Consider the following 56,965-nt stretch of genomic DNA (forward strand, 5'->3'; position numbering starts at 1 on the left):
GGGACCGCGCCCAGCCGCTCGGTGAGAGGTCGGTTCCAGAGGGTGTACAGCGCCCAGGTGCCCGCCGCCGCCAGGACCCAGGCGAAGCCCCCGGGCGTGACGGCCGTTCCGGGGTGCAGCGTCACCGCCAGCAGAACCAGCAGGCCCGCGAAGGCCAGCGCCACCCCGCCGATCTGCCGCCCCGAGGCCCGCTGCCCCAGCAGCAGCCCCAGCGGCACGACCAGCACGGGCACGATGCCGTTGATCAGGCCCGCTACGCCCGCCGGGTTGGCCCCAATGGCCCGCAGAAAGAACGTCTGGAACAGCGTGTTGCCCAGCAGGCCCACCAGCGCCACCTGTCCCCAGGTCCGCGCGTCCCAGCGGGGCCAGCCGTTCGCCCGGACGCTCAGCCCGACCAGCACGGCCCCGGCCACCAGGAAGCGGCCCAGGTTGATCGTCTCCGCGTTGAGGTGGCCCCACAGCAGCAGCGCCTTGAGCAGCACCACGTTCCCGCCCCACAGGCACACGGTCAGCACGACCCCGGCCAGGGCCTGCCTCGCCTGGGTGGGGGTGGGAGGGGGCGCGGCCGTCATAGGCCCGAGGATACGCCCGGCTTCCGGCCCCCGGTCCGCCTGGGCTGGACGTTCCAGAGGAAGCCGGAGCGTGAAAGGCTCGTTTCACGCTCCGGCGGACCGGGGAGGTTCAGAGGTTGATCGTGTCGTTGTTGCCCATGTCGGTCGCGGGCTTGCCGGTCACCGCCGCGCGCGCCATCTGGAACAGGGCCTTCATCTTTCCGCTGCCCTCCCAGTATTCGGCTCCCTGGGCGCTGATCTTGATGAGCTGGATGCTGGGGTCGTCGATGCCCTGGGGGAAGTAGGCCTTGTAGAAGTCGCTCCAGAGTTCTTCCAGCTTGGCGCGGTCCTCGACGAGCTGCGCGGTCCCGCTCACGCTCACGTAGTTGTTCTTGCCGGGGTCGGCGTAACTGACGTTGACCTGGGGGCGGGCACGCATGCACTGCACCTGCTCGGTGTCCTTGCCGCCGATGAACCACACGTCCCCGTCGAACTCGGTCTGCTGGGTGGTCATCGGGTGCGCCTTGAGGTGCCCCTGGTCCGTCGTGACCGTCAGCATGGCGAACTTCACGTCCTTGATCAGATGTGAGAGTGTCTTGATCGCTTCCTCGCGGGTGGGTTGCTCATTGTTCTGATTCATACCGCGAGCATCACATGGCCCGCGCCGCACCTTCTGGCAGCGCGGGCACCGTCTAAAGGTTCCCGTCAGGTTGCGTGAGGGGACGCCTTCCGACCACCTCCGGCACGTTCCGGACCAGGATCACGCCGAGCAGGAAGAACAGCGCCGCGATCCCGAAGACCAGCGTGTAGCCCAGGTTGCCCCCCTGTGCGTTCCCCCAGTCCAGCAGCGCGCCCTGCGGGGCACTGGAGAGCTGCGGCGCCACAAAGGCCACGTGCCAGATGCCCATGTCGCGGGCATAGCTGCTCGCGCTCGGCATCGCGTCGCTGCCCAGCGCCCAGTCCACGCTGGTAAAGGCGCCGAAGCCCAGCCCGAAGAACACCGCCAGCGCGAGCGCGACCGGATAACTCGGCGCGACCAGCAGCAGCAGCGCCGCCAGCGCCATCGCCGTGCCCGCCACGTAAATGACGGGTTTGCGGCCCACCCGGTCGCTGATCCGTCCGCCGATCAGTGCCGAGACGATGCTGCCCACGATGATGCAGAGCAGCATGATGCTGGTGCTGGTCGTCGCGTCCCGTTGCTTGAGCACGTCGGCGTTGTAGTACTGGAGGAAAGGCTGCACGCTGTACTGCCCCAGCGCAAACAGCACGCGCGTCACGAACACCCACAGGAAGGGCTGATACGCGAACAGTTGCTGCCACGTGAGGGTGGGGCCGCGGGGCGCCTGCACCGCCGCTCCCCCTTCTTCCCGCACCCCGCGCAGGGTGATCAGCGCCGGAACCAGCAGCACCAGGGCGATCAGCGCGAACGACACCAGCACCGGCAGCTTCAGCAGCCCGACCGCGAAGGCCGTCAGTGCCCCCAGCAGTTGCCCGACCGCCTGGAGCAGCCCCATCACGCCGCTGTAGCGTCCGCGCTGTTCCGGCGGCACGAGTTGAGGAATCAAGGCGCTGTAGGGCGCCGTCGCGTAGTTGTTCCCGAACTGCACCAGCAGGAACCCCAGCACGTATACCCAGAAGCCGCCCATCCCCGCCAGCGCCGAGGCGGCGAGGGCCATCACGGCCAGGCCGACCAGATTCACCCCCACGCCCAGGCGGATGTAGGGCAGCCGCCGCCCGCTGCGGTCGCTGCGTGCGCCGATCAGGGGCGGGAGCACCAGCGCCATCACCGCGCCCACCGCCGTCAGCACCCCCAGATACGTTCCCTTTTGCCCCTCACCCACGAAGCGCACGACGTCGTGGGGCATCAGGATCAGCAGCAGCAGCAGCCAGTGAAAGGCCGTGCCGAACCAGAAGGCAGACAGGACCCACGGGCTGACACGCGGGGCCGCAGAGGAGAGGGTCGTCATGTGCGGCGAGTATAAGCTCCTCTTTTACCCGCCCTTCACGCCCTGCCCGGCCTGTGGGGAGAACAGCAGTTCGGGTGGGGCCACACACTCAGACTGCCCCCATGACGGCACGCCTGAACCTGCAAGACGCCCTGACCGCCTTCCGCGCCGCCTTCACCTACGACCACCCCGAGGGGGTGACGGTCACGCCCCGGATGGAGGGTGGAATCCTGCGCGTCGAGGTCCGCACGCAGGACGTGAACACCCTGCGCGGCTTCGACGTGGTGGCCGAGCCGCTGGAGAGCGAGGAGCGCGACGCTCTGCAACTCGGGGAGGATATCGCCCGCGTGGTGGAGCAGGAACTGATGTACGGCCAGTTGCCCGCCGCGGGCGAGGACGGGGCGTTCCGGCGGATCGTGGTGTGAGAAAGGGACCCCTCACCCAGTCGCATCCCTGCTGTCTTGTGATTCTGCCCCCGCTGTCTCTGTTCAGCGCCCCCGCTTCAGGTACGCCTCGCCCCGGGCTGTCAGCCTCAGCAGATGCAGCGGCGCGGCCTCGCCGTTCACGTTGCGGCACATGCTTTTCAGGGCGCAGGGACCGCAGGCGCAGCCGTCCGTCTGCGGCGCGGCCTCCTGCACGTAGCCGCTGGCCTGCAAGGTGCGCAGCATCCCCGAGAGCGCCGCCTCGCTGCTCCCCAGCGTGCGGGCCAGTTCGGCGGGGGTGCGTGGCTCGCCCGCCACCGCGTTCAGAATGGCGGCCAGCGGAGCGGTCACAGCAGCCTCACCGCGATCTGGTACACGAGGAAGGCGGCTATCCAGGCGGTCGCCAACTGATACGCCACCGTCACCCAGGCCACCCGCCGCCCGTGTTCCTGCGCGAGCGCGCCCACCGTGGCGATGCACGGCGTATACAGCAGCACGAACACCAGATAGGCCAGGGCGCTGGCGGGCGTGAAGGCTCTGGCGAGCGCGGCGGCCAGCGGCGTTTTGGCGTCGGCGCTGGTGTCGGCGCCCAGGCTGGGCAGCGCCAGCACGGTCGGGATGGCGGACACGCTGGCCTTGATCGCGTCCCAGGTCGCAGTGACGGCCTGTCCCGCACCCGCCAGCAATCCCAGCGGTGCCGGATGGGCCGCCTGTTCTCCCAGGTAAATCTGTCCCAGCGTCCCGACCACGACCTCCTTGGCGATAAAGCCCGGCACCAGCGCCCCGGTCGCCTGCCAGTTGCCGAAGCCCAGCGGCGCGAAGACCGGTGAGACGGCCTGACTGACCCGCCCGAAGAGGCTGTCCTGCGGCGGCACGGTGGCGAACTTGCCGCCCGCGACTGCCGGAAGCGCCAGCAGCAGCCACACCACCGCGACGGTCGCCAGCACAGTCGTCCGCGCCCGTTTGGCAAAGCTCGCGGTCCGCCGCCAGGCGTGCTTCCACAGCACCTTCCAGGCGGGGAAACGGTAGGGCGGGAGTTCCAGCAGCACCCCGCCTCCCTCGGCGGGCAGGGACGTGCGGCGCAGCAGCAGCGCGAAGGCGAAGGCCACGGCCATGCCCAGCACGTACAGCGCCCATACGATCCAGCTTCCGTACCGTGGGAACAGCGCGGCGGCAAAGACCACGTACACCGGCAACCGCGCCGAGCAGCTCATGAAGGGCAGGATCATGCTGACCAGGACGCGGTCGCTGCGGCGTTCCAGCGTGCGGGTCGCGTACACGGCGGGGACGTTACACCCGAACCCCAGGATCAGTGGGATAAAGGCCCGCCCGTCCAGCCCGATGCCGCGCATGGCCCGGTCCATCAGGAAGGCGGCGCGCGCCATGTAGCCGCTGTCTTCCAGAAAGCTCATGGCGAGGTACAGCACCAGCAGGGTCGGCAGGAAGCTCAGCACCGTGCCGACGCCGGGAATGATGGCGCCGACCACCAGATCGCGGGCCAGCGGGAACCACGCCAGCGCGGCGGCGGCCCACCCGCTCACCGTGTCTTGCAGCGGCCCGCCAATCAGGTCCACGAAGGGCGAGGCCACGCTGAAGGTCAGGCGGAACACCAGCAGCACCAGCGCCAGGAACAGCGGAATCCCCAGCAGCGGGTGCAGCGCCAGCCGGTCCAGCCGCTCGCTGAGGGTCCGCCGCGCTTCCGCCTGCGGGACCGCCACCCGTGCCAGGTCACCTGCACGGGCATAGCGGGCCTCGGCGATCTCGATCAGCGCGTCCACGCCCTCGGTATCCAGCGCCGCCAGGTGGGCGTCCGCCGCGTCCAGCAGGGGCGTGTGGCCAGTCGCGGCCAGCCGTCCGCGCACGCTGGGATCGCCTTCCAGCAGCGCCAGCGCGAGGTAACGGTGCGCGTGGGGTGGCAGGGTGGGCAGCTCCGCCATCCGCGCCGTCAGGTCGGTCACGGCGGCCTCGATGGCTTCCGGGTAGCGCACGCTCACGCCCAGCGTCGCCTTGGAGAGTGCCTTATCCAGCAGCTTCCCGGTGCCCTCCCCCCGGCTCGCCACCGTTTCCACCACCGGCACGCCCAGCGCCCTTGAGAGCGCCGCCGCGTCCACCGTCAGGCCCTTGTCGCGCGCCTCGTCCACCAGATTCAGCGCGACCGCCAGCGGCACCCGGAAATCCAGCAGTTGCAACGTGAGGTAGAGGTTGCGTTCCAGGTTCCCCGCGTCCAGCACATTGATGACCGCATCCGGCGCCTCGTCCAGCATCGCCGTGCGGGTAATCAGTTCCTCGGGGGTGTGGGGGCTGAGCGAGTACGCGCCGGGGAGGTCGAGCAGATAGACCGGGCGGCCCGCGTGCGTGAGGCGGGCTTCGCGCTTCTCGATGGTCACGCCCGACCAGTTGCCGACCTTCAGCCGGGTGCCCGCCACCGCGTTGATCAGCGTCGTCTTGCCCACGTTGGGATTGCCGACGACCACCACGCGCGGCTCGCGGGCCGCCCGCAGTTTTTCCACGGTCGCGGCGCAGGCGGCCTCGTCCGGCACCAGCACGCCGGGCGGGGGCGGCAGTACGGTCATGCCCGCACCCAGATACCGCGCAGGTCGGCGGCGCGCAGGGCCAGATCAGTCCCGTTCACGCGCACCTCCACCGGGTCCCCCAGCGGCGCGCGGCGCACCACGCTGACCCGCGCCCCCCGCACGAAGCCCAGTTCCAGCAGCCGCCGCCGCAGCGGATGCCGGGGGTCCAGCGTCACCACGTGGGCCGCCTCGCCCGGCTTCAGTTCATTCAAGGTTCGCTCGTCCATCTCGTCCCCCAATGCCGATCAGTCTACTCGGGATTGGGGGGAAGACAAGAGGGCAGATGTCTGGGCAGAGGGGTGAACAGCCCCCAGCTACCCAGCTTCCTGCACGCCCTCCCAGAACGCCCGCAAATCCGCTGCGAGCGGCGCCTCTGCCGCAAACTGCGCCCCTGCCCAGGGAAAGGCGATCCGCGCGGCGTGGAGGGCCTGCCGGGGCAGCAGCAGCCGCGCGGTGAGTTCCGGCGTCTGGCCGGTCTGCATGAAGTCCAGAAAGGCCTGCGAATCGCGCCCATAAATTTTGTCGCCCACCATCGGCAGGCCCAGGTGCGAGAGGTGCGCGCGAATCTGGTGCAGGCGCCCGGAACGCGGGTAAGCCTCGATCAGCGTGAAGCCTGCCCGCCGTTCCACCACCCGGAAGTCGGTGATGGCGGGCCGCCCGTCCGGCACCACCGCCTGCCGGATCACGACCTTGTTGGCCCCGCCCAGCCCCAGGTTCCCCAGCGGCGCGTCCAGCGTGGAGCGCTCCCAGTCGGGCGATCCATGCACGACGGCGAGGTACGTCTTGCCGACCAGATGCGTCTTGAACAGCGTGAAAAAACGCCGGGCGGCGTCAGGATCGCGCGAGAGCAGTTGCGTGCCGCTCGTCTCACGGTCCAGCCGGTGCGGTGGCGCGAGGTCCTTTTCGCCCGTCTCCGCCTGCATGAAGGTCAGCACATCCGGCACGTCCACCCGTGCCCGCACCGGATGCGTGAGCCACAGCGCGGGCTTGTGGACCACGTAGAAGTCGGGGTGTTCCACCAGCACGCGCGGCTTCTCGGTGGGGGGGAGGAGGGGCGCGCGGACGGTCACGGGAGGCAGGGTAGCAGGGGAGAGGCATGGCGAAGGGGAAGCGCGGCGCTATGAACGTAAACGTCGCGTGAGGCCAGGCAAACCTAGGGGTGACCCAGGCCTGCCTATCATGATTTTTGGTCCCGGTGACCCTGCTCACCGCACGTCCTGTGCTGTCCGCCCAGCCCGTCCGCGCCCACTCAGGAGGCGTCATGACCCTGGCCAGTTCCGTTTTCAGCGCCGCGCCCACGTCTCGCGAACGTCTGCGCCACCTGCCCACCACCGTCCGGCCCACCGTGGACGCCGCTGACATCCGGGTGCCCGAGGGGTATACGGTCGAGGCGCTGGTGGTGGGCCTCTCACTGCCCACGACCCTGGAATTCGCGCCCGACGGCACCCTCTTTATCGCGGAGGGCGGCAGCACCTGGCCCACCCGCCCCGGGATGCCGCCACGCATCCTGACGCTCGATCCTTCCGGGCGGCTGGAGGTCTTCGCCACCGAGGACCTGGCGGGACCGCGCGGCTTCGCCTTCCGGGACGGTGCCCTCTACGCCAGCGCCAAGGGGGGCTACTTCTCGCGCATCGTGCGCTACGACCTGGCGACCCGCGAACGCACGGTGATCCTCGACTGCCTGCCCAACGGCGGGTGGCACGAACCCGGCGGTCCCGTCTTCGGTCCGGACGGCCTGATGTACTTCGGGCAGGGTTCGGTCACTATCCAGGGCATCACCGGCCCGGCTGACTTCACGGTGGATGTCGCCAAGCACCCCCTGGCCCACGACATCCCGGGGCAGGACATCACCCTGACGGGCGCGAACGACTGGAGCCGCGACCCCACCGCCCCGTACCCCTTCCTGACCGAGACGGGGCCGTACAAGCCCTACGGCACGCGCGCCGAGAAGGGCGAGGTGATCCAGGGCGAACTGTGGTGCAACGCGGCGGTCTGGCGTTCCCGGCCCGACGGCAGCGAACCGGAACTGCTCGCCTGGGGCATCCGCAACCCCTGGGGCATGACCTTCGACGAGGACGGCGAACTGTACGTGGTGGACCTCTGCATGGAGGAAAAGGACCCGCGCCCCGTTGGACAGGACCCCGGCAAGGTGTGGCGCGTCAAGAACGCGAGGGTGCCGCACGGCTCAGTGGAGACGCCCGAGTGGTTCGGCTTCCCCGACATCGCCGGGGACGGCCTGCCGGTGTGGGACGAGAAGCACCGGCCCCTGCGCGGCCCGCTCCCGCAACCTTTGATCGAGAATCCGCCGCCCTGGGCGGGTCCGGCGGTCTATCTCAACGAACCCCACACCGGCAACGGCAAGATCGCCTACTGCCCCCACGACGCCTTCGGCCGCCGGGGAAGGCTGTTCCTGTGCCAGTTCGGCACCTACTGGCCGCTGAACTCGATGCGTCCCGACCAGCAGAACAACGGCTTCAATGTCGTCGCCATTGACCCGCAGACCGGCGAGGCCGAGAACTTCATGCGCAACCGCGTGCCCGGCCCCGCCTCCGCCCACCCCGGCCAGGGGGGGCTGGAGCGTCCGGTGGACTGCGCCTTCAGCCCGGACGGCCGGAGCCTGTACGTCCTCGACTTCGGCGTGAATGCCGCCAACAAGCGCAACGTCGTCGCCTACGCGCACACCGGCGTGCTGTGGCGCGTCACCCGCCAGTAGGAGGCGGCCCATGACTCAGGAGAACGGCCTGACCGCCCCCGACCTCCCACAGCCGCTCGCCGTCGAACTTGATGAGGCGACCTGGGAAGAGTTCCTCGACCGCAGCGCGCGCTGGTTCGGGCAGGTGCGCGCCGCCCAGAGTGCCTACCGGCAGCTCGCGGAGGACGTGCTGGCGCAGATGCACGAGCCGCACCTGCGCCACCGGCTGGAGGAGGTCGTGGAGACGGCCCGCAGGCACGAGGCGCAGGTGGACGCCCTCTATCGCGCCATCGGCCGCGAGCCGCCCGGCACCGGCCTGCTGGACGTGGGTGGGCAACTTCTGACCAAAGGGCGGGAGGCGCTGGGGACCCTGCAAGGGCTGGCCAGCGGCGCGGAAGGTTGGTGGGACGATCTGCTCCAACTGTTCCTGGCGAGCCTGAACGCGGTCAGCGCCTTTTCCGCCGCCGAGCAACTGGGCTTCGCGCTCGGCCTCCGCGAGATCGTGGACATCACCTACCCCATCACGCTGGAGAAGTTCAAGCAGCACCGCATGTTGCAGGAGATCACGCTCGAACTCGTCCCGCTGGCGATCCTGTACCGCAGCGGGGTGTAGGCGGGCCGGGCGGCGTGCTGCGGCCGGGAATCCGCCCCCATCCCCCAACCTTTCCTAAGCCAACCGGCGCACGTTTCTCCGGCGGGCGCGTTGTTATCCTCCTTGCTGACATGCCGTTTGCTGCCCGTGCCCTGACCGCCCTGGATTTCCCCCGCATTCGTGACGCGCTCGCGGAGCGCAGCGCCACGTCGCTGGGGGTGGAGCGGGCACGCGCGCTGCTGCCCTCCGAAGACGCGGGCCGGATCGTGCGCGAGCTGGACGAGGTCGAAGACGCCCTCTTCGGCGTGAGCCTCTCGCTGGGCGGCATTCAGGACATCCGCGACCTGTACGCGCGGGCGGGGGAGGGCCGGGTGCTGTCGGGGCAAGAACTGCTGAACGCCGCCTACTCGCTCGACGGCGCGATGACGGTGAAGCGGGCCATCAACGCCAATTCACGCGGGCCGCTGCGCGAGGTGGCCCTGAGCCTGGGCGACCACAGCGAACTGGTGCGGCGGGTGCTGAGTTCACTCGACCGTGACGGCGGCGTGCGCGACGACGCCAGCCACAAGCTGCGCGACCTGCGCAGGCGCATCGAGCCGCTGCGGGGCCGCATCCGCGAGAAGCTGGCCGCCACCCTGGACCGCTGGGCCGACGTGCTTCAGGAACATATCGTCACCATCCGCCGTGACCGCTACGTGCTGCCGGTGCAGGCCAGCCGGGTGGGGCAGGTGCAGGGCATCATCGTGGATGCCTCGGCCACCGGGCAGACGTACTTTGTGGAACCCGCGGCCGTCACCCAGCTCAACAACGAACTCACCCGCCTGATCCTGGACGAGGAGGCCGAAGTCCGGCGCATCCTCACCGAGCTGTCGGGCCTGCTGGCCGCCGACGCGGACCTGCCGATGACGCTCGCCACCATCGGTGAACTGGACCTGATCGCCGCGAAGGCCCGCCTAGCGCGCGACTGGCGGCTCAACCGGCCCCAACAGGTCACGGACGGCACCTACGACCTGCGCGAAGCCCGCCACCCCCTGATCGAGAATCCCGTCCCCAACGACATCGAGCTGGGCGGGACCAAGCTGCTGCTGATCACCGGGCCGAACATGGGCGGCAAGACGGCCACCCTCAAGACGCTGGGCCTCGCCGTGCTGATGCACCAGTGCGGGATGTACGTGGCCGCCGCCAGCGCCCGGCTGCCCGTGGTCCGCGACGTGCTGGTGGACATCGGGGACGAGCAGAGCATCGAGGCGAGCCTGTCGACCTTTGCCAGCCACCTCAAGCACCTGCGCTTCGTGCTGCGCCACGCCGCGCCCGACACCCTGGTCCTGATCGACGAGCTGGGCAGCGGCACCGACCCCGAGGAGGGGGCCGCGCTGGCGCAGGCGCTGATCGAATCGCTGCTGGCGCAGGACGCGCGCGGCATCGTCACCAGCCACCTCTCGCCCCTCAAGCTGTTCGCGCTGGAGACGCCGGGCCTGAAAAACGCCAGCATGAGTTTCGACCTCGCGACCCTCTCGCCCACCTACCACCTGCAAGTCGGGCAGCCGGGCCGCTCCTACGCGCTGGCGATTGCCCGGCGGATGGGCCTGCCGGAGAATGTGCTGGCGCGTGCCGAGCAGCTCCTCGGCCCCGACGCGGGCTTGATGGAACGGATGCTGGAGGGCCTGGAACGCGAACGCGCCGATCTGGCGACCCAACTGGACACGGCCACCACCGCCCGGCGCGACGCGGAAGCCGAACTGGCCCGCGCCCGCCAGGAACGCGAGACGCTGGAGGCCCGCCGCAATGAAATGCTGGCGGAAGCCGCCCAGAAGGCCGAGAGCCTCTACGCCGACGCCATCGAGCGGGTGCGTTCGCTGCGTGCCCGCGCCCAGGAGGACAGCGCCCGCCCGCGCGTGATGCAGGAACTGCGCGAGCTGCGGACCGCCGCGCAGAAGGCCCGCCCCGCCCCACCCCCCTCGCGTGAGGAGCGCGGCGACCCCATCCGCGTCGGCAGCCGGGTGGACGTGCCCGCCTACAGCGCGACCGGGCAGGTGCTGGAGATGCGCGGCGACGATCTGGTGGTGCAGCTCGGCGTGATGAAGGTCGGCGTGAAGCGCCGCGACGTGCGCCTGAAGCCCGAGCCCCAGGTCAAGGCCGCGCGCCCCGCTTTCACGGGCACGAGTCCCACCACCTTCCAGAACGAACTGCAACTGCGCGGTCTGGGGGCCGAGGAGGCCGTCGAGGAACTGCGGACCGCGATCACCGAGGCCCACGCCCTGAAGGAAACGCCGCTGCGGGTGGTCCACGGCAAGGGCCAGGGCGTGCTGCGGCGGCTGCTGCGCGACTACCTCAAGACCGACAAGCGCGTCGAATCCTTCCACGACGCCGAGGCCAATCAGGGCGGCCACGGCGTCACCATCGTGAACGTCAGGACCTAAACCTTATAATTTTTCACAACCTGACGGCCGCGTCATCAACTTGTCCAGAGCACATTCATCAAAAAGGCCCGGCGGGCGTTCAGGATACCTGGGTGTCGAAACGACTTGCCAGATTCATCACCACGGGCGCTGCCGCCCTGACGCTCACCGCGCCCGCCGTCGCCGCTGCCCAGACCCCAGCCGCTCCCGCGCTGCACCTGCCCGCCAACTACATCTCGCGGTTCGGGGGCACCGAGGTGGTCGCTGGCCTGGACGGGGGCGTGAGTTTCGGGGTGCGTTACTTTCCGCTGCCCTTCGAGCAGGACATCCGCTTCGTGCTGGTCAAGCACCCCCAGTACTGGGAGTATGGCCTGACCAGCCGGATCAACGACACGACCTTCGCGGCGGGCGTCTTCGACAACGGCATGAATGCCTCTGTAGGGATTCCCCGGCTGGAGATCACGCACGACCCCTGGAAAGGCACCCAGTACAGCGGCAGGCTTCAGGGCAGTGGCTACTACTCGCGCTTCACGGGCGGCTACGCCTTCACCACGCTTCAGGACCGCGTGCGGGTGCTGAACAACGTGGGCGTGGCCTTCCAGGGCGACGTGGTCGCGCCCTACACGCAGACGGAAGTGGGGGGCGGCTACGGCAAGACCTTCGGCAAGGTGAACGCGGGCTTCGGCAGCACCGTCCGCCTCTATACCTTCCCCATGCAGAAGGAGGCGCAGGGCAGCCTGGACGTGTCGGTCAGTGCCAGCACCGCGCTGGCCCCCGGCCTGACGGTGGACGCCTCGCACCTCGAGCGGTTCGTGGTGGGCAAGGTCGCCATTCCCGACCTGAATTTCACCCGCTACGAGGAATCCAACGCCAGCGTGACCTACCGCCTGCCGGTCAGCAGCACGCCGCCCGCCTTCACGGTGGGGGCGCTGCGCAGCCGCCTGACCCGCGACTGGACGAACCAGTACACCTACCTCCGCAACGACGTGCTGTTCCGCGCGAACGCCCTGCCCAGCCTGGTCGGGGCCAGCGTCGGCTACCAGTGGTCCCGCGACGGCAAGGACAACAAGTGGCTCCTCAGCCTGGTGTTCCTGCCCAAGTGAAGGTGTAATACCGACTGGCTCTGATTCCAGAACATCCGGGAAAGCGCCGGATGTTCTTCCATCGCCGCCAGCCGGTACTTTTTGCTGCTCGCTCTGCTGCGCAGCTTTGCAAGTCCGCTCGGTTGATTCTCGCGAATCAACACAATTTGGTATAAGCCTGCGCCCGTCCGTTCTTGCAGCGGAACCCGCTCCTCGCGCCGCCGTCCGGCCGGGTGGCGGGTTCACCTTTACCGGAGGCTCAACTTCCGTTGCCCCCTAAACGCGACTGTGGCAGAATGCGCACCGATTCTCAGAAATCCGTCCCTTTCATCCCCATGCATCCCGTCCCCACGCCCCAGCAGCGGAGGTCAGAAGTGGTACAGGCGACCCGGCAAGTGAAACTCACGCGCGAAGGCTTCGAGCGCCTGCAACGCACCCTCAACCAGGAGCAGGCGCGGTTGGCCGAAGCGACCCGCATCCTTCAGGAACAGATGGAAACCAGCGCCGACAACGAGGACATCGGCCTGGAAGACGCCAAGCGCGAGAAGCTGACCATCGAGGCGCGCATCGAGGAACTGGAGGACACCCTCGCCCGCGCCAGCATCATCGAGGACCACGAGAACGCGGGCCGGGTGGAACTCGGCGCGGTGGTGACCCTGACCAACGAAACCACCAAAAAGGACATGCGCGTGCAGGTCGTCAGCGCCCCCGAGGCGACTGTCCTCAGCGGCACGCTGCCGCGCATCAGCGAGGAAAGCCCGGTCGGCAAGGAACTGATGGGCCGCAAGCAGGGCGAAACCTTCGTCGTGAACCTGGAAAACGGCAAGCAGGTCAAGTACCGGGTCGTGAGCATCGAGTACTGAAGGCCTGGACCCCGACAGAGGGCAGCGGGCAAAGGAAATCGGCCCTCTGCTCTCCGACTTTTGAGGGCAGGCAGCTCAGGACTGACGCGAAGAGGAAAGCGTGTAGGACGCTGTTTTTTCTCCTCCCCCTTGAGGGGGGAGGCTGGGACTTGTAAAGCTCCGCAGGAGAGGGGGTGAACCGGCAGAGCTTCCCAGCACCACGTTTTCTCAACGCCCTCGATATTCCAAACTAGAGTTTCGTGTCAGTCCTGAGCTTTCAGGAGTACAGTTCCGCCATGTGGCGCAGGAGAAGCTCTCTGGCGCTTGGCCTCGTACTGAGCGCCCTGCTCGTGTCCTGCTGGAACATTCCCCCCGGATACATTAATCCCCCACCCCCACCAGGCACCGTTCCGAACGGATAGGGGGGCTCAGGCACATGGAAAGCGGCCGCCTCCCCCTATACTTCCCCTCATGTCCGAGGTTCCCACCCCCGACCCCCGCCGCGCGGGTCTGCACGAGCAGACCGTCAGCCGCCTGAACAACCAGGACGCGCTGCGCGAGGCGGGGTTTGAAACGCATCCCTACCGTTATCCCCAGACGCACCATGCCCGCGACGTGCTGGCCGCGCACCCGGACGCCGAGCCGGGGCAGGAGTGGCCGGAGGAAACGTACGCCCTGGCGGGGCGGATCACGAACAACCGTCACCAGGGCAAATCGGCCTTTATGGACTTGCAGGACGAGGACGGGCGGATTCAGCTCCACTTCTCCAAGCAGGACACCGAGCACTTCGACGCGACGAAAAAGATCGACCTGGGCGACCTCATCGGCGTCACCGGCTTTCCCTTCGTCACGCGGACCGGGCAGCTCACCCTGCGCGTGAAGTCGTGGCAGCCGCTCGTCAAGAGCCTGCACCCCCTGCCCAGCAAGTTCCACGGCCTTCAGGACGAGGAGTTGCGCGCCCGCCGCCGGTACCTCGACCTGATGACCAGCCCGGAACGCCGCGAGGCCTTCCGCACCCGCGCCCGCGCCATCCGCTACATCCGCACCTTTCTGGACGCGCGCGACTTCATGGAGGTGGAGGGACCGACGCTGCAAGTCGTGCCGGGCGGCACCGAGGCCACGCCCTTCAAGACCTTCCATAAGGCGCTCTCGCACGAGTTTTCACTGCGGATCAGCCTGGAACTGTACCTCAAGCGGCTGCTGGTCGGCGGCTTCGAGCGCGTGTACGAGATCGGGCGCAACTACCGCAACGAGGGCATCGACCGCACCCACAACCCCGAGTTCACGATGCTGGAGGCCTATTTCGCCTACGGCGACTACACCGACATGATGCGGCTGGTCGAGGAGATGCTGCACGGCCTGGTGACCGAGCTGAAGGGCGAACCGCGCCTGACCTACCAGGGGAAGGAGGTGGACTTCAGTCTGCCCTTCAAGCGGCTGGACTTCGTGACAGCCCTGAAGGAAGCGGCGGGCCTGGACTTCGACCCCACCGACCTCGCCCGGCTTCGCGCCTGGGCCGACGAACGCCACCCCGAACTCCGCAAGGTGCCCGACTACAAGCTGCTGGACAAGCTGTTCGGGGAGTACGTCGAACACACGCTGATCAACCCCACCTTCGTGACCGATGTGCCGCTGGCGATCAGCCCGCTGGTCAAGGCGCACCGCAGCCGTCCCGGCCTCAGCGAGCGCGCGGACCTGTTTGTGGCGGGCTTCGAGCTGGCGCCCATCTACAGCGAGCTGAACGACGCCCTCGACCAGCGCGCCCGCTTCGAGGCCCAGACCGCCCGGCGCGAGGCCGGAGACGAGGAAGCCCACGAGCAGGACGAGGACTTCCTGCTGGCCCTGGAATACGGCATGCCTCCCGCCGCCGGGATGGGCATGGGGATGGACCGCCTCGCCATGCTGCTGACCGGCAGCGACTCCATCCGCGACGTGCTGCTATTCCCGCTGCTGCGCCCCGAAGGTCAGGGGCGGGCGGCGGCTGAGGAAGAACCCGGCAGCCAGCCAGCCACGCGGGGCTGAAGGGTCACGTTTCGTGGGGCCGGAGGGGAAACCTTCCGGCCTCTGCCGTGAGGCGAGGAGGCAGCAGACCTGAATCAGTTAATTTGTTCATTTGACAAACAAAATTGGCGAACCGCACTATGAAGCCATCAACAAGCGTTCTGTCCGCTCCGGCGGGCTGCCCTTCGCCCGTCTGCTGCCTGGAGTCCCGGTGACGTATTCCACGCCCCTGCCTGACACGCTCGATCTGGCCGCGATCCGCGCCCGGAATACGCTGCTGCTGCTCGGCAGGCTGTGGCAGGGGGACCGGGCGCGGGTGGACCTGGCGCGGGAACTGGGGCTGTCGCGCAGCGCCATCAGTTCCATCGTGACCGAGCTGATGGACGCCGGGCTGATCCACGAGGCGGGGCAGCGCGCGGCCGGACAGGGCACCGCCGGGCGCGCGAGTGGGGGAGGAGGCACGGTGGGCCGCCGGGCTACCCTGCTGGCCCTGAATGCCCGGGCCGCCCACCTGCTCGCCGTGGACCTGGGGGCCAGCCACGCCCGGGTGGACCTGATGGACCTGCGCTGCGTCACGCGGGCGACCCGGACGGTGCCGCACGAGATCCCGCGTGGACCGGCCGCGACCTATGCCTTGCTGGCGGACCTCACGCAGGCCGTGCTGACGGAGGCGGGCGTGAGCCGGGCGCAGGTGGCGGGCGTCGGGGCGGGGGTGCCCGGGCCGGTGGACCATGCGACGGGCCGCGTCGTGCAGCCGCCCAACATGCCCGGCTGGGACGGGGAGAACGTGATGGCGGGGCTGGAGAAGGCGCTGGGCCTGCCCACCCGCGTGGACAACGACGCGAATCTGGGGGCGCTGGCCGAGACTCGCTTTGGCGCGCACCGGGGGGCGCTCGACCTGATCTACGTGAAGGCCGCGACCGGGATCGGGGCGGGCGTGCTGCTGGGCGGGCGGCTGCACCGGGGCGTGCGGGGCGGCGCGGGCGAGATCGGGCACATCAGCATCAACGAGCAGGGGCCGGTGGGCCGCAGCGGCAACCCCGGCAGCCTGGAGAGCTACGCGGCGGCGCAGGTGCTGGTGGAGACGGCCGCCGCCCGCCGCGCCGCCGGAATCCCCACCGCGCTGCCCGATTCCCTCACCCTCGCGGACCTGATCGCCCAGGCGAACACGGACCCGCTGGCGCGGGCGGTCTGGGCCGAGGCCGGGCACCATCTGGGCCTGGCGATCAGCACCGCGCTGAACCTCTTCAACCCCAGCGCGGTCGTGATCGGCGGGCGGCTCGCGCAGGCGGGCGAGGTGTTCCTGCACGCCGTCCGCGAGAGTGCGCTCAGCCGCACCATGCGGATCAACGCCGACCGGGCCCTCATCGACCTCAGCACGCTCGGAGCCGACGCGGCGGTGCTGGGCGCGGGGGCGATGCTCCTCGACCATCTCTTTACGCCCACCGGGCTGCGGCACCTGTACCGGGTCGCGGCGGGCCGGGGACCCCCCCACGTTCCGCCGCCCGCCTCGCCTGCTGCTCCCGCCTTTCCCTTTTCCCTCGGAGGAACCTCATGAACCGTATTCAGATCAAGAAGGCACTTCTGATCGCCGCCGCCCTCGCCGTCACGTCCACCGCCGCCGCGGCGGGCAAGCTGGAAATCTTCTCCTGGTGGTCGGGGGACGAGGCGCCCGCCAAGGACGCGCTGATCAAGCTGTACAAGCAGAAGTACCCCGGCGTGGACGTGATCGACGCCACGGTGGCGGGCGGCGCGGGCACCAACGCCAAGGCCGTCCTGAAGACCCGCATGCTGGGCGGCACGCCCCCCGACTCCTTCCAGGTCCACGCCGGGCAGGAACTGATCGGCACCTGGGTGGTGGCGAACCGCATGGAGGACCTCAGCAGCCTGTTCAAGGCCGAGGGCTGGAACAAGGTGCTGCCCCAGGACGTGATCGATCTGATCTCCGCCAAGGGCGGCATCTGGAGCGTGCCCGTCAACGTCCACCGCAGCAACGTGATGTGGTACAACCCCGCCAAACTCAAGGCCTGGGGCGTCACGCCGCCCAAGACCTGGGCCGAATTCCTGGGCACCTGCGCCAAGCTCAAGGCCAAGGGCGTCGCCGCGCCGCTGGTCGTCGGGGAGAACTGGACGCAGCAGCACCTCTGGGAAAACGTGATGATCGGGACCCTGGGGCCGCAGGGCTGGCGGGACCTGTGGGCCGGGAAGCTCAAGTTCACCGATCCCCGGGTGGTCCAGGGCTTTACCAACTTCGGCAAGGTGATGGACTGCGCCAACAAGGACGCCAGCGGCCTGAGCTGGCAGCAGGCGTCTGACCGCATCGCGGACGGCACCAGCGCCTTCAACATCATGGGCGACTGGGCGGCCGGGTACTTCACGACCACCAAGAAACTCGCACCCAACACCGGGTTCGGCTGGGCCCCCACCCCCGACACGCGCGGCACCTTCGTGATGCTGGCCGACTCCTTCGGGCTGCCCAAGGGCGCCAAGGACCGCACCGAGGCGATCAACTGGCTGAAGCTGGTGGGCAGCAAGCAGGGTCAGGACACCTTCAACCCCCTCAAGGGCAGCATCGCCGCGCGCACCGACAGCGACCTCAGCAAGTACGGCACCTACAGCAAGAGCGCCGCCGCCGACTGGAAGACCAACAAGATCGTGGGCAGCATGGTTCACGGCGCGGTCGCGCCCGAGAGCTTCACCAGTGCCTTCGGCGCAATCATCGATCAGTTCGTCGCCAGCAAGAACGCGCAGGGCGCCGCCGCCGCCGCGCAGCAGCTCGCGGACCGCGCGGGCATCGGCAAGTAAGAGCCGGGACGCGGTGCGCGGGACGCAGGACGCGGCGATTTTTCTGCGTCCCGCGCACCGCGCGCTGCTTCCCCGAAAGGAGGTGACCCCATCTGAAAGGCCTCTCGCGTGACCGCCTGTGGTCCATCCTGGTGCTGCTGCCCAGCGTGGTGCTGCTCGCCCTGTTCGTGTACGGGTTCATCGGGCGCACGGTGTACGTCAGCCTGACCGACTGGGGCAACGACCCCGCGCAGGCGTTGGCCACCAACCCCATCATCCGCTGGGTGGGCCTCGCCAACTACCACGACCTGTTCACCGGCTTCCTGCAACTGCGCTTCCGGCAGGAATTGGTCAACACCATCTTCTTCACGCTGTTTTTCATCCTGGGGTGCCTGGGGCTGGGCCTGGGGCTGGCGCTGATCCTCGACCGCAACCCCAGGGGCGAGGGGCTGTGGCGGACCATCTTCCTGTTCCCGATGAGCCTCAGCTTCATCGTGACGGGCACGATCTGGCGCTGGATGCTGCAACCGCAGGGGGGCGTCAACCAGTTCCCGACCGTGCTGGGCCTGCCGTCCGGAACCTTCGGCTGGCTGAGCAGCACCGACTCGATCTGGAAGTTCGACTGGAACAAGCTGCCGCTGCTGACCGCCGCCGTCGTCGGGCTGGTGCTGGTATGGCTGGCGGTGCGCGCGGCCCGCACCGGGGACCGCACCCGGACCATCGTCGCCGGGCTGTGCGCCGCGCTGCTGCTGGGCTGGGCGCTCTTCGTCGGTCCGAACGTGAAGCTGCTCCCGGCACCCGAATTACACGGCTTCAACCTGGCCCTGATCGGCATCATCATCGCCGCCGTGTGGCAGATGAGCGGCTACACTATGGCGCTCTACCTCGCCGGGCTGCGCGGCATCCCCGAGGAACTGCGTGAGGCGGCGCGGGTGGATGGCGCGAGCGACGTGGGGATGTACCGCTTCGTGATCTTTCCGCTGCTCGCGCCCATCACCCTCAGCGCGATGATCATCCTCGGGCACATCAGCCTCAAGATTTTCGACCTGGTGTATGCGATGGCGGGGCCGGACAACACCTACACCAGCGTGCCCGCCCTGAACATGTACCTCACCAGCTTCCGCCAGAACCAGTTTGCGCTGGGAGCGGCCATCGGCACGATTCTGCTGATCCTGGTGGCGTTCGTGATCGTGCCCTACCTGGCGAGCGCGTTCCGGAGCGAGGAGGGGCACGCATGACCACCACCGTTCCTACCTCGGCCGTCCAGCCTGCGCCGGTGCCTCGGCGGGCCGGGCTGGGCCGGGTCGGCCTGTATGTCCTGCTGGTGATCGCCGCGCTGTTTTTCCTGCTGCCGATCTACCTGCTGATCGCCACCGCCCTCAAGACGCCGGACGCGATCAACCTGGCGACCACCTGGCAGTGGCCGCGCCTGCTGAACTGGGACAGTTTCGTGCAGGCGTGGGGCAAGATCGGCGGGAATGTCGGCAACAGCCTGTTCCTGGCGGTGGTGTCCACCATCCTGGCGGCGCTGCTGGGGTCGCTGAACGGTTACGCGCTCTCCAAGTGGCAGTTCCGGGGCGCGAATACGCTCTTCGCGCTGATGCTGTTCGGCATGTTCATCCCGTACCAGGCGGTGCTGATTCCGCTGTTCCAGTTCGTGAAGTCGCTGGGGCTATACGGGAGCATCTGGGGCCTGATCCTGGCGCACGTCGTCTACGGCCTGCCGATCACCACCCTGATCTTCCGCAACTACTACGCCGAGGTGCCCGACGCGCTGGTCGAGGCCGCCACCATCGACGGGGCCGGTTTCTGGAGCATCTACCGCCAGGTGATCCTGCCGCTGAGCGTGCCCGCCTTCGTGGTCGTGGTGATCTGGGAATTCACGCAGGTCTGGAACGAGTTCCTGTTCGCGGCGACCCTCACGAACACCTCTTCGCAGCCGGTCACCTACGCGCTCTCGCAACTCGCGGGCGGGCAGGCGGTGAGCTGGAACCTGCCCATGGCAGGCGCCATTCTCGCGGCGCTGCCGACCCTGCTGGTGTACATCCTGCTGGGCCGCTACTTCGTGCGCGGCCTGCTGGCCGGGAGCGTCAAGGGGTAGAGGAGGCGGGCCACGCGGCTCCGCTCAGCAGCACGCCTTTCCTCACGGGGACGGGCGTGCTGCTCTATGGATGCCGGATTCAACGAGCCTGTCCGCAGGGGTGCTGTCATTTCGTCCCGACCAAGTCAGCGGGGTTGTTAAGCTGAGCCGGTCATTAGAGCATTGGTCAAAAAAAGACTCCCTCCCCCCTTGCTTCGCAAGGCCTTCTCTGCTTCGCAGCTTTGCAAGTCTCACCAGGGGAGAGGGTCAAAAACAACGTCATCTTTACGACAAAGACTCTAAAACACGCCCTCAGAAGCGAAAAAGCCTCCCACTGGGGGAGGACTTCTGATGGTGCTGACATTCAGGGCTTAAGAGCGGCATTTCCAAATTCATTTGTTTACTTGCTGAGCTGCCCGATGATGCTGAACATCGGCAAAAACATGCCCGCCACGATGGTCCCCACAATGCCGCCCAGGAACACGATCATCAGCGGCTCGATGGCGGCCGTCAGACTGGCGACGGCCTCGTCCACCTCGCGGTCGTAGAAGTCCCCGACCTTGCCGAGCATGGTGTCGAGCGAGCCGGTTTCCTCACCGATGGCGACCATGCTGACCACCATCGGCGGGAAGACCTTGCTGGTCGCGAGGCTCGCACTCATCGGGTCACCGACCATCACCACGTTCTTGGCGTTCTCGATGGTGTCTTCGACAATGGCGTTGCCCGCCGTGCCCTTGGTGATCTCCAGGCTTTCGATGATGTTCACGCCGCTGCTGATCAGCAGGCCGAAGGTGCGCGCGAACGAGCTGATCGCGCTTTTCTGAAGCAGATTCCCGAACACCGGCAGCCGCAGTTTGACATCGTCGATCACGTGCCGCCCCTTCGGCGTCTTGTAGTACCAGCGGTAGGCGAAGACCAGCGCGGCGATGAAGACGAAGATCAGCAGCCCGGAATGCTTCAGGAAATCCGAAACGGCCATCAGGAGGCGGGTGATCAGGGGCAGCGGCGCGTTCAGTTGCGTCAGAATCCCGGCGAACTGCGGCACGATGGTGGTCAGCAGGAAGTACGTGATCCCGATGGCGAAGACCAGCACCACCACCGGGTAGGTCAGCGCGCTCTTGATCTTGCCGCGCAGGCTGAGTTCCTTTTCCTGAAAGGCGGCGATGCGTTCCAGAATGCTGTCGAGCGTGCCACTCGTCTCGCCCGCCCGGACCAGGTTGATGTACAGCCGGTTGAAGACCTTGGGGTGCTTGACCAGCGCTTCGCTCAGCGGCGTGCCGCTCTCCACGTCGCTGCGGATGCTCTTGACGATGTTCTGGAAAGTCTTGTTCTCCAGTTGGCGTTGCAGGATCGCCAGCGACTGCACCAGCGGCACGCCCGCGTTGATCAGCGTGGCGAGCTGTTTGCTGAAGACCGCCACCTGCTTCAGACCGGGGGGGCGGTCGCTCAGGCCAGGAATCTTCACGTCGGCGTTCAGACCAGTCTTGGGAGGCTTGATCTCGACGATCAGCAGGTTTTTGGCGCGCAGGGCGTCGCGGACCTGGCCAGCGGTCTCCGCCTCCATCTGGGACTTCAGGACCTTTCCGGAACGGTCCCGGACGCGGTATTCATAGACCGGCATGACCGCGAGTATAGTTCGGGGCGTCTTGCGCCCGCCTTACAAGGGGCGGCACAAAGGCGGGTGAACTGTGCCTGAAGGAAACGTGGATGAACAAGCAGCCACACATCACGGGTGAGGTCGCGGCAGCCATCGCGCGGGCGGCGGAATGGCTGGCGGCAGGTGGCGTGGTCGGCTACCCCAGCGAGACGGTCTGGGGCCTGGCCGCGTGCCCAGACGCCAGCGAGCGGCTGTACGCCCTGAAGGGCCGCGAACCGGGTAAGCCCGTGCAGGTGTCGTGTCTGGACGCGGCGACCGCGCGCACGCTCACGCGGGGAGGCGCCGCCTTCGACGCGCTCTCCGGCTTGTGGCCCGGTCCCCTCACGCTGGTGCTGCCCGCCAGCCCGGCCTGTCCGCCCGACCTCGCGCCGGGGGGCTGGGTGGGCCTGCGTGTGCCGGACCATCCGGTCGCTCTGGCCCTGCTGCGCGCCTCCGGCGGCCTGCTCGCCACCACCAGCCTGAACCCCAGCGGCCAGCCTGCCGCCCGCACCTTCGCGGAAGCAAAAGCCTACGGCCTGACCCCGCTCCTGCTCCCCGACGGTGGCGTTCCGGCGCGCGGGCTGGCGAGTACCGTCGTGCGCGTGGACGGAGACGAGCTGGAGGTGCTGCGCGAGGGAGCCCTGCCCGTTTACGTGCTGCGGGAGCGGCTGCACTCTTTCTCACGCGGGGGCGCGTGACCCCTGACCCGCAAGCCCTGATCGGCGCGGCCTTGCTGGCCGCCGGGCGGCCCGTCACCCGGCGCGAGGTCGCGGACCTGCTCGGTCTGCCGGAGGAAGCGGCGGCGCGGGCGCTTGAGGCCTTCGCGGGGACGCTGCGGGACGCGGGGCTGGGGTTCGAGGTGGAGGCTGTCGCGGGTGGTTACCGGCTGGTCGTGCCGCCTGCCCTCTCTTCCCACCTCGCGCCGCTGCTCGCGCCGCCCCCCCTGCCCCCGCTGAGCGCCGCCGCGCTGGAGGTGCTGGCCGTGATCGCCTACCGCCAGCCCGTCACGCGGGCCGAGATCGAGGCGATGCGCGGCGGGAGCGCGGGCACGGTCGTGACCTTGCAGGAACGGGAACTGGTGAAGGTGGTGGGCCGCAGCGACGCGGTGGGGCAACCCCTCCTGTACGGCACCACCGAGCGTTTTCTGCTGGAATTCGGTCTGACCGGCCTGGACGATCTTCCCCCGCTGGAAGGCGCCGACTTCTCGCACCTGCTGCGCGGCTGAGCAGGCCCGCTTCCCCTCACCCCCCGCGCCGCTACACTGCCCTCCATGCCAGATGTGCCCACCGCGACCGACCTTGCCCGCGCTGTCCAGGCGCGCGAAACGACCCCACAGGCGCTGCTGGACGCCGCCCGCCTGCGTGCGGAGGCCGCCCGCGACCTGAATGCCCTGATCAGCCTGAACGACCGCGCGGGCGAACAGGCCGCGCGGGTGCGGGCCCGCCTGGACGCGGGCGAGACGCTGCCGCTGGCGGGCGTGCCCATCGTCGTGAAGGACAACCTCAACGTGACCGGTACCCGCACGACCTGCGGCAGCCGCATCCTGGCGAACTACGTCTCGCCCTACGACGCGACCGCCGTCGAGCGCCTGACCGCCGCCGGGGCGGTGATCGTCGGCAAGGCCAACATGGACGAGTTCGCGATGGGGTCCAGCACCGAGAGCAGCGCCGTCGAGCCCACCCTTAACCCCTGGGACCCGGCGCGTGTGCCCGGCGGCAGCAGCGGCGGGAGTGCCGTGGCGGTGGCGGCGAACCTCACCCCGGTCAGTCTCGGCAGCGACACGGGTGGCAGCGTGCGCCAGCCCGCCGCGTTCACGGGCATCTATGGCCTCAAGCCCACCTATGGGCGTGTCAGCCGTTATGGCCTGGTGGCCTACGCGAGCAGTCTGGACCAGATCGGCCCCTTTGCCCGCACGGCGGCCGACCTCGCCCTCCTGATGAACGTGATCGCCGGGCACGATCCCCGCGACGCGACCAGCCTGGACGTGCCCCCGGCGTTCCGGCCCGGTACCCCCGACGACCTGCGCGGCCTGAAGGTCGGCGTGATCCGCGAGGCGCTGGGTGGCAACACGCCGGGCGTGGAGGCGGTCCTGAACGCCACCCTGGACGCCCTGCGTGATGCCGGGGCCAGCGTGACCGAGGTGAGCGTGTCCACAGTTCAGCACGCCATTGCCGCCTACTACCTGATCGCCACGCCGGAAGCCAGCTCCAACCTCGCCCGCTATGACGGCATGGTCTACGGCGAGCGCGTGCCCGCCCCCGACGCCGTGAGCAGCATGACCCTCACCCGCGAGGAGGGCTTCGGGCGCGAGGTGAAGCGCCGGATCATGCTCGGCACCTATGCTCTGAGCAGCGGCTACTACGACGCCTATTACAGCAAGGCGATGAAGGTGCGCCGCCTGATCGCGCAGGACTTCGCGCGGGCCTTTGGGGAGGTGGACGTGCTGGTGACGCCCACCAGCCCCTTCCCGGCCTTCCGGCGCGGCGAGAAGACGCAAGACCCGCTCGCCATGTACGCCGCCGACGTGGATACCGTCGCCGTCAACCTGGCGGGACTCCCGGCGCTGAGTGTTCCCGCCGGGTTCGAGACGGTGGACGGGGTGCGGCTGCCGGTCGGTATTCAGTTCATCGCGCCCGCCCTACAGGATGAGCGGCTGGTGGCGCTGGCGGGAGGGCTGGAAGGGATCGGGGCGGTGAAGGTGGAGCCAGCGCCGGGGTATGCTGGCTGACCCTGCTCAGTACCTGAACGGCGCCCTGGAGATCATCCGGCGCGAAGCCCTTCACGCGGGCCGGGTGGACTGGGCGCAGGTCCGGCACGAATGTCAGGCGATGTGTGCCGGAGCGCAGACGGCAGAAGACACCTTCCCGGCCATCCGGCACGTGCTCGCCGTCCTGCGAGACGGGCACAGCCACCTGCGCCGCCCGGATGCGGGCACCGTTCACCGGGGGATCATCGGCCTGTACTTTACGGGCGGCGTGATCGCGCTCGTTCTGCCGGGAAGTCCCGCCGCCCGCGCGGGACTCCAGCCCGGTGACCGCATCCTCGGTATCCAGGGTCGCCCGGTCGGCCCCGGCATAAACGAAGGCCTCCTGCCAGACGCCACACTGACTCTTGAGGTGGAACGGGCGGGGCAGCGGCAAACACGGACCCTGACGCGGGAAGATGCCCGGGTGATTCCGCCGGAACCCCGGGGCCGTCTGGTGGCTCCCGGCATTGGCCTCGTCACCCTGCCCGACTGTGACCTGGGGGGAACTCTGACGGGTGGCGGTGCCTACCAGGACCGGGTGCAGGACATTCTTCTGGACCTCTCCGCCCGGGGTGCCGCGCGCTGGGTGGTGGACCTGCGCCTCAACCTGGGGGGCAACATGTGGCCGATGCTCGCTGGCATCGGTCCCCTGGCGGGCGAGGGCGAACTGGGCGCGTTCGTGAAGGGCGAGGAGCGCTGGCCCTGGCGGTATGCGGGGGGCGAGGCCAGCCTCGGCGGCGAAGTGATGAGCCGTACGCAAAGTGCCGTGCTGCCGCCTCTGCCGGACACCGCCCCCGTCGCCGTTCTGACTTCGCCCCTGACCGCCAGTAGCGGTGAGATCATCACGTTGTCGTTCCTGGGCCGCCCGGGAACCCGGCTGCTGGGAGAACCCACGCGCGGCCTCACCACCTCGAACAGTCTCTATGAGCTGCCCGGCGGCGCGGCCCTGCTGATCACCACCGCCCTGGATGCCGACCGGACTGGCCGGGTCTTCGCAGGCCCCATCAAACCGGATGTTCCGGTCAGTACTGCCTGGGCCGAATTCCAGACCGGGAAAGACTCCGTTCTGAACGCGGCTCTGGCGTGGCTCGCGGAAAGCTGAGGCTCACGCCCAAGCCCGCACCACCCGCAATTCCTCCCCGTTCCCGTCCACGACGGCGACCAGTTCGCCATTCAGTATGACCACGTACCGCCCTACGGCTCCCGACTTCGGACGTTTGCCCTGCCGCAGTTCACGGGCCAGCCGTTCGTCGGCCTCGATCCTCGGCAGGTCCAGAGCGGCGAGGTCGGGGATTCCCTCGGCCTCCGCCAGGTCTTCCACGCTCACGCTGTCTGCCAAGTCGTAGCGGCCCACGCGCGTGCGGACGAGGCCTGTCAGGTGGGCGGGCACGCCGAGCGCGGCCCCCACGTCCCGCGCGAGTGAGCGCAGGTACGTCCCGCTGCCCACACTGGCGCGGATAAGCAGGGTGGGAAAGTCGCCCAAAGGTTCGGGCAGGACGAAGGCCCGTCCGTTCGCGTCCGGCCCCCAGCCCTCCGGCCCAGATGAGAGGGTCCGTGGGGCGTCCTCCAGGCGGTCATAGACCCCCAGCAATTCCAGCGAGTGAATCACGACGTTCCGTGCGGGCAGGTCCAGTTCGCCCCCCGCCCGTGCGACCGCGTAGGCCCGCTGCCCGCCGATCTGGATGGCGCTGTACTGCGGCGGCACCTGCTGTTGCGGTCCCACGAACCCGGCCAGCACGCCCCGCACCTCCTCTTCAGAAGGAAGCTTGACGGGCAAGGCCTCGGTGAGCGGCCCCTCGGCGTCCAGGGTGGGGGAGGCGCCACCCAGCGCGATCCAGGCGAGGTAGTCCTTGCTGTCGGCCTCCATGAACTGCACCAGTTTGGTGGAGTCGTCCACGCACAGCACCAGCACCCCGGTGGCGAGGGGGTCCAGGGTGCCGGTGTGCCCCACCCGCTTCGTTCCGCGTGCGCGCCGCGCCCGGTTCACCACGTCGTGAGAGGTCAGGCCCAGGGGTTTGTCCACGGCGATCACTGGCATTGGGAGGCAGTCTAGGGCAGAAGGCCGGAGCGCGGCGGCAAAAGCCCGAGCGTCTTCTGCTTTCCGCCATCCGCCAGCGGCCCTCTTCCCGCGTACACTGCGGGACGTGTTGCGCGCCGCCTTCTGGTTGACCGCGCTGGTGTTCCTGCCAGCCGGGTTGTTCTTGTATTTCCTGTCCCCGGGGGTGGCGTCCGTCGTGGGCGTCTCCCCGCTGTGGCTGGCGCGGGCGGCGGGCGGCCTGGTGGTGGCCTGGAGCGTGTTCCTGCTGGCCGCCAGCACCCGCCCGGACAGCCTGAGTGCCTTCGCGCTGGCGGCCGGGAACCTGCTGACGGTCGCGGCGCTGGTGCCGCCGGTCCTGCGCCTGGGCGACGCCCTGCCCGCGCCTCTCCGCACGGCCCTGCTGACGCTGGCGACCGTTCTGACCCTGACCGCCGTGACGGGCATCCTCGCCGCACCCTCCCGCCGGAGTCACCTGTGACGGGCAGCCGTGGGCCGGATGGGGGAGAGCGGCTCCAGAAGCGCCTCGCCCGCGCCGGGGTCGCCTCGCGCCGCGCTGCCGAGGAGCTGATCACCGCGGGCCGCGTGACCGTGAACGGCGAGGTCGCCACGCTCGGCCGCACCGTCACGCCTGCTGATGAGGTGCGGGTGGACGGCACCCTGATCGAGACGGCGGGGCTGGAAAGTGTCACCTTCCTGCTGTACAAACCCGCCGGATACGTCACCACCGCGCGCGACGAGTACGGCCGCCGCAACGTGCTGTCCGCCATGCCGTCCATCCCCGGCCTGCATCCGGTCGGGCGGCTGGACAGGGATTCGGAAGGGCTGCTCCTGCTCACCACCGACGGCCAGCTCACCCTCACGCTGACGCATCCCCGCTACGGCCACGAGAAGGCCTACCGGGCCTGGACGGCGGGCGACGAGGTCCCCACCGAAGCCGAACTGCGGCGGCTGGAAGAAGGCGTCGAACTGGAGGACGGCCCCGCCCGCGCCCTGAGCGCCCGCCCGGCGCAGGGCGGCGCCTTCGTCACGCTGGGCGAGGGCCGTAACCGCCAGGTGCGCCGGATGCTGGACGCCATCGGGCACCCCGTCACCCGGTTGCTGCGTTACCGCGTCGGCGGCCTGTGGCTGGGCGACCTCGCCCCCGGCGAGTACCGCGAACTCTCGTCCCGCGACCTGCACGACCTGCTGAACCCCGCCCAGGTGCCCCGCCACGTCTGGGAGCGGGCCGAGCGGGAGATGCTGGCGCGGTGGGGGTGATATGGGAAGTGGTGAGTGGTCTCTGGAAAAAGCGCAGCAGGAGCGGAATGCTGATGCTGTTGCTCCCACTGACCCCTTTCTACTGACCACTGACGCTTGCTAGACTGTCCCACGCGGGGGGGTCCACGGTCGCGCCTTCTTCACGGAAGGTGAGGAAAGTCCGGGCACCGCAGGGCAGGATGCCAGCTAACGGCTGGTCGGCGAGTCGAGCGTCCGCGCGAGCGCCACAGCGCGCGGAGAGCGGCGAAGCCGAAGGACAGTGCCACAGAAACCAGACCGCCACTTCCATACAGTCCGGGCGCGGACGGGAGTGGTCAGGGTGAAACGGTGCGGTAAGAGCGCACCAGGCTCCCCGGAGACGGGAAGCGCTGGTAAACCCCATCCGGTGCAAGACCCGACAGCGCGGTACGGGGCGGCCCGCCCCACTGACCGCCAGGATGGTCGCTTGAGGCGTGCGGCGACGCGCGTCCCAGAGAGATGACCGTGACCCCACACCCGTGGGCCACAGAACCCGGCTTATCGCCCCCCCGCACCAGCAGAACCCGCCGCCTCTCTCTGTGGGGCGGCGGCGTTCAGTTGTGGTCCGGAGGGGGTGGGTGGTGGGAAACAGGCCTCCTCCTACGACCTCCGCGCGTCCAGCGCCGCCACCACGAAGCCCGCGATCAGCAGCACCCCACCGATGGGCGTGATCGCGCCCAGCCAACGCGCGCTGCTCAGCGCCAGGATGTAGAGGGTGCCGCTGAAGATGACCGCGCCCGCCAGCAGGAGCGCCGGGGCGCGGCGCTGCGTGGCCTGGGTGCCCAGCACGAGCAGCGCCAGCGCCGCGTACATCTGATAACGCACGCCGGTTTCGAAGTTGGCGAGCATGGCGGGGTCGAGCCGGGTCTTGAGGGCATGGGCGCCGAAGGCACCGAGGGCGACCGCAAGCGCCGCCAGGACTGCCCCGGCCGTGATGGCATTCGTGTTCCGCATGGGCAGAGGCTACGGGGACGCGGGTGGGGGTTTGTCCCACCGGGGATGCTTTCGCCTGCGCTCAGGCTTTCCCTTTCCCGAACCACGCCGAAAGGTTCTTCACGGCTGCACCCCTACGCTTTTTTCCGACTCGCCCGGCTGTGACCTCTGGAGATCGGCCCAAGAGATTTCTGCATGAGGAAGGCATTTTTCGGAACCCTTCCCGTCCGTTGCCGAGTAAGAAAAAAGACAGAGCGGCCAGCATCTCCTGGGGGCTGACCGCCATCAATTCAGTGACGAGGGACGCTCTCCGGGGGGGACGTGTGGGGAAGGAGGGCCATTCCGGTGGAGAAGTGGGGGGAATTGTGGGAATCGGTGGTAAAAGGTGGGCCGGACTGTTACACTCGCCACCACAGCCCCGAACTGCGCCCACAGCGTATGCCTGGGCTGCTATACACATGTCTCTTCCCGCTTCGGGCGGTGGGAGGCACGTGGGGAAGAGGAGAGATTGCCGTTCGGAGAGTATCCCTACACCATCGACGACAAGGGCCGTGTGGTCATTCCACCCGCCTTTCGGGAATTTGTCGAGGACGGGATGATTCTCACGCGCGGCATGGAGGGCTGCCTGTACGTTTTTCCGCTCGCCAGTTGGCGGCGCGTGGAGGAGCAACTGGAGGGCCTGCCGCTCACGGACGCGGAGTCCCGGGCGTTCGTGCGCTTCTTCTATTCCGGTGCGAACAAGGCGCGGCTCGACAACCAGAGCCGGGTTTCGGTGCCGCAGACGCTGCGGGCCTTTGCGGACCTGGACAGCGACGTGATCGTGGCGGGCGCACCCGGACGGCTGGAACTGTGGAACCCGGCACGCTGGGAGGCGGCCATCCAGGCCGTGCAGAACGACCCGCCGAAACCCGACCTTCTGGCCAACTTCGTGGCGTGACAAACATGAATCCTGCTTCCGATCTTCCCCCCTCTGACTCCCTTTCCCACACCCCGGTGCTGGCCGCCGAGGTGCTGGAGGCGCTCGCGCCTGGACCCGGGCGCGTGATCGTCGACGGCACGCTGGGCGGCGCCGGGCACACCCGGCTGCTGCTGGCGGCGGGCGCGACCGTCTACGGCATCGACCAGGACCCCTACGCCCTGAACCGCGCCCGTGAGGCGCACCTTCCCCACCTGACCGTGCTGGAGGGCAACTACCGCGATATGCGGGAGCTGCTCGCCGGGGCCAGCGTCACGCGGGTGGACGGCGTGCTGCTCGACATCGGCGTGAGCAGTTTTCAGCTCGACGACGCGGGGCGCGGGTTTTCCTACCACTCGGACGCGCCGCTCGACATGCGGATGAGCCAGTCCGGCGAGAGTGCCGCCGACGTGGTGAACACCTATGCCGAGGAGGACCTCGCGGCCCTGATCTACGAGTACGGCGAGGAGCGCCACTCGCGCCGCATCGCCCGGGCCATCGGGCAGGCGCGCGAGAAAGCGCCCATCGAGAGCACCGTGCAGCTCGCGGAGATCATCAAGCGGGCGTATCCCGGCTTCTCCCGGGGCATTCACCCGGCCCGCCGGACCTTCCAGGCCCTGCGCGTGCACGTCAATGACGAGCTGGGCGCCCTGCGGGATGGCCTCCAGGCCGCCGAGGCGCTGCTCGCCCCCGGTGGTCGCCTGGCCGTGATCTCCTTTCACTCCCTCGAAGACCGCATCGTGAAGCGTTTCCTGCGTGGCAGCACCGCGCTCAGGCCCCTGACCAAGCGGCCGGTAGAGGCGGGCGAGGCCGAGCAGGCCAGCAACCCCCGTGCACGCAGCGCCAAACTGCGCGCCGCCGAGAAGCTGTCCCCCGAGCAGGGAACCCCCGAGGTGACCCCGTGATCCTGCCCCACTTCGATCTGAGCGCCGCGACCTGGCGGGCACGCGCGATCCGCTACCTCGTCATCTATCTGCTGCTGGCCCTGATGCTGGTGGGGGCGCGGCTGCTGACGCAGGACGTGCGGCCCTCGCTCCGCGCCGCCCAGGACCGCGAAGCCGCCCTGACCACCGAGCGGGACGAACTGGAACTGCGCGTGCAGGCCCTCAGCAATCCGCAGCACATCCGGGACTGGGCCTTGCAGAACGGGATGCGCCGCTTTGCCGAAACCCCCAAGACCACCCAGGACCTCAGCGGGCTGCCCGCCCCTGCCCCTGTTCCCGCGCAGACCACCCTGGAGGTGACGACCGTATGGAAGTGAAGATTCATCACCGTTCCCGCCTGATGCAGGTGATCGCCCTGCTCCTGTTCCTGACGCTGGTGTGGGCCTACGCGCAACTGGAGTGGGGGGTGCCCCAGGGCGTGAAGCGCACGGTGGTGCAGGCGCGCGGCAGCATCGTCGCCGCTGACGGGACGGTGCTGGCGCGCAGCGTGAACGGCAAGCGGGTGTATCCCCAGGGGCAACTGGCCGGGCAGGTGCTCGGCATGATGGGGGCGACCGACGGTCTGGAAGGCCTGGAGTACGCCTACAACCACGCGCTGGAGGGCGGCAAGAACCTGAAGCTCACCCTCGACCCGGGTGTGCAGGCCGCCGCCGAGGCCGCGCTGGCCAAGGCCGTCCCGAAGCACCTGGGCGAGTACGGCTCGGTGGTCGTGCTCGAAACGCGCACCGGCCGCATCCTGGCGGCGGCCAGCTACCCGCCCTTCGACCCCAACAACTGGCGGACCTACAGCCCCGAGACGCGGCGCAACCGGCCCTTTCTGGACGTGTTCGAGCCGGGTTCGACCATCAAGGGCCTGGTCGTGGCCGCCGCGCTCAACGAGGGGCTGACCACCCCTGAGACGGTCTACAGCACGCCGATGCGCCGCTACGTGGGCGGGCGCTGGGGCAGCACCATCGGGGACGCCGTGCCGCACCCCGGCAGCCTCACCACCCAGATGGTGCTGCGCTACAGCAGCAACGTGGGGATGAGTCACATCGTGGAGCACTTCGCCCCCGAGCGGATGCGCGGTTACCTCAGCCAATACGGCTTCGGCACCGACGTGGCCATCCCGACCGTCATGGCCGCCACCGGCCGCCTGCAACCCCTGCGCCAGTGGGACGATCTGGTGCGCGCCACCAACGCCTTCGGGCAGGGCATGAGCAGCACCACCCTGCAACTGGCGGCGGCCTACAACAGCCTGGCGAACGACGGCCTGTACGTGTCCCCCCGGCTGGTGGAGGGGGAACCGGCGGGCGAGCGGCGCGATGTCCTGCGCCCCGAAACCGCCCGCACCACCCGCCGGATGCTCCAGTTCGTGATCGAGGAGGGTATTCCCCATCAGGCCGGAATCAAGGGCTACGCCCTGGCAGGCAAGACCGGCACCGCCCAGGTGGCGGGGGAACACGGCTACGCCAGCAACCTCTATGACAGCGTCTTCGCTGGCTTCTTCCCGGCCGATGCCCCGCGCATCACGGTCGCCGTGATGGTCCACGGAGCCAAGATCGAGTACCACGGCTCGCAACTCGCCGCCCCGATTTACCGCGAGGTGGCCTCCGAAATCCTCTCCCGCTGGGCCGCCGCTCCCCGCGAGGAAGAGCAGCCCCAGGAGAAAAAATAAGAGGAAGCTGAGAAAATTTCGGAGTTGGCCAGAGCGAGGGGCGCTGATGTGTCCCCTCGTTCACTTTGGTTAAGCCATTCGACCTAAAACGGGGGCCTTCTCCAGGCCTCCTGGCGGAAGAGCCACCTGTTTTTCGCTTTCCTCGCCGCCTCTCTCGCAACTTTTAATGAGAAGTTAAATGAGAGGATTAGAATTTGGCTCATAATCTATTCGCGGTGAACACAAAGAAAAGCAGACTTCCGGCCTGAGTCGGAGGTGGGTTTGGGTAATGGGCATGAGAAGGGTCACCCTTCCTTCACAGAAAGCTCCCAGGAAGGGTCTTTAGGCTCATGTCTCAGAGAGTCAGGCAGAGCCCGGCTCCTCATTCCACACCAACCCCCGGCCCTACCGCAGGGTATGGCCGCAGGAGAATGCATGCCCTATTCGTTCAACCGCTGGATGAGTGTCATCCTGCTGTCTGCCCTCGGGACCGCCGCCGCGACCCCCGCGCTGCCCGCCCCCAGTCTCGTCGCCCAGGCGGTTCGTGACGCCCTGACACCCCCGGCGCCTGCCGTCCCCACGAGCACAACCCCAGCGGCCGCCCAGCCTGCAACTTCACCGGCCGCGTCCGCCACTCCGGCCCCTGCCGCGGTGCAGCAGGCGGACCGGAGCGGCCAGACCCAGGCAGCGCGTGCGGCGCAGGCCCGGGCACTCACCGTGCAGCTCGCCCAGGAGGATCTGGCCCGGAGCACCACCCGGACGGGCCGCAGCGCCGTCGTGCGCGCCACCGCCTACAACAGCACGCCGGGTCAGACGGACGCCACGCCCTTCATTACGGCGACCGGCACGCGCGTCCGTAGCGGCGTGGTCGCCCTGAGCCGCGACATGCTGCGGCTGTTCCCCTATGGCTCGAAGATCATGATCGAGGACCTCAGCGGCCGGTACAACAATCTGTTCAGGGGCCGCGTCTTCACGGTGGAAGACACGATGGCGGCGCGCAAGACCGGCAGCCTGGACGTCTGGATGTCCACCCGCAGCCAGGCCATCCAGTTCGGCGCGCGGCAGGTCCGCATCACCGCCGTCCGCTGAAGCGCCGTCCCCTCACCCGCGTGGCCTGACCCAGCCGGTCTTCCACGCGGGTTTTTGCTGCTCCGGCGGTTTCAGCGGGGCGAATCCCGGGGAGTGAGGTGGGGACGGCACCAGCCCGTAACGTGACTAGGGCCACCACAAAGTCGCTAAGCTCGCACAGCCTCATTCAGCCCCTCTGCCGCGCCGCTCTGGGAGTCCGACCCTGCGGGCCACCTCCCCTCAAGACGCTTGATGTGAAATGCGGGACGGGCGGCCAGGACATGCAGAACAGTTTTTCTCGTCTGGCACGAGGGCGAGTTTCGCCCGCCACCCCCCTCCCCAGCCCTCTGCAAGCAGCTCTACGAGTCCCCCGCAAGGGGGGAGGGAGCAAAAGAACACGTCTGGGACGAGGAGCTTTCTATTGCACATCAGGCGTTGAGAGGGGAGGAGCAGAAATGGCTTCCTGGAGGGTGAATGGCGTCCCTGGCTCCCCTCCCAGGGGAGCTGTCAGCGAAGCTGACTGAGGGGTTGACCGGGGCGAGCACTTCCAAAACCGGACGTTGCGGTCGCCCTGTAGCGGACCCCTCCAGCGTGGTCCGTCCGGCGACCTCTGTTATCCTCCCCGGGACGTGGCCTCTCCTTCCCCCGATCTCGCCTGGACGCTCGCCCGCGCCCACCTGTCCCGTAGGCGGACCCAGAACCTCCTGACGATCCTGGGGATCGCGGTGGGCGTCATGGTCCTGATCGCCGCGCTGAGCCTGACGAACGGCTTCACGCGGGCGCTGGTGGACGCGACGCTGCGCGCCAGCCCGCACCTGAGCCTGGTGGCCTTCACGCCTACCCCGCGCGACCCGGCGCTGGAAGCCGAGATGCGGGCCGACCCGCACGTGCTCGCCTTCGTGCCCTTCCTGGGAGACAAGGGCCTGTTGACCCGCCCGGCGAGGCAGGGGCAGGGGGCGGGGGTGGACTTCGCCACCCTGTTCGGCGTGACGCCGGGGGCGGCGACCGTCCTGCAACTCGCCCCCCAGGAAGCCGCGCTGCTGCGGACCCTGGGCCAGAACGAGGTGCTGCTGGGTGCGGCGCTGGCCCGCAACGTCGGGGCCTTTACCGGCGACGAGGTCCGGCTGCTGAACAGTGGGCAGCGCCGCGTGGTCCTGCGCGTGAAGGGGGTTTTCAACACCGGGAACTACCTGATCGACTCCGGCTACGCCTTTACCAGCCTGGGAACCCTCCAGGCGCTCCAGGGGACCGGGAATATCAGCGGCTATCAGCTCCGGCTGCGTGACCCGGACGCCGCGCCGCAGGTGGGGAACGACCTCACCCGCACCCGCGCCTACACCGCGCTGCCCTGGCAGAGCCTCTACGGCACGCTGCTCGACCAGCTCGCCCTCCAGAAGCGCGTGATCGCCTTCGTGGTGTTCCTGATCGTGATCGTCGCGGCCTTCGGGATCGCCAACGTGCTGACGCTCGCCGTGTTCGAGAAGACGCAGGAAATCGCCATCCTGCGGGCCATCGGCGCCACGCGCGGGGTGATCACGCGGACCTTTCTGATCGAGGGGGCGCTGCTGGGGCTGGGGGGCCTGCTGCTGGGCAACCTGCTGGGCCTGGGCATCAGCGCGTATTTCACGGTGCGGCCCTTCCAGCTCCCGGGCGACCTGTACTTCATCACGGCCCTGCCGGTCGAGGTGCGCTGGACCGATCTGCTGTGGGTCAACGCCGTGGGCCTGGGAACCACGCTGCTCGCCGCCCTGATTCCGGCCCGCCGGGCGGCGAACGTGGAACCCGCCAGGATCATCCGCTGACTTTTTCCGGCTGAAAAACGGCGTGTCAGACGGAAATCACCTTCCTGACCGTGAACTGAAGCACCATTAAGTTTCCCCCCGGGGTGGCTCATGGCCCGTCAAGTTGCTCCCCGTAACCTTTTTTTCGGAGGTACCACATGAAAAAGCTTCTGATGATTCCCGCCGCGATGCTCCTGGGCACCGCCGCCGCGGCCCCCAAGATCAGCGCCCAGAGCATCATCGTGAACCCCACGCAGCCCGACCTGAGCGTCAGCGTGCGGGTGGACCAGGACCCCAGCGGCAACGGCAACCCCACCTACCGCGTGGGTGAGAACATCCGCATCAGCACCACCGTGAACCGCGACGCCTACGTGTACCTGTTCAACGTGGACGCGACCGGCGAGGTCACCCAGATCCTCCCCAACCGCCTGAGCGACAGCAACTTCGTCAAGGCGAACACCACCACCACCTTCCCCGCCCCCGGCGACAACTTCACCTTCACGGTCGGGACGGATATCGGCCTGAACAAGGTGCTGGCGCTCGCCAGCCTGACGCCGCTGAACCTCGACCAGATCAGCTCCTTCAAGACGCAGCAGGACCAGTTCGCCACCGTGACGGCGCGCGGCCAGCAGCAGCTCGCGCAGGCGCTTAGCATCGTCGTGAACCCCATTCCGCAGAACAGCTGGGTGTCGGACACCGCCTTCTTCACGGTGGTCGGCCGGACCCCCGTCCAGACCGGCAGCCTGTTCGTGGGCACCAACGTCCCCAACGCGACCGTGATCCTGAACGGCCAGCGTCTGGGGAGCGCGAACACCACCTTCAGCAACATCGCCCCCGGCACCTACCCGGTGCGGGTGCAGGCCCCCGGCTTCCGCGACTACACCACGACCATCTCGGTCCGCGCCGGTGCCACCACCAACCTGAACGTCGAATTCGCGCAGGCGGTCACGCCCGCCCCGGTGATGAGCAACCAGTACACGCTCGCCATCCGCAGCCCGCTGAACGGCGCCCGCGTGTTCGTGGACGGCCAGGAGATCGGCACTATCCGCGGCGGCAGCCTGAACGTCGAAGTGAACCGTGGCAGCCACGAGGTCGTGCTGATCGCGCCCGGCTACCGCACCTTCGTGAACACCTACAACGTCCAGCGCGACGCCCAGATCACCATCAGCCCCGCCCGCTGATCCCGGCGGCCCCCGGCACCCTCACCCGCGCGGTGGGGGTGTTTCGGCTTACGGGCCCTGCTGGAGCAGGTCGTGCAGCACCTTGGCCGTCATGCCCCAGATGTCGTGCCCGCGCCAGGGATAGCGGTACAGCGGCGCGCGCTGGCCGTCCGGCAGGATACGGGTTTCGCGGATGACCGGCAGGGCGCGCAACTCGCCCAGCGTCGGCGTGATGATCTGCGCGACCTCGGCCGTGAGGGTCAAGCGGGGCTCGGCGGGCACACGCGCCAGGACCGGCGTGACGTGGAAGCCGACCGGCGTGAACACGTCGTCGAGTTCGCCCAGCACCGTGACCGAACGGGGGTCGAGGCCCACCTCCTCCTCGGCCTCGCGCAGGGCGCCCTGCACGGGCGTTTCAAAGGGTTCGAGGCTGCCCCCCGGAAAGCTGATCTGCCCCCGGTGGGTGGGGAGGTCCGCCGAGCGGACGGTCAGCAGCACGCGCGGGTCGGGCTCGCGGGTCAGGGCGACCAGGACGGCGGCCCGGCGGTACTCGGGCAGATGCAGCGGCGTGCGGGCGCGGCTCCCCAGCCAGACCGCCCAGGGATCGTCCAGCGCGGCGTCGAGCGGGTCCGGTTCTCCACGGGGCATCACGCCCCCGCCTCCGGGTCGGGCAGGGCCGCGAGGGCTGCGTGGGTGCGCTCCCGCAGGGCCATCTCGGCGTCCACACCGCAGGCCCGCGCCCAGGCGACCACCGCCGCCAGGACCTCCGCGACCCCCTCCGCCGTCTCCGGCGCGTCGCGGAGGACCGCCTCCACGCCCGCCCGGCCGGTCTTCTCCCGCCCCGCCAGCTTTTGCGCCTGGGCTTCGCGGGCCAGGGCCCCCAACGCGGCGGGTACCCGGTCGGCGGCGCTGCGGGGGCGGCCTCCGCGTTCGGCAGTCTTGATGGCTTCCCAGTTCGCCACCACCTCGCCCGCGTCCGCGACCTGGACTTCCCCAAACACGTGCGGATGCCGCCGCACCAGCTTCTCCACGATGCCGCGCTCCACGTCCGCGTAGTCGAAGGTGCCCGCCTCCTCCGCGATCACGGAATGAAAGGCGACTTGCAGCAGCACGTCGCCCAGCTCGCCCGCCAGCGCCGCGCTGCCCTCGCTGACGGCGTCCACCGCCTCGGCGGCTTCTTCCAGCAGGTAGGGGCGCAGCGACTCGTGGGTCTGCTCCCGGTCCCAGGGGCAACCGTCGGGGGCACGCAGGCGGCGCAACGTCTCAAGCAGGTCTTGCATCTGCCCATGCTAAGGCCGGGGCAGGTCTGGCTTCCCGCCAAGCCTTCAGACACGGTGAAGTGACATGACGGAAAGGTGGCCTGGGCCTGACGACGCTCACGCCTGCTTCACCGTTCGTCAGACAGGGTGTGTTGAACTGTGCCGCATGAACAAACGCTTCCTGGCCCCCATCCTGACCACCCTGCTGAGTGCCTCCGCTCTGCCTGCCCTGGCCCAGGCCGCTGCCGCGCCGCCTGCTCCACTCGGAAACGCCTGGAGTGCGGCCGCCCTCGCCGGTGCGAAGTATGTGATTCTGGACCCGCGGATCGAGGGGAACCCGAACATCGTGAATGACGAGCAGCGGGCTGGGATTCTCACCGCCATGAAGCGCGACTCGGCCGGGGCCATCAAGCGCCACTATCCGAACGCGACCATCGTGACCGATGCACAGACGCCCGGGGTGGTCAAGGTCACGCCCGTCCTGGTCACCCCGAACGCCCTGCTGCCCTGGGCGAAGCTCACGGCCCGCCTCGACTTCGACCTGGGCAGCGGCCAGCGCGTCATCCTGAACGACCAGTTCGGCCTGCTGACCCTCTGGCAGTACCAGGCGGAGGCCGCCAACTACCTGTACGGCGAACTCGTCAAGAAACTGCCCTGAGCGGGAAGGGGGGGCATGTGCCCGCCCGGTCTGCCCGGCTTGAGCCGCCCTTCACCCGCCCTGGCCCACCCGCCGGGGCGTGTTAGCTTCGCCGCATGACGCAGGATGCCCAGAACCGCAACAGCGCCCCTATGAAGAGTGCCTTCGTGACCGGCGCCAGCAAGGGCATCGGCTTCGCGGTGGCGCAGGCCCTCGCCGGGGCCGGATACGCCGTCACCCTCACCAGCCGCCATCAGGACGAGGTGGAGGCCGCCGCCCGGCAGATCGGCCAGGGTGCACGCGGCGTTCAGTGCGACGTGCGTGACCCACGAGCACTTCAGCAGGCGGTGGACGCGCATGTGGCGGCCTTCGGCGGGCTGGACGTGCTGTTCGTCAATGCGGGCCTGGGCCGCTTCGCCAACGTCACGGACCTGACCATCGAGCAGTGGCAGGAGGTGATCGACACCAACCTGAGCGGCGCCTTCTACACGGTCAAGGCGGCGCTCCCCGCCCTCAAGCGCCGGGGCGGCTACATCTTCACGCTGTCGAGCCTGGCGGGGAAGAACCCCTTCGCGGGCGGCGCGGCCTACAACGCCAGCAAGTTCGGCCTGAACGGCCTCTCGGAAGTGCTGATGCTCGACCTGCGCCAGCACGGGATCAAGGTCACGCAGATCATGCCCGGCAGCGTCGCCACGCACTTTAACGGCCACACGCCCGGCCAGGGCGACGAGTGGAAAATCCAGCCGGAGGACATCGCGCGGCTCACCCTCGACCTGCTCGCCATGCCCGAGCGCACGCTGCCCAGCCGCATCGAGGTCCGGCCCAGCAAGCCGCCGCAGAAGTAGGGGAGAGTGGGAAAGGCGCGTCGCGTGAGTGGACGCGCTTTTCTTTCTGGTCTTTCTGGCAATGCCGTAGACTGCCGTTGTCCAGTCCGGACGGGATGCATGACAGGGGAATATGCGAGAGGCTGCAACTCCATGCGAAAGCACCCGGAGTTGCCGCTCCGGGTGCAGAAAGGGGGTGGATGCCATGCCTAAACCGCAACGGCATTCTACCACGCGCGAGAAACGGAGGAGAAGGCCCTTGAAACCGGCTGAGATCGTTGCGATCCTCAGTGCGGCGGCGGGCCTGATCACCGCTCTGGCGCACCTGATTCAAGCCCTGAAGTAAGCCCTCTCGCCCCCTGAATTCCCATCCGGCTGGACGTCCGGCCCCTGAGAGCGATCTCGGGGGCCTTTGTTGTGGCCTTCCCCGCGCCCTTCCCGGAGGCCCTGCTAGAATGCGCCGCGTGTACACGAACCGCCGCGCCCACCACGAATATGAGCTTTTGGAGCGCTTCGAGGCGGGGATCAGTCTGACGGGCAGCGAGGTCAAGAGCGTCCGGGCAGGCGGCGTGGACTTCCGGGACGCCTTCGCGCGTCTGACGAACGGCAATATCGAGCTGGAGGGCCTCTACATTCCGACCTACACCGAAGCGACCTACAACAACCACGAGCCGCGCCGGACGCGCCGCCTGCTGCTGCACCGCGAGGAGATCGGCAAGCTCAGGCGCGCGCTGGAGCAAAAGGGCCTGACGCTGGTGCCCACCAGGCTCTACCAGAAGGGCCGGGTTTTCAAGGTGGAACTCGCCCTGGCGCGCGGTAAGAAGCTGCACGACAAGCGCCGCGCCGAAGCCGAGAAGACCCTGCGCCGGGAGCTGCGCGAGCTATGAGGCTGCGTTCTTCCAAACCGCTGCTGCTGTCGGCGGCGCTGCTGTGTGCCGGGCTGGCGGGGGCGCAGATCGCCTTTACCAAGCTGAACCTGGCCGGGCAGCAGGTGCAGAGCATCAACCTGTACGGGGCGGAGTACGCGAGTGAAACGGTGCTGGGCCGCGTGCTGAAGGTGACCCGCGATAACGGCATCGCGCGGGTGGAGGGCTTCGGCCACACGCTGCTGCTGCCCATCGACGAGGACCAGCAGCGGGCCACGACCGACTTCAACACCGTGCAGCTCGACACCGACCGGGTCACCGCGCGGACCGCGACCCTGGTGAACGGGAACCTCTACCTGCCGCTCGACACGCTGGCGCGCGGTCTGGGGGCAACCTACGCGGCGGGCGACTTCCGGTTGGTCCCGGCCACACTCCAGGGCGTCAGCAGCCGCGCGGGCAAGGACAGTGACCGCCTGGTGCTGGATCTCAGCCGCGACGTGCCCGTGAGTGATGAACTGCGTGGCACCACGGTGACGGTGACCCTGAAGGGCCTCCAGGGCGAGGCGCGGCGCTACACGACCCGGGGCGCCTTCGTGCCGCTCGCGGAGGTGAGCCGCAGCGGCGACGACCTGAAGCTCAGTTTCACCCTGCCGCCCAACAGCGGCTACCGGGTCTACCGGGTGGTGCGGCCCGGCGGCGCGCGGCTGGTGGTGGACGTGGGGCCGGGCGTGCCCTACACCAGCCCGGCGCTGCTGGAGCGCATCTCGCGGCCGCTGATCGTGCTGGACCCGGCGCGCGTGAATGGCCTGGGCCGCGACGTGACGCTCGAAGTGGCCCGCCGCGCCGCCGAACTGCTGAACAAGGCCGGGTGGCAGGTCAAACTCACCCGCGACGCGCAGACCGCGCTGGGCCTCAACCAGAAGCTGGCCCTGGCCCGGCGCAGCGACGTGTACCTGGCGCTGGACCTGGGCCGCTTTCCCGGCACCCAGCGCGGCGGCGTCACGGTGTACGAGCCGACCGGGCGCGCCAGCGCGCAGATCGTGAACGCGGTGCGGGGCGGCGCCCAGGCCCCCTATATCGACCTCGCGGTGGGGGACGGGGGGGGGACCCGCCGCCTCAGCGAACTGCTGCGCGGCGAACTGCGCGGCGGGGGCATCACCGCCAAGAGCGAGAACGTCACCCGCACCCTGACGCTGGGGGAGGCGCCGCAGGCCGCGCTGCTGCTGGAACTCGGCTGGGCGGGCAATGCCGAGGACCGCGCCAAGCTCGGCGTGGATGACCGCCTCCAGGCGATGTCGGTGGCGGTGGCCCGCTCGGTCGCCACCTACCTGACCGCCCGCGTCGCCAATGCCGGGCGTGCCGCTCCCGGCGCGAACGGAGCGGGCCAGTGAGGCGGCTCTTTTCCTTCTTCAACGTGGTGAGTCTGGCCCTGCTGGCCGCCGCCGCCTACGCCTACCAGGAGGTGCAGCGCCCCCCGGCGACGCCTACCGCGCCCAAGCTGGAACTGGAAGAAAAGCGCGACGTGCAGGTGAAGGTCTACTACAGTGACGCCCAGGTGCAGACCATGAAGCCCGAGACGCGCACCGTGCAGGTTACCCAGGAGAACCCCGGCACGCTGGCGCAGGCGGCGCTGAACGTCTGGGCGGACGGTCCCAAGGCGTCCGGCTCGCTGCCCCTGGTCCCGGACGGGACGGCGGCCCCCAAGGTCTGGGTGCGCGGCCCGCACTACTACGTGAACCTGCCGGACACCTACCTGAAACTCCGCTACGGCACCAGCGGCGAGCGGATGCTGCTGTGTACCCTGACACGGACCCTGCTGGAGAAGGGCGGCCAGGACGTGACCTTTCTGGTGGGGGGCAAGAACGTAGACACCCTGGGGCACCTCGACGTGCGCGAGCCTTACACGCGGCAGGACTGTGCGGATTAGGGCGCGGCGCGCCGGTCCAACGGTCAAACCGTCTGACCGTCTAATCACTCATCTTCGTCCCCCGCCGTTAGACGGTTAGACCGTCGGACCTTTAGACCCTCATGCTCCAGAGCATCACCCTCCAAGGCTTCAAGAGTTTCGCGGACCGCACCCGGCTGGAGTTCGGGCCGGGCGTGTCGGCCGTCATCGGGCCGAACGGGAGCGGCAAGAGCAACGTCGTGGAGGCGCTGCGCTGGGCCACGCATCAGGCCCGGGCGCGCGAGCTGCGGGCGGGGCGCGGCACGGAGCTGATCTTTCACGGGAGCGGCGGAAAGGCGCCGCTGGGCCTGGCCGAAGTGCAGGTCGAACTGCTGACGGCGGAAGGCCGCGTGAACGTCACCCGCCGGGTCTACCGCGACGGGACCGGCGAACAGGACCTCAACGGCCGCCCCGCCCGCGCCCGCGACGTGCAGGGGGCCTTGCGCGGCACCGGGCTGGGCCCGGGGGGCCTGGCGGTGATCGGGCAGGGCGAGGTGAGTGGCGTCGTGCAGGCCGAGGGGCGGACCCTGCTGGGCTACGTGCAGGAGGCGGCGGGCCTCTCGCGCGCCGTCTCGGCCCGCCAGGAGACGGAGGCGCGGCTGCGCGAGGCAGACGGCCATCTGGAGCAGCTCCGGCTGGTGCAGGGGGAGCGGGCCGCCCGGGTCGAACGGCTGGCCCAGGCCGCCCGTGATGCCCGCACCCACCGTGACCTCAGCCTGCGCGCGCTGACCCTGGAAGACGCCCTGAAACGTGAGCGGCAGACGGCCCTGGGGCGCGAGATTGCTACCGCCCGCGCTGAGGCCGACGCGCTGGAGGCCCGCAGCGCCGAACTTGCCACCGGGGTGCAGGCCGCCGCCGCCCGGGTGGAGGCCGCCCGCGAGGCGGTGGGCGACGCCCGCGCCCGTGCCGACGCTTTTACCGGGGCGCTCGACGCCCTGCGCGCTGCCCGTGACGCCCACGCCCAGGCCGAACGCTACGCGGACCATCTCAGCGCCGAGGCTGAGCGGCTGCGCGCCGAGTTGGCCTCCCTCCCCAGCAGTCCGCCCGCCGGAGCGGCCCCCGACCTCCCCGCGCTGGAAGTGGCCGTGACCGCCGCCCGCACGGACGCCGAAGCCGCCGAGCGCCGCGCCCGAACCCTGGATGCCGACCTGACCCGCGCCCGTGAGCGGGCCGCCCGCGCCGCCGAGGCTGCTGCCCGTGTGGACGCCAGCCGCGAGACGCTGGGAAGCGAACTCGAACGCGCCGAGGGCAATCTGGAGGCTGCCCTGGAATCGCTGGCCGCTGCCCGCGAGCGCCTGGAGGTCGCCACCCACGCCCGCCAGCAGGCCGAGGCCGGATACGCCGCCCTGGCCGCCCGCCGCTCGGAGGCCCAGGCCCACGAGCGGCACCTCGCCTCCGAACTCGCCCGGCTGAATGCCAGCGCCCTGCCCCTGCGCCGTGAGCGCGAGCGGCTGGAACAGAGCCTCAACTCCTACGCCCGCTATGGCGAGGGCGCGCGCAATGCCCTGCGGCTGGACCACCCCGGCATCGTCGGCTCGGTGGCCGACCTGCTGACCGTCCCCGCCGAGTACGAGACTGCCGTGACCGCCGCGCTGGGCCGCCGCCTGGAGCAGATCGTCGTGGGCAGCGGCGAGGACGCCCGAATGATCATCGAGGAACTCAAGCGCGCAGGTGGGCGCGCGACCTTCCTCCCCCTCGACCTGATCCGCGCCCGGCCCCGCCGCGACGGGCCGCTGCTGCGCGAGGCGGGGGTGATCGGCAACCTCGCGGACCTGTGCCCCACCGACCCGCCGCTGGTGGGCGAGGCGATTCTGGCCGACACGCTGGTGGTGGAGGACCTGCGCGCGGCAAACCGGATCGCCCGCGCGCACCCGAACCGTCCGCGCCTCGTCACGCTGGAAGGGGAACTGCTGGAGGCGGGGGGCGCGATCACTGGCGGACGGCTGCGCGACGCGGGCTTCAGCGTGCTGGCCGACCAGCGCCGCTTTCAGGAGATCGACGCGGAACTGGAGGAGGTGGACCGGCAGACGGCCCGCCTCAAGGCCGAATGGCAGAAGGTGCAGGCGCTTCTCGCCGGGGACGCGGACGGACACGACGCCCTGCTGACGAGCCGCGAACGCGCCGCCCGCGAGGAGCGCGACGCCGAGAAGCGTGTCACCGAGCTGGACGCGCAGGTCCGCAGCCTGACCACCCACCGCGACCGGCTGCTGGCCCGCCTGGCTGTTCAGACCCCTGCCCCTTCCGGGCCGGACCAACCGACCGCCGACCCCGCCGAACTGGAAGCCGCCCTGCTTGGAGCCCGCGCCGCCGCCGAGGGCCACCGCGAGCGGGAACGCGCCGCACTGGAAAACTTTGCGCTGGCCCGCGAACTGGACGCCGCCTGGCGGGCCTTCCGCAGCGCCCGTGCCCGCGCCGCCGACCTGCGCGAACACCTGGCTGCAACTGTAGGGGCGACGGAGGCCCAGGACGCCCACCTGACCGCCGCCGCCGCCGAGGTCCAGCGCCGCGAGACGGCCCTCGGCACGCTGGACGAACACGAGCTGTACCGCGCCGAGAAGGAACGCGACGCCGCCACGCAGGCGTATACCTCCCTGATCGGGGAGCAGAACAAGACCCGCGCCCGCCTGGAAGACCTCCGCCTGCTGATCGCCCGGCGCGAGGGGAGCCTGGAACCCATCCCCGACGGATGCAGCCCCCCCGGTACGCCCCGCGAATGGACGGCGGACCTGAACCGCACCCGCGCCGAACTCGACCGCCTCGGCCCGGTGAACGCCCGCGGGGAGGCCGACCACGCCGCCGAGCTTGCCGAGCTGGAGGTCCTGACCAGCGAACTGAACGACGCGGAGGCCGCCGCCGCCGAGCTGCGCGCCCACCTCACCGAGCTGGAAACCGCCGAGGGCCTGGCCACCCGCGCCGCCTTTGGCCGCGTCAACAGCGCCTTCCGCGACTATTCCGCCGAACTGCTGGGCGGTCAGGGCGAACTGGAGCCGGAGGCGGACGAGGCGGGCCGCCTGACCGGCCTGCGCCTCGCCGTGCAGCCCAAAGGCAAACGCACCCGCTCCATGACCCTGCTCTCGGCGGGCGAGCGCACGATGGCGGGCCTGGGGTTCCTGTTCGCCCTGAACCACGCGGGGGGGGAGGGCAGCGCAGGCGGGTTGCCCCTCGCTGTGCTCGATGAGGTGGACGCCCCGCTCGACGAGGCGAACATCCGCCGCTTCACGGCCTTTCTGGAACGCTTCTCGGCCCGGGGCGCGCAATTCCTGCTCGTCACTCACCAGAAGGCGACGATGGAAGTCGCGCACGCGCTGTGGGGGGTGACGACCGATCAGACGGGCGCAAGTCGCGTGCTGAGCATCCGGCAGGGGGAGGAGGCGGTGGGGCGGTGAGGACTGCTGCACCATTTATCTAGACTCAGGGCATATGGGTCAACGCTCTGTCGTCTATGGATATATCAATGCTCGCAGCAACGCCGACATAGAGGTCAACCTTCAGGCTCTAGCGCGTTTTCCTTTCGATGAGCTGTATCCCTTTCGCAACAACTTCTGGGTCGAATCTGCGCCGAAGTATCAATATCCGTCTATTTTCTTTGGGGGGACTTACAAGGAAATTGAAGGCGACTGGCCGATATGGCTCTGGAAGTTCACACAACTGCTTTCAACGCTCGAAGCTACAGAGGCTAACGTCACCCTTGACTGCTGGCTTGGCCGTTTTTCCTGGCGCCTAGAACCTCGGTGGCTTGTTGAAGGGGGAAGCGTTGGTGACCTTGACACAATGACCGGTCAACAGTGGATCATTGTCGAGGCACCTGAGAACGAGTCAGAATTGGAAGACCTTTACGATGAAGACCGTACGCTAAGTGTCGAGCGTCGACAGCAGCGAACCTGAGCTTTTTGAAGGTCTGCTCCTGATCTGACTCGTCTCTCCCTCTCTCACCCGTCCAGCCGCTGCACGCTGCTGCCCGCCACGCTCTTGGTGACGATCAGGCGGCTGGGCAGCCGCTCCGACAGGCTCTCCACGTGCGTCACCACGCCCACCATGCGGCCCTGCGTCCGCAGATTTTCCAGCGCACCCGCGACGGCTTCCAGCGCCTGCGGGTCCAGCGTGCCGAAGCCTTCATCCAGAAACAGGGCGCCCAGAATCTTGTTTCCGGCGAGGTAATCACTGAGCGCAATGGCGAGGCTGAGGCTGGCGAGGAACGTCTCGCCGCCCGAGAGGGTCTTCACGGCGCGCGTCTCGCCGGTGTTCCAGAGGTCCTGCACGACGTACTCGCCGTCCTCCAGCGCGAGGCGGTAACGGCCGTCGCTGATGTCATAGAGCAGCGTACCCGCGCCCGTCAGCAGCCGCGCCTCCACTTCGGCCAGGAGGTACTGCTGGAACTCGTTGGCGCGCAGGGTATTGGCGAGGGTCTGCCAGGTGTCGAGCTTCGCGGCCAGGTCCCCCGCCTGCGCCTCGATCTCGGCCCGGCGCTTCAGGCGTTCGCGGGCGCTGCGTTCCTGCTCGGCCAGGCGGCCCGCCCGCTCACGCGCGGCGCTGAGGGCGGCGTCGGTGGCGATCAGGTCGCGTTCGGCCTGCCGGAGCTGGGCCGGGTCGAAGGGTTCCAGGCCGAGCTGCCGGTCCAGTTCCGTGAGTTGCGCCCGGAGCTGCTCAACCTGGGCCGCGTGAGTCCGGGCGGCGGCCTCCAGGGCGGCGATATCCGCTTCGGGGAGGGCGGCGGCGCGGGCCTGGGCCGCATCGAGGGCGAGTGCCGAGAGGGCCGCCTCCAGCGCCGCCTGCGCTTCCCCCGCCTCCCGGGCCCGGCTCTCCGCCGCGCTGCGGGCCGAAGTCAGGGTGGCCTGCGCCGCAGCATGGGCGCTCTGCGCGCGGGCGAGGGTGGTCTGCGCCTCGTTCAGCCGGGCCCGGATGCCTTTCACTTCCGCCAGCAGCTTCTGCCGTTCGCGGGCCGGATCGGTTCCCGCCGCCCGGACCCGCTTCGCCAGCCCTGAGAGCAGACGCAGCGCCAGGTCGTGCGGGTCGCCGCTGATCTGCGCCTCAAGCTGTTTGAGGTCGAGTTCGCGCTGTTCCAGCGCCGCTTCCCAGTCGGCCAGCTCGGCGGTCCGGGCCTCGATGGACTTCTTCAGGTTCCCCAGTTCCAGCCCGATTTCCTTGTACCGCAGGCGGCGGTTTTCCAGCGTGCCTTGCAGGGCCGTCACCTGCCGGTCCAGCGCGGCGAGGTCCACGCCGGACGCCCGGGGCAACACCCGCACGGTCTGCTCACACAGCGGGCAGGGTTCGCCCACGTGCAGATGGGCGTGGTAGGCAGCCAGCCCCGCCTCCAGCCTGGCGGCCTGCACCTCCGCCTGAGCGCGGTCGTAGTCCGCCTTGGCCTGTTTGCCCTCGCGTTCGACCCGCTTCTGTTCCTGCTGGAGGGCCTCCTGCTGCGCCTGCTCGGTTCGTTGCCGTTCGCGGCCCGCTTCCAGCGCCGCCTTCTGGGCCTCCAGCTGAATGCGCTCCTGCCGCAGCTTGTCGAGCTTCTGCGCCGCCTCGCGCGCAGCAAAGTGGGCGTCCTCGTCCCAGGGGAGGGGCGAGGCGTGGGTGGTCTGCGGGGTGCCCCCCGCGCGTTTCAGGCGGGCGGCGTCGGCCTCGGCTTCGCGCAGGGCGCCCTCGCGGGCCTCCAGGTCGGGGATCCGGGCCTCGGCGTCCTGGGCGGCCCCGAGCGTCACGGCCGCCGCGTCCACGGCCCGCCGGGCGCTGGCCTCGGCGGCAGCGGCCCGGTCGCGTTCGCCCGCCTCCCGCCCGGCGGCGATACGTGCCCGCTCCGCCGCATCCAGCAGCGGCAGCACGCCCGCCACGCGCCGCGCCCGCTCGGCCCGCGCGGCGCCCTCGCGCACCCCGGCGGCGCGGGTTTCCAGCACGTTCAGGCGGCGGGCCGTGTCCTCACGGGCGGTCCAGACCCCTTCCAGCGCGCGCAGGCGGTTGACCTGCCCCTGGAGCCGTTCGCGCGTGTCGGCCAGGCGTTCGGCCTCGGCGTCCACCGCCTCGCGTTCGGCCCGCAAAGTCTTGACCGCCTCCTCGGTCACGCCCGCGTATTCGCCGTCCAGCAGGGCGTGGAGGCTGCCCAGCGTGTGCTTGAACGCCTTGGCGCGGTCGCCCGCGAAGACGCGCATGGCCTCCACGTGCTCCAGGCCCATCAGTTCGCCCAGCAGCGCCTGCCGTTCCTTGCCGGTGCCGTGCAGCAGCTTGCTGAATTCGCCCTGCGGCAGCAGCACCGTGCGCGCGAAGGTCTTGAAGTCCAGGCCCACCACCCGGCGAATCCGGTCGTTCACGGCCGCGACGCCCCCATCGCTGAGGTTCACCCAGCGGCCCCCCTCGCGCCGTTCCAGCCGCACCTCGTTCTCGGCCTGGCGGCGGCCCTTGCTGCGCGCCGCGCGGTACGTCTCGCCGCCCGCCTCGAAGGTCAGGCTGACCGACAGCCCCCGCTCCCCCGACGAGATCAGCGCGTCCAACCCCTTGGTGCCCAGCCGCGGCGTATGGCCGTACAGCGCGAAGGTCATCGCGTCCAGCAGGCTCGACTTGCCGCTCCCGGTCGGCCCCACCAGCGCGAACAGTTCCAGGTCGGAGAAATCCAGCGCGGTGTGCTGCCGGAAGGAGGTAAAGCCCTGGACTTCCAGGCTGAGCGGCCTCATGGGCGCACCTGTGGTGCGGGTCTAACGGTCAAAAGGTCTAACTGTCTAACGGCAAACGGCGTCAAAAGCTTTTGACGGTTCGACCGTTTGACGGTCTGACGACGAGCGCAGCGAGTCACGCCACCACCTCCTCCGCTTCCCCCCGCGCCGCCTCGTCCGCCTCGTGGAAGGCGGCGCGCAGGTCTGTGGGCAGTTCGCCCCGGCGCTCGTTGTGAAAACGCTCGTACAGTTCGGCCAGGCTCAGCCCCTCGCGTTTCAGCTCTGGCAGGGCCAGATCGTCCTGCACGGCGTCCAGCTCGACCGCCAGGGTATTGGGCACCTGGCGCAGCACGCGGTCTTTCAGGCCGGGCAGGGCGGTGCCGCCAGGGGCCTGCACGACCACCTTCACCAGCCCGCCGAAGCCCGCGAGGGCGGCCAGGCGGGACTCGACCTGATCGAGCTTCACACGCACGGTTCGCAGTTCGCGCCCACTGGTCAGGGGAATCGGCGTCACGCGGGCGGGGCGCCCGGCCTCCACCTCCACCAGATTGACCTGTTTCTTCTCGCCGCCCTCACCGAAATCGAGCTGGATGACGCTGCCAGGGTAGTACGCGAGCGGCATCTCGCTGGACTTCTGCGGCTTGTGGACGTGCCCCAGGGCCACGTACTGCGCCCCGGCCGGGAGTTGCAGCGGCGAGAGGGTGTAGGCGTTCATCAGGTCGAACTGCATGGTGCGTTCACTGCCGCTGGGGGTCGCGCCGTCCATCGTGGCATGAGCCATCAGCATGTTCACGCTGTCCCCCCGGAACCCCTCCGCGATGCGGCGCAGGAAAAAACCCATCCCCTCGCGGTACTTCTGCCGCCACGCGCCCACGTCTCCGCCCAGCACGTCGGCCGCCTTGACCAGGCGACGCTCGGACAGGAAGGGGAGGGCGCCCACCGTCAGCCGCTCCCCGCCGCGCGTCTCCACGGTGCGGATCAGGTCCAGCGGATTGGCGGTCGGCTGCGCGACCAGTTGCACGCCCACCCACCCCAGCAGTCCGGCCAGGCCGTGCAGCCGCGCGGCGCTGTCGTGGTTCCCCGCGATGGCGACGGCAGGAATCCCGGCGTCACGCAATCTCAGGAAAAAGTCGAACACGGCGGCTTCGGCCTCCGCCGACGGGTTCACGGTGTCGAAGAGATCGCCCGAAACCAGCACCACGTCGGCCTTCTCGCTGCGGGCCAGCCCGGCGATTTCTAAGAGCGCCTCATGCACCTCCGGCGTCCGGTCGAGGCCCCGCAGATTCCGCCCGGCATGGAAATCTGCCGTGTGAAGTACGCGCATGACGGAAAAAATAGCACGGGGGCGAGCCAGGCACCGTACCATGTGGGCATGTCTGACCCCGCCTTCCAGCGCATGAGCGTGGAGGAGTACCTCCGCACCGAGCCGGACAGCCCGGTCAAGCGCGAGTACGTGAACGGGTTCGTCTATCCCCTGCACGGGCAGGCGGGAACAAGTGACGCGCACGACAGCATCGTGGGGAATATCTTTTTCCGCCTCTTTCCCCTGGCCCTGGCGGTGGGATGCCGTGCCTACACCTCCGACATGCGGGTGCGCTCCGCGGACGGCTTCTCATACTTTTACCCGGACACCACCGTGACCTGCGAACCCCGTCAGGACGACGCCCGCTTCAAGGTCGCCCCCTGCATCCTCGTGGAAGTCCTCTCGAAAAGCACGGCGCACAACGACCACAACGGCAAATACCACGCCTATACCGCTCTGCCATCCCTCCAAACGTACTTGATCGTCGAGCAGACCGAACGCCGGGTGTACGTGTATCAGCGCGAGGGCCCTCGCTGGACCATGCTGGAATACGCGGGAAGCGGTCAGATTCCCCTTCCCTGCCTGGCCGCCGAACTCTCCCTGGACGACATCTACGACGGCGTGCTGTAACGGCCTTTTCTGGGACCGCACTTCGTCCCTGACAGAACCGAACCCCCGCGCTATCTTCTCTCCCATGACTGCCGCGCCCCCCACTGAACCCTTCCGCGTCACGGGCGGCGTGAACAAGGTCCGTTTCCGCGCCGAGAGCGGCTTCACCGTGATGACCGCCCGCCTTCGCAACTCGGAAGGCGAGGACCCCGACGCCACCGTGATCGGCGTGATGCCGCCGCTGGAGGCCGGGGACACCTTCAGCGCCGAAGTGCTGATGGAAGAACACCGCGAGTACGGCTACCAGTACCGCGTGCTGAACATGGTGCTGGAGGCGCAACCCGCCGACCTGACCGAAGCGGGCGTGGCGGCCTACCTCGAAGCCCGGGTCGGCGGCGTGGGCAAGGTGCTGGCGGGGCGCATCGCCAAAACGTTTGGTCCGGCCACCTTCGACCTGCTGGAACAGGAACCGGAAAAGCTGCTGCAAGTGCCCGGCATCACGCAAAGCACGCTGCACAAGATGGTGTCCAGTTGGTCGCAGCAGGGCCTGGAACGCCGCCTGCTTGCCGGGTTGCAGGGCCTGGGCCTCAGCATCTCGCAGGCGCAGCGGGCGGTGAAGCACTTCGGGGAGGCGGCGCTGGAACGCCTGCAAGCCGACCTCTTCGCGCTGACCGAGGTGGAGGGGATCGGCTTCCTGACCGCCGACAAGCTGTGGAGCGCGCAGGGCCTTCCCCACGACGACCCCCGCCGCCTGACCGCCGCCGCCGTGTACGCGCTTCAGCAGGCGGGGCAGCAGGGCGGGCACTCCTTCCTGCCGCGCGAACGGGCAGAGCGGGGGGTTGTCCACTACACGCGCGTTTCACCGGAGCAGGCCCGCCTCGCGGTGGAAACCGCCGTGGAACTGGGCCGCCTCTCCGACGACCCCGCCCCGGACGGTTCCGCCCGCATCTACCTTCCGCACGTCCTCCGGGCCGAGAAGAAGCTCGCCCAGCTCATCCGGACCCTGCTCGCCACGCCGCCCGCCGCCGATGAATGGAGCGTGCCCGCCGGGGCCGCGAAGGGGCTGTCGGAAGAACAGGCGCAGGTGCTGCATCTGCTCGAAGACCACCGCCTCGTGGTGTTGACCGGCGGTCCCGGGACGGGCAAAAGCACGACCACGCGGGCTGTCGCGGACCTCGCGGAGAAACTGGGGCTGGAGGTCGGCCTCTGTGCGCCCACCGGCAAGGCCGCGCGCCGCCTGGGGGAAGTCACCGGCCGCAGCGCCTCCACCATTCACCGCCTGCTGGGATACGGCCCGGCGGGCTTCCGGCACAACCACCTCGAACCCGCGCCCTACGACCTCCTGATCGTGGACGAGGTGAGCATGACGGGGGACGCGCTGATGCTCTCGCTGCTCGCCGCCGTCCCGCCCGGAGCGCGGGTGCTGCTGGTGGGCGACACCGATCAGCTCCCCCCGGTGGATGCGGGGCTGCCGCTCCTCGCCATCGCGCAGTCGGCCCCTACCGTCCGCCTCAGCACCGTGTACCGGCAGGCCGCCGAGAACCCGATCATCCGCGCCGCGCACGGTCTGCTGCACGGCCAGGCCCCGCAGTGGGGCGACCTGCGCCTGGACCTGACGGAGACGGAACCCGACGTGGGCGCGCGCCGCGTCGCATTGATGGTCCGCGAACTCGGCGGGCCGACACAGGTGCAGGTGCTCACGCCCATGCGAAAGGGGCCGCTGGGTGTGGAGCTGCTGAACACCCACCTCCAGGCCCTCTTCAACCCCGGTCAGGGCGGCATCCGTATCGCGGACGGCGAGGCGCGGCCCGGCGACATGGTGGTGCAGACCAAGAACGATTATGGCAATGAGGTCTTCAACGGCACCATCGGGACGGTCCTCAAGGCCGAGGGGAACCGCCTGACGGTGGACTTCGACGGCAACATCGTGGAACTCGCGGGAGCGGAACTCTTCAACCTGCAACTCGGCTACGCCCTGACCGTCCACCGCGCGCAGGGCAGCGAGTGGCCCACCGTGCTCGGCGTGCTGCACGAGGCGCATATGCCGATGCTGTCGCGCAACCTCGTCTACACGGCCCTCACCCGCGCCCGCGAACGCTTCTACGCCGTGGGTTCGGCGTCGGCCTGGGCAAAGGCGGCGGGCAGGCAGCGCGAGGAGCGGAACACGGCGCTGCTGGAACGCATCCGGGGCCGCCCGGCCTGAAGCGTCGGCGGATAGACCCGTTTGACGCGCTTCAGGAGCGGGTGTAGGCTGCCAGACGAACACTCGTCTAGCTCACTGGCCGACCCGCGCCCTCGGTCGACCCGTCTTGCCCGTCCGGGGCGTGCTGCCCGGGGCGGGGCCGCTCCACCCCCCTTCAGGAGGTTGACCGTTATGACTGCTTCCCTGCGCCGGACCACCCTGCTGGCCCTGCTCGTCCTGGGCGGTGCCAGCGCCCAGACCTACAGCGGGCCGAACGTCACGCTCACCTTCCTGCACGGCTTTACCGGCCCGGACCGGCCCGTGATGGAGGGGCTGATCAAGAAGTTCAACGACACCCACCCCAACATCCAGGTGCGGGCACAGGCGCAACCCTGGGCGACGACCTGGCAGCAGCTCCCCTCGCTGGTCGCCTCGGGCCGCGCCCCCGACGTGGCCGTGATCAACGAGGACCAGATCACCGGCTTTATCGCGCGCGGGGCCGTCTCGCCGCTGTCCCCAGCCGAGCTGAAGGCGGCGGGCATCGACCGGAGCCGCTTTTTCGGCCCGCTGTTCGCCACGGCGGACTACAAGGGGCAGTCGTACGGCGTCCCGGTGTCGAGCGTCGCCTACGTGATGTTCTACAACAAGGACCTGATGAAGAAGGCCGGGCTGGACCCCAACAAGCCGCCCCGGACCCGCGCCGACTTCCTGGCGGCCGTGCAGAAATGCACCGTGGACAAGAACGGCAAGAACGCCACCCAGGCGGGCTTCGACCCCAAGAACCTCGACACTTGGGGCGTCAGCCTCTACAACAACTGGGTCGGCTCGCGCGCGGCCTACGCGGCGATCCTGCAAAACGGCGGGTCGATGGTGGACCAGAACGAGAACGCCGCCTTCAACTCCCCGCAGGCGATCAGCGCGGTGCAGTTTTTGGTAGACCTGGTGCAGAAGTACCACGTCGCTCGGCCCAACAGCACCGAGGAGGCGGAGCTGGCCGCCTTCAGCCAGGGCAAGGTCTGCTTCTTCCCCAGCGGCCAGTGGTACCTCGACCGCTTTGAGCAGCAGAAGATGAATTTCGGCGTGACCTTTATGCCGCGCATCGGCGGCAACGTGCGGGACGCGGCCTGGGGCGGATCGAGCCACCTGACCCTGCCCAAGCAGCGCGCCGGGTACGACGCCAACAAGCGCAAGGCCGCGCTGGTCTTCATGTCGTGGCTGACGCAGCCCGCGCAGAACCTCACCTGGACCAGTACCGGCAGCCTGCCGACGCAGCCCGTCGTGGCGAAAAACCCGCAGTTCGCCAACAACCCGATCAGCGGCGTCTTCGACCGCCTGAACAGCGTGTATGCCACCAGCGGCTACCCCTGGGTGGGGCAGGTGATGACGCCCTTCGATCAGGCCTGGGAGGCGGCCTACCTGGGCAAGAAGACGGTCGCGCAGGCGCTGAACGACGGCGTGAGCGAGTCCAACAAGCAGATCGAGCAGGCCCGCAAGAACTTCCAGTAAGCCTGTGAGCGGCCCGGCCCCCACCGTTCCGGCGTGAACGCGGGGCCGGGCCAGCGTCCCTTTTCCCTTCCGCGCGAGGTGTCCCCGCATGACCGTCACCCAGGCGCCCCCCCAGACCACGACGGCCCCGGCGCCCCTGCCCCGGCGCCGCACGAACCTGGAACCCTACCTGTACCTGCTGCCGCACGCGGTGCTGTTTTTCGTGTTCACGGTGTATCCCATCGGCTACGGGGTGTACATCAGCCTGCACCGCTGGGACCTGCTGAGCGGGCGCCAGCCCTTCGTGGGCGGCGAATTCTTCCGCAACATCTTCACGCCGGGTACGCCGCAGTTCGATTTCTTCTGGAAGACCCTCTGGAACACGGGCTTCTTCACGCTGGTCAGCGTGCCGCTGCTGGTGGCGGCGGCGCTGGGGCTGGCGCTCCTCCTGCACCGGCCGATCTTCGGGCGGGCCTTTTTCCGGGCGGTGTTCTTCATGCCCGGCATCCTGACCGTCTCGGTGATGGGCATCCTGTGGCGCTGGCTGTTCGACAACCAGATCGGGCTGGTCAATGCGGCGCGGGAAGCTCTCACGGGTGCCCCGCCGATTCCCTGGCTCTCGACCGAGGGGCTGGCCTGGGTGCCCATCGTGGTCGGGACGGTGTGGTGGACGGTGGGCTTCAACATGACGCTGTACCTGGCGGCGCTGGGGAACGTGCCGCAGAGCCTGTACGAGGCGGCCTCGCTGGACGGCGCGACGCCCTGGCAGCAGTTCCGCCACATCACGGTGCCGATGCTGGCGCCGGTCACGCTGTTCGTGGTGGTCACGACCGCGCTGGCGTCCTTCCAACTGTTCGGGCAGTCGCTGATCATCACCAACGGGGGGCCGAACCGCTCCACCCAGAGCGTGATTCAGTACATCACCGAGGAGGCCTTTACGAACACCCAGTATTCCAGCGCCGCCGCGATGGGCTTCGTGTTCGGCCTCTTCATGCTGGTGCTGACCGCCGCGCAGTTCCGCATGATGGCGCGGGACGTGAAGGGGGACTGACATGACGGACCTCGCTCCCACCTCTTCTGCCCGGACCGCCCCACCGCGCCGCCGGATGCCGCGCGACCTGCCGCGCTTTATCGTGCTGTGCCTGCTGTCGGTGCTGTTCCTGGCGCCCGTGTACTGGATGATCAGCACGTCTCTCAAGACCGAGGCCGACACCATCGCCACGCCGGTGCAGTGGATTCCGCACAACATCACCCTCGACAACTACCGCGAGGTGCTGACCTCGCCTGATGGCAACATCCTGCGCTGGACCTGGAACTCGCTGTTCGTGGCCGCCGCCTTCACGGTGCTGCACGTCGCCCTGTGCGCGCTGACCGCCTATCCCCTGGCGCGGATGCGCTTTCCGGGGCGCAACGCCTGGTTCTGGTTCATCCTGTCCAGCCTGATGATTCCGGGCATCGTGACCCTGATTCCCACGTACATCATGATGCTCAATTTCAACTGGATCAATTCGTACCACGCGCTGATCTGGCCGGGCCTCAGCGGCGTGTTCGGCGTCTTTCTGCTGCGGCAGTTCTTCATGGGGATTCCCCGCGAACTGGAGGAGGCCGCGCGGCTCGACGGGGCAAACAGCCTGCAAATCCTGACGCGGATCATCCTGCCGCTCAGCATTCCCTCGCTGGTCACGCTGGCCGTGTTCGCCTTCATGGGGTCGTGGAACAACTTCCTGTGGCCGCTGTATACCGTCACGGACGTGGACAAGATGACGCTGCCGGTCGGCATCACCACCTTCTCGCAGCGGTACGTGACCGAGTACGGCAAGCTGATGGCCTCCACCACCCTCGCGGCGGTGCCCGCGCTGATCGCGTATCTGGTCGCGCAGCGGTTCCTCGAAGCGGGCCTCTCCACCACCGGCCTCAAGGAGTGAGCATGGCAAAACGCTTCCCCATCCCCCGCCTCGCCCTGGCGTTCACCCTGGCGGCGCTGCTGGCTCCCTCCGCGAGCGGAGCAGGTGGGAGTGGCTCGGCGGCAACGCGGCCCGCTCCCTCCACCACCGCCACCTTCCGCAATCCGGTCATCGACGAGAACTTCCCCGACCCCTTCATCCTGCGGGTGGGGAACACCTACCACGCCTACTCGACGAACAGCGGCAACGACAACGTGCCGCACGTGGTCAGCCGCGATCTGGTCCACTGGGAGCGGGCGGGCGACGCCCTGCCGGTGCTGCCGGACTGGGCGAATGGCGGACGAACCTGGGCGCCGGAGGTGGCCCATATCGGGAACCACTTTGTCCTGTACTTCACGGCGGCGGACCGGGCGAGTGGCCGTCAGTGCATCGGGGCGGCGACAGCGACCTCGCCCGCCGGGCCGTTCAAGGACACGTCCAGGAAGCCCCTGGTCTGCCAGGAGGCCGAGGGCGGGAGCATCGACCCCAGCCCCTTTCAGGACGTGGACGGCCAGCGGTATCTGCTGTGGAAGAACGACGGCAACTGCTGCAATCTGCCCACGAACATCTATATTCAGCCCCTCGGCGCGGACGGTCTGAAACTCACCGGCAAGGCGACCCCGCTGATCCACAACTTCGCGCTGTGGGAGGGGAACGTGATTGAGGCCCCCACCCTCTACCGTTCGGGCGGCGTGTATTACCTGCTGTACTCGGCTGGCCCCTACGACAGCGATCTGTATGCGGTGGGGTACGCGACGGCACCGCGCGTCACCGGCCCCTACCGCAAGGCCCCGGAAAACCCGATTCTGGTCAGCAAGGGTGCGGTGGCGGGCCCCGGGCACCAGGCGGTGATCAAGGACGGCGCGGGGAAAACCTGGCTCGCCTACCACGCCTGGACCGCCGGGCGGATCGGGGACGCGGTGGGCTACCGCAGCCTGCGCCTCGACCCCGTGACCTTCGCGGGCGGCAAGGTGAAGGTGGCGGGACCGACCCTCACGCCCCAGCGGGCGCCGACACCCTGACCCTGTTTCCCGAAAGGCTTGACCGATGACCGACCCCTCTCCACCTGCCCCTTCCGGCCCCCTCCCCCAGGAGCCGCTGTATCCCGGCAATTTCGCGGACCCCTTCGTGCTGC

General features: G+C 69.0%; 52 protein-coding genes and 1 other RNA gene (2 of these 53 running past the window's edge). 39 read left to right on the forward strand and 14 right to left on the reverse strand.

Annotated features, from left to right (window positions below; all coding sequences use genetic code 11):
- From E5F05_RS11800 to E5F05_RS11810, 3 genes are all read right to left on the reverse strand, one after another.
- Positions 1-572: the 5' portion of a DMT family transporter gene (locus tag E5F05_RS11800; protein ID WP_221274250.1), read on the reverse strand. The gene continues 367 nt to the left of window position 1, outside the view; 572 of the gene's 939 nt are visible here — the first part of the coding sequence; it begins with the start codon at positions 570-572; its stop codon lies off the left edge, out of view.
- A gap of 109 nt (positions 573-681) precedes the next feature.
- A complete protein-coding gene (locus E5F05_RS11805) occupies positions 682-1,191 on the reverse strand; it encodes a pyridoxamine 5'-phosphate oxidase family protein (RefSeq protein WP_129118829.1) in 510 nt (169 codons plus the stop codon).
- 52 nt (positions 1,192-1,243) lie between these two features.
- Positions 1,244-2,518, reverse strand: a complete 1,275-nt coding sequence (locus E5F05_RS11810; protein ID WP_129118830.1) for an MFS transporter — start codon at positions 2,516-2,518, stop codon at positions 1,244-1,246.
- 101 nt (positions 2,519-2,619) lie between these two features.
- Between E5F05_RS11810 and E5F05_RS11815 the strand changes: the two genes are divergently transcribed.
- A complete protein-coding gene (locus E5F05_RS11815; RefSeq protein WP_129118831.1) occupies positions 2,620-2,922 on the forward strand; it encodes a hypothetical protein in 303 nt (100 codons plus the stop codon).
- A 63-nt stretch (positions 2,923-2,985) separates the two neighbouring features.
- Here E5F05_RS11815 and E5F05_RS11820 read toward each other — a convergent pair whose 3' ends face one another.
- The 4 genes from E5F05_RS11820 to E5F05_RS11835 all read right to left on the reverse strand — a co-directional run bounded on the left by E5F05_RS11820 (position 2,986) and on the right by E5F05_RS11835 (position 6,562).
- Complete coding sequence (locus tag E5F05_RS11820) at positions 2,986-3,270, reverse strand: MarR family transcriptional regulator (RefSeq protein ID WP_129118832.1); 285 nt, start codon at positions 3,268-3,270, stop codon at positions 2,986-2,988.
- Complete coding sequence (feoB, locus tag E5F05_RS11825; RefSeq protein WP_129118833.1) at positions 3,267-5,492, reverse strand: ferrous iron transport protein B; 2,226 nt, start codon at positions 5,490-5,492, stop codon at positions 3,267-3,269. The genes E5F05_RS11820 and feoB overlap by 4 nt, the downstream gene beginning before the upstream one ends.
- On the reverse strand, positions 5,489-5,719 hold the full coding sequence (locus E5F05_RS11830; protein WP_129118834.1) for a FeoA family protein: 231 nt from the start codon (positions 5,717-5,719) through the stop codon (positions 5,489-5,491). The genes feoB and E5F05_RS11830 overlap by 4 nt, the downstream gene beginning before the upstream one ends.
- Positions 5,720-5,806: 87 nt before the next feature.
- Entirely contained in the window at positions 5,807-6,562 is a 756-nt protein-coding gene (locus tag E5F05_RS11835; protein WP_164973449.1) for an RluA family pseudouridine synthase, read from the reverse strand.
- A 191-nt stretch (positions 6,563-6,753) separates the two neighbouring features.
- On the opposite strand from E5F05_RS11835, the gene E5F05_RS11840 reads away from it, so the two are divergent.
- The 10 genes from E5F05_RS11840 to E5F05_RS11885 all read left to right on the forward strand — a co-directional run bounded on the left by E5F05_RS11840 (position 6,754) and on the right by E5F05_RS11885 (position 19,985).
- Positions 6,754-8,205, forward strand: coding sequence for a PQQ-dependent sugar dehydrogenase (locus E5F05_RS11840; protein ID WP_129118836.1), 1,452 nt, complete (start codon positions 6,754-6,756; stop codon positions 8,203-8,205).
- A 10-nt stretch (positions 8,206-8,215) separates the two neighbouring features.
- Positions 8,216-8,797: a hypothetical protein gene (locus tag E5F05_RS11845; protein WP_129118837.1), complete on the forward strand. Its 582-nt coding sequence runs from the start codon at positions 8,216-8,218 to the stop codon at positions 8,795-8,797.
- 110 nt (positions 8,798-8,907) lie between these two features.
- Positions 8,908-11,196, forward strand: coding sequence for an endonuclease MutS2 (locus E5F05_RS11850; RefSeq protein WP_171029517.1), 2,289 nt, complete (start codon positions 8,908-8,910; stop codon positions 11,194-11,196).
- Between the two features lie 92 nt (positions 11,197-11,288).
- Positions 11,289-12,278, forward strand: a complete 990-nt coding sequence (locus tag E5F05_RS11855; protein WP_241687142.1) for a hypothetical protein — start codon at positions 11,289-11,291, stop codon at positions 12,276-12,278.
- A 353-nt stretch (positions 12,279-12,631) separates the two neighbouring features.
- Positions 12,632-13,120 (forward strand): GreA/GreB family elongation factor, encoded by a 489-nt coding sequence (locus E5F05_RS11860; protein ID WP_129118838.1) that lies wholly within the window; start codon positions 12,632-12,634, stop codon positions 13,118-13,120.
- Between the two features lie 450 nt (positions 13,121-13,570).
- Complete coding sequence (gene lysS, locus E5F05_RS11865; protein WP_129118839.1) at positions 13,571-15,121, forward strand: lysine--tRNA ligase; 1,551 nt, start codon at positions 13,571-13,573, stop codon at positions 15,119-15,121.
- 91 nt (positions 15,122-15,212) lie between these two features.
- Positions 15,213-16,658 (forward strand): ROK family transcriptional regulator, encoded by a 1,446-nt coding sequence (locus E5F05_RS11870; RefSeq protein ID WP_346654724.1) that lies wholly within the window; start codon positions 15,213-15,215, stop codon positions 16,656-16,658.
- Complete coding sequence (locus E5F05_RS11875) at positions 16,655-17,905, forward strand: ABC transporter substrate-binding protein (RefSeq protein WP_164973450.1); 1,251 nt, start codon at positions 16,655-16,657, stop codon at positions 17,903-17,905. The genes E5F05_RS11870 and E5F05_RS11875 overlap by 4 nt, the downstream gene beginning before the upstream one ends.
- Positions 17,906-18,036: 131 nt before the next feature.
- Positions 18,037-19,122, forward strand: coding sequence for a carbohydrate ABC transporter permease (locus E5F05_RS11880; protein ID WP_241687143.1), 1,086 nt, complete (start codon positions 18,037-18,039; stop codon positions 19,120-19,122).
- Positions 19,119-19,985 (forward strand): carbohydrate ABC transporter permease, encoded by an 867-nt coding sequence (locus tag E5F05_RS11885; protein WP_129118841.1) that lies wholly within the window; start codon positions 19,119-19,121, stop codon positions 19,983-19,985. The genes E5F05_RS11880 and E5F05_RS11885 overlap by 4 nt, the downstream gene beginning before the upstream one ends.
- A gap of 379 nt (positions 19,986-20,364) precedes the next feature.
- Here E5F05_RS11885 and pilC read toward each other — a convergent pair whose 3' ends face one another.
- A complete protein-coding gene (gene pilC / locus E5F05_RS11890; RefSeq protein ID WP_129118842.1) occupies positions 20,365-21,585 on the reverse strand; it encodes a type IV pilus assembly protein PilC in 1,221 nt (406 codons plus the stop codon).
- Between the two features lie 86 nt (positions 21,586-21,671).
- Between pilC and E5F05_RS11895 the strand changes: the two genes are divergently transcribed.
- Genes E5F05_RS11895 through E5F05_RS11910 form a run of 4 tightly spaced genes read left to right on the forward strand, consistent with a single transcriptional unit; the run spans position 21,672 to position 25,448 of the window.
- Positions 21,672-22,298 carry an L-threonylcarbamoyladenylate synthase gene (locus E5F05_RS11895; RefSeq protein WP_129118843.1) on the forward strand — a complete coding sequence of 209 codons (627 nt, stop codon included), beginning with the start codon at positions 21,672-21,674 and terminating at the stop codon, positions 22,296-22,298.
- A complete protein-coding gene (gene scpB / locus E5F05_RS11900; protein ID WP_129118844.1) occupies positions 22,295-22,825 on the forward strand; it encodes an SMC-Scp complex subunit ScpB in 531 nt (176 codons plus the stop codon). Before E5F05_RS11895 ends, scpB begins: the two co-directional genes overlap by 4 nt.
- A gap of 45 nt (positions 22,826-22,870) precedes the next feature.
- Positions 22,871-24,328: an Asp-tRNA(Asn)/Glu-tRNA(Gln) amidotransferase subunit GatA gene (gatA, locus tag E5F05_RS11905; protein ID WP_129118845.1), complete on the forward strand. Its 1,458-nt coding sequence runs from the start codon at positions 22,871-22,873 to the stop codon at positions 24,326-24,328.
- Positions 24,318-25,448: a S41 family peptidase gene (locus tag E5F05_RS11910; RefSeq protein ID WP_129118846.1), complete on the forward strand. Its 1,131-nt coding sequence runs from the start codon at positions 24,318-24,320 to the stop codon at positions 25,446-25,448. The genes gatA and E5F05_RS11910 overlap by 11 nt, the downstream gene beginning before the upstream one ends.
- 3 nt (positions 25,449-25,451) lie before the next feature.
- Here E5F05_RS11910 and truB read toward each other — a convergent pair whose 3' ends face one another.
- Positions 25,452-26,384, reverse strand: a complete 933-nt coding sequence (gene truB, locus E5F05_RS11915; protein WP_129118847.1) for a tRNA pseudouridine(55) synthase TruB — start codon at positions 26,382-26,384, stop codon at positions 25,452-25,454.
- Positions 26,385-26,490: 106 nt separating this feature from the next.
- Here truB and E5F05_RS11920 point away from each other — a divergent pair, with 106 nt between their 5' ends.
- The 3 genes from E5F05_RS11920 (at position 26,491) to rnpB (ending at position 28,176) form a co-directional block, all read left to right on the forward strand.
- Positions 26,491-26,862, forward strand: coding sequence for a hypothetical protein (locus E5F05_RS11920; RefSeq protein ID WP_129118848.1), 372 nt, complete (start codon positions 26,491-26,493; stop codon positions 26,860-26,862).
- Positions 26,859-27,641, forward strand: coding sequence for a pseudouridine synthase (locus E5F05_RS11925; protein ID WP_129118849.1), 783 nt, complete (start codon positions 26,859-26,861; stop codon positions 27,639-27,641). Before E5F05_RS11920 ends, E5F05_RS11925 begins: the two co-directional genes overlap by 4 nt.
- Positions 27,642-27,754: 113 nt before the next feature.
- An RNA gene (gene rnpB / locus E5F05_RS11930) (RNase P RNA component class A) lies at positions 27,755-28,176 on the forward strand.
- A gap of 83 nt (positions 28,177-28,259) precedes the next feature.
- On the opposite strand, the gene E5F05_RS11935 is transcribed toward rnpB, so the two are convergent.
- Positions 28,260-28,613, reverse strand: a complete 354-nt coding sequence (locus E5F05_RS11935) for a DUF423 domain-containing protein (RefSeq protein ID WP_129118850.1) — start codon at positions 28,611-28,613, stop codon at positions 28,260-28,262.
- Positions 28,614-29,100: 487 nt separating this feature from the next.
- On the opposite strand from E5F05_RS11935, the gene mraZ reads away from it, so the two are divergent.
- The 7 genes from mraZ (at position 29,101) to E5F05_RS11970 (ending at position 36,157) form a co-directional block, all read left to right on the forward strand.
- The gene (gene mraZ / locus E5F05_RS11940) at positions 29,101-29,529 is read left to right on the forward strand and encodes a division/cell wall cluster transcriptional repressor MraZ (RefSeq protein ID WP_129118851.1); all 429 of its coding nucleotides are present in this window, start codon (positions 29,101-29,103) and stop codon (positions 29,527-29,529) included.
- 5 nt (positions 29,530-29,534) lie between these two features.
- The gene (gene rsmH / locus E5F05_RS11945; RefSeq protein ID WP_129118852.1) at positions 29,535-30,452 is read left to right on the forward strand and encodes a 16S rRNA (cytosine(1402)-N(4))-methyltransferase RsmH; all 918 of its coding nucleotides are present in this window, start codon (positions 29,535-29,537) and stop codon (positions 30,450-30,452) included.
- A complete protein-coding gene (locus tag E5F05_RS11950; protein ID WP_129118853.1) occupies positions 30,449-30,808 on the forward strand; it encodes a hypothetical protein in 360 nt (119 codons plus the stop codon). The genes rsmH and E5F05_RS11950 overlap by 4 nt, the downstream gene beginning before the upstream one ends.
- On the forward strand, positions 30,799-32,148 hold the full coding sequence (locus E5F05_RS11955; RefSeq protein ID WP_129118854.1) for a peptidoglycan D,D-transpeptidase FtsI family protein: 1,350 nt from the start codon (positions 30,799-30,801) through the stop codon (positions 32,146-32,148). Before E5F05_RS11950 ends, E5F05_RS11955 begins: the two co-directional genes overlap by 10 nt.
- Before the next feature lie 414 nt (positions 32,149-32,562).
- The gene (locus tag E5F05_RS11960) at positions 32,563-33,216 is read left to right on the forward strand and encodes an RlpA-like double-psi beta-barrel domain-containing protein (protein WP_129118855.1); all 654 of its coding nucleotides are present in this window, start codon (positions 32,563-32,565) and stop codon (positions 33,214-33,216) included.
- Positions 33,217-33,824: 608 nt separating this feature from the next.
- The gene (locus tag E5F05_RS11965) at positions 33,825-34,997 is read left to right on the forward strand and encodes an ABC transporter permease (protein WP_129118856.1); all 1,173 of its coding nucleotides are present in this window, start codon (positions 33,825-33,827) and stop codon (positions 34,995-34,997) included.
- 137 nt (positions 34,998-35,134) lie between these two features.
- Positions 35,135-36,157 (forward strand): PEGA domain-containing protein, encoded by a 1,023-nt coding sequence (locus E5F05_RS11970; RefSeq protein WP_129118857.1) that lies wholly within the window; start codon positions 35,135-35,137, stop codon positions 36,155-36,157.
- A 48-nt stretch (positions 36,158-36,205) separates the two neighbouring features.
- On the opposite strand, the gene E5F05_RS11975 is transcribed toward E5F05_RS11970, so the two are convergent.
- Positions 36,206-36,784, reverse strand: coding sequence for an NUDIX hydrolase (locus tag E5F05_RS11975; RefSeq protein WP_129118858.1), 579 nt, complete (start codon positions 36,782-36,784; stop codon positions 36,206-36,208).
- Complete coding sequence (locus E5F05_RS11980) at positions 36,784-37,416, reverse strand: MazG family protein (protein ID WP_129118859.1); 633 nt, start codon at positions 37,414-37,416, stop codon at positions 36,784-36,786. Before E5F05_RS11980 ends, E5F05_RS11975 begins: the two co-directional genes overlap by 1 nt.
- A gap of 145 nt (positions 37,417-37,561) precedes the next feature.
- Here E5F05_RS11980 and E5F05_RS11985 point away from each other — a divergent pair, with 145 nt between their 5' ends.
- The 7 genes from E5F05_RS11985 to E5F05_RS12015 all read left to right on the forward strand — a co-directional run bounded on the left by E5F05_RS11985 (position 37,562) and on the right by E5F05_RS12015 (position 45,552).
- Entirely contained in the window at positions 37,562-38,053 is a 492-nt protein-coding gene (locus tag E5F05_RS11985) for a hypothetical protein (RefSeq protein ID WP_129118860.1), read from the forward strand.
- A 95-nt stretch (positions 38,054-38,148) separates the two neighbouring features.
- On the forward strand, positions 38,149-38,877 hold the full coding sequence (locus E5F05_RS11990) for an SDR family oxidoreductase (RefSeq protein ID WP_241687144.1): 729 nt from the start codon (positions 38,149-38,151) through the stop codon (positions 38,875-38,877).
- A gap of 434 nt (positions 38,878-39,311) precedes the next feature.
- Positions 39,312-39,743: an SsrA-binding protein SmpB gene (smpB, locus tag E5F05_RS11995; RefSeq protein ID WP_129118861.1), complete on the forward strand. Its 432-nt coding sequence runs from the start codon at positions 39,312-39,314 to the stop codon at positions 39,741-39,743.
- Positions 39,740-41,113, forward strand: coding sequence for an N-acetylmuramoyl-L-alanine amidase (locus E5F05_RS12000; RefSeq protein ID WP_129118862.1), 1,374 nt, complete (start codon positions 39,740-39,742; stop codon positions 41,111-41,113). The genes smpB and E5F05_RS12000 overlap by 4 nt, the downstream gene beginning before the upstream one ends.
- The gene (locus E5F05_RS12005; RefSeq protein WP_129118863.1) at positions 41,110-41,649 is read left to right on the forward strand and encodes a GerMN domain-containing protein; all 540 of its coding nucleotides are present in this window, start codon (positions 41,110-41,112) and stop codon (positions 41,647-41,649) included. The genes E5F05_RS12000 and E5F05_RS12005 overlap by 4 nt, the downstream gene beginning before the upstream one ends.
- Positions 41,650-41,750: 101 nt before the next feature.
- Positions 41,751-45,053, forward strand: a complete 3,303-nt coding sequence (locus E5F05_RS12010; RefSeq protein ID WP_129118864.1) for an AAA family ATPase — start codon at positions 41,751-41,753, stop codon at positions 45,051-45,053.
- A 34-nt stretch (positions 45,054-45,087) separates the two neighbouring features.
- Entirely contained in the window at positions 45,088-45,552 is a 465-nt protein-coding gene (locus tag E5F05_RS12015; protein WP_129118865.1) for a hypothetical protein, read from the forward strand.
- A gap of 44 nt (positions 45,553-45,596) precedes the next feature.
- On the opposite strand, the gene E5F05_RS12020 is transcribed toward E5F05_RS12015, so the two are convergent.
- Both E5F05_RS12020 and E5F05_RS12025 read right to left on the reverse strand, forming a co-directional pair.
- Positions 45,597-48,329, reverse strand: a complete 2,733-nt coding sequence (locus E5F05_RS12020; protein WP_146719927.1) for an AAA family ATPase — start codon at positions 48,327-48,329, stop codon at positions 45,597-45,599.
- A gap of 115 nt (positions 48,330-48,444) precedes the next feature.
- The gene (locus E5F05_RS12025; protein ID WP_129118872.1) at positions 48,445-49,632 is read right to left on the reverse strand and encodes a metallophosphoesterase family protein; all 1,188 of its coding nucleotides are present in this window, start codon (positions 49,630-49,632) and stop codon (positions 48,445-48,447) included.
- A 48-nt stretch (positions 49,633-49,680) separates the two neighbouring features.
- On the opposite strand from E5F05_RS12025, the gene E5F05_RS12030 reads away from it, so the two are divergent.
- The 7 genes from E5F05_RS12030 to E5F05_RS12060 all read left to right on the forward strand — a co-directional run.
- A complete protein-coding gene (locus E5F05_RS12030) occupies positions 49,681-50,241 on the forward strand; it encodes a Uma2 family endonuclease (protein WP_129118873.1) in 561 nt (186 codons plus the stop codon).
- Between the two features lie 64 nt (positions 50,242-50,305).
- Entirely contained in the window at positions 50,306-52,423 is a 2,118-nt protein-coding gene (gene recD2, locus E5F05_RS12035; RefSeq protein WP_129118874.1) for an SF1B family DNA helicase RecD2, read from the forward strand.
- A 171-nt stretch (positions 52,424-52,594) separates the two neighbouring features.
- Positions 52,595-53,908, forward strand: coding sequence for an ABC transporter substrate-binding protein (locus E5F05_RS12040; RefSeq protein ID WP_129118875.1), 1,314 nt, complete (start codon positions 52,595-52,597; stop codon positions 53,906-53,908).
- Positions 53,909-53,996: 88 nt separating this feature from the next.
- Entirely contained in the window at positions 53,997-54,938 is a 942-nt protein-coding gene (locus E5F05_RS12045; protein WP_129118876.1) for a carbohydrate ABC transporter permease, read from the forward strand.
- Between the two features lies 1 nt (position 54,939).
- A complete protein-coding gene (locus E5F05_RS12050; RefSeq protein WP_129118877.1) occupies positions 54,940-55,812 on the forward strand; it encodes a carbohydrate ABC transporter permease in 873 nt (290 codons plus the stop codon).
- Positions 55,813-55,814: 2 nt separating this feature from the next.
- Complete coding sequence (locus tag E5F05_RS12055; RefSeq protein ID WP_129118878.1) at positions 55,815-56,852, forward strand: glycoside hydrolase family 43 protein; 1,038 nt, start codon at positions 55,815-55,817, stop codon at positions 56,850-56,852.
- Positions 56,853-56,877: 25 nt separating this feature from the next.
- Positions 56,878-56,965 carry the 5' end (the start) of a glycoside hydrolase family 43 protein gene (locus tag E5F05_RS12060; protein WP_129118879.1) on the forward strand. The gene runs 851 nt beyond the window's last position, so only the first 88 of its 939 coding nucleotides appear in the window; the start codon lies at positions 56,878-56,880; its stop codon lies beyond the right edge, outside the window.

The organism is Deinococcus metallilatus, from assembly GCF_004758605.1.
In the GTDB taxonomy this organism is placed as follows: Bacteria; Deinococcota; Deinococci; order Deinococcales; family Deinococcaceae; genus Deinococcus; species Deinococcus metallilatus.

Coding starts and splice junctions, on each gene's coding strand:
- E5F05_RS11805 (WP_129118829.1), bottom strand. CDS start 1,191: ATGAATCAGAACAATGAGCAACCCACCCGCGAGGAAGCGATCAAGACA.
- E5F05_RS11810 (WP_129118830.1), bottom strand. CDS start 2,518: ATGACGACCCTCTCCTCTGCGGCCCCGCGTGTCAGCCCGTGGGTCCTG.
- E5F05_RS11815 (WP_129118831.1), top strand. CDS start 2,620: ATGACGGCACGCCTGAACCTGCAAGACGCCCTGACCGCCTTCCGCGCC.
- feoB (WP_129118833.1), bottom strand. CDS start 5,492: ATGACCGTACTGCCGCCCCCGCCCGGCGTGCTGGTGCCGGACGAGGCC.
- E5F05_RS11830 (WP_129118834.1), bottom strand. CDS start 5,719: ATGGACGAGCGAACCTTGAATGAACTGAAGCCGGGCGAGGCGGCCCAC.
- E5F05_RS11840 (WP_129118836.1), top strand. CDS start 6,754: ATGACCCTGGCCAGTTCCGTTTTCAGCGCCGCGCCCACGTCTCGCGAA.
- E5F05_RS11845 (WP_129118837.1), top strand. CDS start 8,216: ATGACTCAGGAGAACGGCCTGACCGCCCCCGACCTCCCACAGCCGCTC.
- E5F05_RS11850 (WP_171029517.1), top strand. CDS start 8,908: ATGCCGTTTGCTGCCCGTGCCCTGACCGCCCTGGATTTCCCCCGCATT.
- lysS (WP_129118839.1), top strand. CDS start 13,571: ATGTCCGAGGTTCCCACCCCCGACCCCCGCCGCGCGGGTCTGCACGAG.
- E5F05_RS11875 (WP_164973450.1), top strand. CDS start 16,655: ATGAACCGTATTCAGATCAAGAAGGCACTTCTGATCGCCGCCGCCCTC.
- E5F05_RS11885 (WP_129118841.1), top strand. CDS start 19,119: ATGACCACCACCGTTCCTACCTCGGCCGTCCAGCCTGCGCCGGTGCCT.
- pilC (WP_129118842.1), bottom strand. CDS start 21,585: ATGCCGGTCTATGAATACCGCGTCCGGGACCGTTCCGGAAAGGTCCTG.
- E5F05_RS11895 (WP_129118843.1), top strand. CDS start 21,672: ATGAACAAGCAGCCACACATCACGGGTGAGGTCGCGGCAGCCATCGCG.
- gatA (WP_129118845.1), top strand. CDS start 22,871: ATGCCAGATGTGCCCACCGCGACCGACCTTGCCCGCGCTGTCCAGGCG.
- E5F05_RS11910 (WP_129118846.1), top strand. CDS start 24,318: ATGCTGGCTGACCCTGCTCAGTACCTGAACGGCGCCCTGGAGATCATC.
- truB (WP_129118847.1), bottom strand. CDS start 26,384: ATGCCAGTGATCGCCGTGGACAAACCCCTGGGCCTGACCTCTCACGAC.
- E5F05_RS11935 (WP_129118850.1), bottom strand. CDS start 28,613: ATGCGGAACACGAATGCCATCACGGCCGGGGCAGTCCTGGCGGCGCTT.
- rsmH (WP_129118852.1), top strand. CDS start 29,535: ATGAATCCTGCTTCCGATCTTCCCCCCTCTGACTCCCTTTCCCACACC.
- E5F05_RS11955 (WP_129118854.1), top strand. CDS start 30,799: ATGGAAGTGAAGATTCATCACCGTTCCCGCCTGATGCAGGTGATCGCC.
- E5F05_RS11960 (WP_129118855.1), top strand. CDS start 32,563: ATGCCCTATTCGTTCAACCGCTGGATGAGTGTCATCCTGCTGTCTGCC.
- E5F05_RS11970 (WP_129118857.1), top strand. CDS start 35,135: ATGAAAAAGCTTCTGATGATTCCCGCCGCGATGCTCCTGGGCACCGCC.
- E5F05_RS11975 (WP_129118858.1), bottom strand. CDS start 36,784: ATGCCCCGTGGAGAACCGGACCCGCTCGACGCCGCGCTGGACGATCCC.
- E5F05_RS11980 (WP_129118859.1), bottom strand. CDS start 37,416: ATGCAAGACCTGCTTGAGACGTTGCGCCGCCTGCGTGCCCCCGACGGT.
- E5F05_RS11985 (WP_129118860.1), top strand. CDS start 37,562: ATGAACAAACGCTTCCTGGCCCCCATCCTGACCACCCTGCTGAGTGCC.
- E5F05_RS11990 (WP_241687144.1), top strand. CDS start 38,149: ATGACGCAGGATGCCCAGAACCGCAACAGCGCCCCTATGAAGAGTGCC.
- smpB (WP_129118861.1), top strand. CDS start 39,312: ATGCGCCGCGTGTACACGAACCGCCGCGCCCACCACGAATATGAGCTT.
- E5F05_RS12000 (WP_129118862.1), top strand. CDS start 39,740: ATGAGGCTGCGTTCTTCCAAACCGCTGCTGCTGTCGGCGGCGCTGCTG.
- E5F05_RS12010 (WP_129118864.1), top strand. CDS start 41,751: ATGCTCCAGAGCATCACCCTCCAAGGCTTCAAGAGTTTCGCGGACCGC.
- E5F05_RS12015 (WP_129118865.1), top strand. CDS start 45,088: ATGGGTCAACGCTCTGTCGTCTATGGATATATCAATGCTCGCAGCAAC.
- E5F05_RS12020 (WP_146719927.1), bottom strand. CDS start 48,329: ATGAGGCCGCTCAGCCTGGAAGTCCAGGGCTTTACCTCCTTCCGGCAG.
- E5F05_RS12025 (WP_129118872.1), bottom strand. CDS start 49,632: ATGCGCGTACTTCACACGGCAGATTTCCATGCCGGGCGGAATCTGCGG.
- E5F05_RS12030 (WP_129118873.1), top strand. CDS start 49,681: ATGTCTGACCCCGCCTTCCAGCGCATGAGCGTGGAGGAGTACCTCCGC.
- recD2 (WP_129118874.1), top strand. CDS start 50,306: ATGACTGCCGCGCCCCCCACTGAACCCTTCCGCGTCACGGGCGGCGTG.
- E5F05_RS12040 (WP_129118875.1), top strand. CDS start 52,595: ATGACTGCTTCCCTGCGCCGGACCACCCTGCTGGCCCTGCTCGTCCTG.
- E5F05_RS12045 (WP_129118876.1), top strand. CDS start 53,997: ATGACCGTCACCCAGGCGCCCCCCCAGACCACGACGGCCCCGGCGCCC.
- E5F05_RS12050 (WP_129118877.1), top strand. CDS start 54,940: ATGACGGACCTCGCTCCCACCTCTTCTGCCCGGACCGCCCCACCGCGC.
- E5F05_RS12055 (WP_129118878.1), top strand. CDS start 55,815: ATGGCAAAACGCTTCCCCATCCCCCGCCTCGCCCTGGCGTTCACCCTG.